53 protein-coding genes, 1 tRNA gene and 2 riboswitches (2 of these 56 running past the window's edge) are annotated in these 56,897 nt (G+C 62.1%); of the genes, 38 read left to right on the top strand and 16 right to left on the bottom strand.

Going from position 1 to position 56,897, the window contains the following annotated elements; translation table 11 throughout:
• The 4 genes from ACQY1P_RS21735 to ACQY1P_RS21750 all read left to right on the top strand — a co-directional run.
• Positions 1-490 carry the 3' portion of a TetR/AcrR family transcriptional regulator gene (locus ACQY1P_RS21735; RefSeq protein ID WP_062463649.1) on the top strand. 113 nt of this gene lie to the left of the window's left edge, so the window shows 490 of its 603 coding nt (coding positions 114-603); its start codon lies off the left edge, out of view; its stop codon occupies positions 488-490.
• A 145-nt stretch (positions 491-635) separates the two neighbouring features.
• Complete coding sequence (locus ACQY1P_RS21740; protein WP_430255422.1) at positions 636-1,829, top strand: efflux RND transporter periplasmic adaptor subunit; 1,194 nt, start codon at positions 636-638, stop codon at positions 1,827-1,829.
• A gap of 66 nt (positions 1,830-1,895) precedes the next feature.
• Positions 1,896-5,006: an efflux RND transporter permease subunit gene (locus ACQY1P_RS21745; RefSeq protein WP_430255424.1), complete on the top strand. Its 3,111-nt coding sequence runs from the start codon at positions 1,896-1,898 to the stop codon at positions 5,004-5,006.
• A 112-nt stretch (positions 5,007-5,118) separates the two neighbouring features.
• On the top strand, positions 5,119-6,567 hold the full coding sequence (locus tag ACQY1P_RS21750) for an efflux transporter outer membrane subunit (RefSeq protein WP_430255426.1): 1,449 nt from the start codon (positions 5,119-5,121) through the stop codon (positions 6,565-6,567).
• 131 nt (positions 6,568-6,698) lie between these two features.
• Here ACQY1P_RS21750 and efp read toward each other — a convergent pair whose 3' ends face one another.
• Complete coding sequence (gene efp / locus ACQY1P_RS21755) at positions 6,699-7,268, bottom strand: elongation factor P (RefSeq protein WP_062463637.1); 570 nt, start codon at positions 7,266-7,268, stop codon at positions 6,699-6,701.
• Positions 7,269-7,430: 162 nt separating this feature from the next.
• Here efp and epmA point away from each other — a divergent pair, with 162 nt between their 5' ends.
• Both epmA and ACQY1P_RS21765 read left to right on the top strand, forming a co-directional pair.
• A complete protein-coding gene (gene epmA / locus ACQY1P_RS21760) occupies positions 7,431-8,501 on the top strand; it encodes an EF-P lysine aminoacylase EpmA (RefSeq protein WP_092665301.1) in 1,071 nt (356 codons plus the stop codon).
• Positions 8,498-9,544 (top strand): lysine-2,3-aminomutase-like protein, encoded by a 1,047-nt coding sequence (locus tag ACQY1P_RS21765; protein WP_430255429.1) that lies wholly within the window; start codon positions 8,498-8,500, stop codon positions 9,542-9,544. The genes epmA and ACQY1P_RS21765 overlap by 4 nt, the downstream gene beginning before the upstream one ends.
• A gap of 41 nt (positions 9,545-9,585) precedes the next feature.
• Here ACQY1P_RS21765 and ACQY1P_RS21770 read toward each other — a convergent pair whose 3' ends face one another.
• Positions 9,586-10,599, bottom strand: coding sequence for a glycoside hydrolase family 5 protein (locus ACQY1P_RS21770; protein WP_244476271.1), 1,014 nt, complete (start codon positions 10,597-10,599; stop codon positions 9,586-9,588).
• 364 nt (positions 10,600-10,963) lie between these two features.
• Here ACQY1P_RS21770 and purU point away from each other — a divergent pair, with 364 nt between their 5' ends.
• Complete coding sequence (gene purU, locus ACQY1P_RS21775) at positions 10,964-11,848, top strand: formyltetrahydrofolate deformylase (protein WP_113112157.1); 885 nt, start codon at positions 10,964-10,966, stop codon at positions 11,846-11,848.
• Positions 11,849-12,334: 486 nt separating this feature from the next.
• Positions 12,335-12,532, top strand: coding sequence for a hypothetical protein (locus tag ACQY1P_RS21780; protein ID WP_430255432.1), 198 nt, complete (start codon positions 12,335-12,337; stop codon positions 12,530-12,532).
• 66 nt (positions 12,533-12,598) lie between these two features.
• Here ACQY1P_RS21780 and ACQY1P_RS21785 read toward each other — a convergent pair whose 3' ends face one another.
• Both ACQY1P_RS21785 and ACQY1P_RS21790 read right to left on the bottom strand, forming a co-directional pair.
• Positions 12,599-12,835 carry an Lrp/AsnC ligand binding domain-containing protein gene (locus ACQY1P_RS21785; RefSeq protein ID WP_062463623.1) on the bottom strand — a complete coding sequence of 79 codons (237 nt, stop codon included), beginning with the start codon at positions 12,833-12,835 and terminating at the stop codon, positions 12,599-12,601.
• A gap of 44 nt (positions 12,836-12,879) precedes the next feature.
• The gene (locus tag ACQY1P_RS21790) at positions 12,880-13,818 is read right to left on the bottom strand and encodes a LysR family transcriptional regulator (protein ID WP_430255434.1); all 939 of its coding nucleotides are present in this window, start codon (positions 13,816-13,818) and stop codon (positions 12,880-12,882) included.
• Positions 13,819-13,910: 92 nt separating this feature from the next.
• Here ACQY1P_RS21790 and ACQY1P_RS21795 point away from each other — a divergent pair, with 92 nt between their 5' ends.
• The 3 genes from ACQY1P_RS21795 to ACQY1P_RS21805 all read left to right on the top strand — a co-directional run bounded on the left by ACQY1P_RS21795 (position 13,911) and on the right by ACQY1P_RS21805 (position 17,825).
• Complete coding sequence (locus ACQY1P_RS21795; RefSeq protein ID WP_430255436.1) at positions 13,911-15,194, top strand: NAD(P)/FAD-dependent oxidoreductase; 1,284 nt, start codon at positions 13,911-13,913, stop codon at positions 15,192-15,194.
• Positions 15,195-15,277: 83 nt separating this feature from the next.
• The gene (gene amaB / locus ACQY1P_RS21800) at positions 15,278-16,819 is read left to right on the top strand and encodes an L-piperidine-6-carboxylate dehydrogenase (RefSeq protein WP_430255438.1); all 1,542 of its coding nucleotides are present in this window, start codon (positions 15,278-15,280) and stop codon (positions 16,817-16,819) included.
• 7 nt (positions 16,820-16,826) lie between these two features.
• Positions 16,827-17,825 (top strand): P1 family peptidase, encoded by a 999-nt coding sequence (locus tag ACQY1P_RS21805; RefSeq protein ID WP_430255440.1) that lies wholly within the window; start codon positions 16,827-16,829, stop codon positions 17,823-17,825.
• On the opposite strand, the gene cobD is transcribed toward ACQY1P_RS21805, so the two are convergent.
• Positions 17,822-18,838: a threonine-phosphate decarboxylase CobD gene (gene cobD / locus ACQY1P_RS21810; RefSeq protein WP_430255442.1), complete on the bottom strand. Its 1,017-nt coding sequence runs from the start codon at positions 18,836-18,838 to the stop codon at positions 17,822-17,824. The genes ACQY1P_RS21805 and cobD overlap by 4 nt on opposite strands.
• On the opposite strand from cobD, the gene cbiB reads away from it, so the two are divergent.
• The gene (gene cbiB, locus ACQY1P_RS21815; protein ID WP_430255444.1) at positions 18,837-19,802 is read left to right on the top strand and encodes an adenosylcobinamide-phosphate synthase CbiB; all 966 of its coding nucleotides are present in this window, start codon (positions 18,837-18,839) and stop codon (positions 19,800-19,802) included. The two genes, cobD and cbiB, sit on opposite strands and share 2 nt — an antisense overlap.
• Here the strand turns inward: cbiB and ACQY1P_RS21820 are convergent.
• Genes ACQY1P_RS21820 through ACQY1P_RS21835 form a run of 4 tightly spaced genes read right to left on the bottom strand, consistent with a single transcriptional unit; the run spans position 19,786 to position 22,810 of the window.
• Positions 19,786-21,243, bottom strand: coding sequence for a cobyric acid synthase (locus ACQY1P_RS21820; protein WP_430255446.1), 1,458 nt, complete (start codon positions 21,241-21,243; stop codon positions 19,786-19,788). The two genes, cbiB and ACQY1P_RS21820, sit on opposite strands and share 17 nt — an antisense overlap.
• A gap of 3 nt (positions 21,244-21,246) precedes the next feature.
• Positions 21,247-21,861: a cob(I)yrinic acid a,c-diamide adenosyltransferase gene (gene cobO, locus ACQY1P_RS21825; protein ID WP_430255448.1), complete on the bottom strand. Its 615-nt coding sequence runs from the start codon at positions 21,859-21,861 to the stop codon at positions 21,247-21,249.
• Entirely contained in the window at positions 21,858-22,619 is a 762-nt protein-coding gene (locus ACQY1P_RS21830; RefSeq protein WP_430255450.1) for a CbtA family protein, read from the bottom strand. The genes cobO and ACQY1P_RS21830 overlap by 4 nt, the downstream gene beginning before the upstream one ends.
• A gap of 14 nt (positions 22,620-22,633) precedes the next feature.
• Positions 22,634-22,810, bottom strand: coding sequence for a CbtB domain-containing protein (locus ACQY1P_RS21835; RefSeq protein WP_062576923.1), 177 nt, complete (start codon positions 22,808-22,810; stop codon positions 22,634-22,636).
• Between the two features lie 37 nt (positions 22,811-22,847).
• Positions 22,848-23,048, bottom strand: a riboswitch (cobalamin riboswitch).
• 57 nt (positions 23,049-23,105) lie between these two features.
• Positions 23,106-23,331, top strand: a riboswitch (cobalamin riboswitch).
• A 102-nt stretch (positions 23,332-23,433) separates the two neighbouring features.
• Here ACQY1P_RS21835 and ACQY1P_RS21840 point away from each other — a divergent pair.
• The 7 genes from ACQY1P_RS21840 to ACQY1P_RS21870 are packed head-to-tail and all read left to right on the top strand — an operon-like array spanning position 23,434 to position 31,678.
• On the top strand, positions 23,434-23,862 hold the full coding sequence (locus tag ACQY1P_RS21840; protein WP_430255452.1) for a DUF1636 family protein: 429 nt from the start codon (positions 23,434-23,436) through the stop codon (positions 23,860-23,862).
• The gene (gene cobW / locus ACQY1P_RS21845) at positions 23,859-24,896 is read left to right on the top strand and encodes a cobalamin biosynthesis protein CobW (protein ID WP_430255454.1); all 1,038 of its coding nucleotides are present in this window, start codon (positions 23,859-23,861) and stop codon (positions 24,894-24,896) included. The genes ACQY1P_RS21840 and cobW overlap by 4 nt, the downstream gene beginning before the upstream one ends.
• A 21-nt stretch (positions 24,897-24,917) precedes the next feature.
• On the top strand, positions 24,918-28,220 hold the full coding sequence (gene cobN, locus ACQY1P_RS21850; protein WP_430255456.1) for a cobaltochelatase subunit CobN: 3,303 nt from the start codon (positions 24,918-24,920) through the stop codon (positions 28,218-28,220).
• Entirely contained in the window at positions 28,217-29,524 is a 1,308-nt protein-coding gene (gene cobG / locus ACQY1P_RS21855; RefSeq protein WP_430255458.1) for a precorrin-3B synthase, read from the top strand. Before cobN ends, cobG begins: the two co-directional genes overlap by 4 nt.
• A 2-nt stretch (positions 29,525-29,526) precedes the next feature.
• Positions 29,527-30,156 (top strand): precorrin-8X methylmutase, encoded by a 630-nt coding sequence (locus tag ACQY1P_RS21860; RefSeq protein WP_430241649.1) that lies wholly within the window; start codon positions 29,527-29,529, stop codon positions 30,154-30,156.
• Complete coding sequence (locus tag ACQY1P_RS21865) at positions 30,153-30,917, top strand: precorrin-2 C(20)-methyltransferase (protein WP_113112120.1); 765 nt, start codon at positions 30,153-30,155, stop codon at positions 30,915-30,917. Before ACQY1P_RS21860 ends, ACQY1P_RS21865 begins: the two co-directional genes overlap by 4 nt.
• Complete coding sequence (locus tag ACQY1P_RS21870; protein WP_192088363.1) at positions 30,914-31,678, top strand: precorrin-3B C(17)-methyltransferase; 765 nt, start codon at positions 30,914-30,916, stop codon at positions 31,676-31,678. The genes ACQY1P_RS21865 and ACQY1P_RS21870 overlap by 4 nt, the downstream gene beginning before the upstream one ends.
• Here the strand turns inward: ACQY1P_RS21870 and ACQY1P_RS21875 are convergent.
• Positions 31,642-32,409, bottom strand: coding sequence for a cobalt-precorrin-6A reductase (locus tag ACQY1P_RS21875; RefSeq protein WP_430250807.1), 768 nt, complete (start codon positions 32,407-32,409; stop codon positions 31,642-31,644). The genes ACQY1P_RS21870 and ACQY1P_RS21875 overlap by 37 nt on opposite strands.
• A gap of 1 nt (position 32,410) precedes the next feature.
• Between ACQY1P_RS21875 and cbiE the strand changes: the two genes are divergently transcribed.
• Genes cbiE through cobM form a run of 3 tightly spaced genes read left to right on the top strand, consistent with a single transcriptional unit; the run spans position 32,411 to position 34,829 of the window.
• Complete coding sequence (gene cbiE / locus ACQY1P_RS21880; protein ID WP_430255460.1) at positions 32,411-33,661, top strand: precorrin-6y C5,15-methyltransferase (decarboxylating) subunit CbiE; 1,251 nt, start codon at positions 32,411-32,413, stop codon at positions 33,659-33,661.
• Positions 33,658-34,044: a cobalamin biosynthesis protein gene (locus tag ACQY1P_RS21885; RefSeq protein WP_062463559.1), complete on the top strand. Its 387-nt coding sequence runs from the start codon at positions 33,658-33,660 to the stop codon at positions 34,042-34,044. The genes cbiE and ACQY1P_RS21885 overlap by 4 nt, the downstream gene beginning before the upstream one ends.
• A complete protein-coding gene (gene cobM, locus ACQY1P_RS21890) occupies positions 34,041-34,829 on the top strand; it encodes a precorrin-4 C(11)-methyltransferase (RefSeq protein WP_184655616.1) in 789 nt (262 codons plus the stop codon). The genes ACQY1P_RS21885 and cobM overlap by 4 nt, the downstream gene beginning before the upstream one ends.
• On the opposite strand, the gene ACQY1P_RS21895 is transcribed toward cobM, so the two are convergent.
• Entirely contained in the window at positions 34,799-35,914 is a 1,116-nt protein-coding gene (locus ACQY1P_RS21895; protein ID WP_430256756.1) for a cobalt-precorrin-5B (C(1))-methyltransferase, read from the bottom strand. The two genes, cobM and ACQY1P_RS21895, sit on opposite strands and share 31 nt — an antisense overlap.
• A 62-nt stretch (positions 35,915-35,976) precedes the next feature.
• Here ACQY1P_RS21895 and cobA point away from each other — a divergent pair, with 62 nt between their 5' ends.
• From cobA to msrA, 8 genes are all read left to right on the top strand, one after another.
• Entirely contained in the window at positions 35,977-36,762 is a 786-nt protein-coding gene (gene cobA / locus ACQY1P_RS21900; protein ID WP_430255462.1) for a uroporphyrinogen-III C-methyltransferase, read from the top strand.
• The gene (locus ACQY1P_RS21905; protein WP_430255464.1) at positions 36,759-38,072 is read left to right on the top strand and encodes a cobyrinate a,c-diamide synthase; all 1,314 of its coding nucleotides are present in this window, start codon (positions 36,759-36,761) and stop codon (positions 38,070-38,072) included. Before cobA ends, ACQY1P_RS21905 begins: the two co-directional genes overlap by 4 nt.
• 356 nt (positions 38,073-38,428) lie before the next feature.
• Positions 38,429-40,018, top strand: coding sequence for an ABC transporter substrate-binding protein (locus tag ACQY1P_RS21910; RefSeq protein WP_430255466.1), 1,590 nt, complete (start codon positions 38,429-38,431; stop codon positions 40,016-40,018).
• Positions 40,019-40,112: 94 nt separating this feature from the next.
• Positions 40,113-41,120 (top strand): ABC transporter permease, encoded by a 1,008-nt coding sequence (locus ACQY1P_RS21915; protein ID WP_062576949.1) that lies wholly within the window; start codon positions 40,113-40,115, stop codon positions 41,118-41,120.
• Complete coding sequence (locus tag ACQY1P_RS21920; RefSeq protein WP_092665364.1) at positions 41,117-41,944, top strand: ABC transporter permease; 828 nt, start codon at positions 41,117-41,119, stop codon at positions 41,942-41,944. Before ACQY1P_RS21915 ends, ACQY1P_RS21920 begins: the two co-directional genes overlap by 4 nt.
• Entirely contained in the window at positions 41,937-43,580 is a 1,644-nt protein-coding gene (locus tag ACQY1P_RS21925; protein ID WP_430255468.1) for an ABC transporter ATP-binding protein, read from the top strand. The genes ACQY1P_RS21920 and ACQY1P_RS21925 overlap by 8 nt, the downstream gene beginning before the upstream one ends.
• Positions 43,581-43,600: 20 nt before the next feature.
• On the top strand, positions 43,601-45,607 hold the full coding sequence (locus tag ACQY1P_RS21930; RefSeq protein WP_430255470.1) for a CocE/NonD family hydrolase: 2,007 nt from the start codon (positions 43,601-43,603) through the stop codon (positions 45,605-45,607).
• 92 nt (positions 45,608-45,699) lie between these two features.
• Positions 45,700-46,401: a peptide-methionine (S)-S-oxide reductase MsrA gene (gene msrA / locus ACQY1P_RS21935; protein ID WP_430255472.1), complete on the top strand. Its 702-nt coding sequence runs from the start codon at positions 45,700-45,702 to the stop codon at positions 46,399-46,401.
• A gap of 1 nt (position 46,402) precedes the next feature.
• Here msrA and ACQY1P_RS21940 read toward each other — a convergent pair whose 3' ends face one another.
• The 3 genes from ACQY1P_RS21940 to ACQY1P_RS21950 form a co-directional block, all read right to left on the bottom strand.
• A complete protein-coding gene (locus ACQY1P_RS21940; protein ID WP_430255474.1) occupies positions 46,403-47,326 on the bottom strand; it encodes an alpha/beta hydrolase in 924 nt (307 codons plus the stop codon).
• 79 nt (positions 47,327-47,405) lie between these two features.
• Positions 47,406-48,029: a class I SAM-dependent methyltransferase gene (locus tag ACQY1P_RS21945; protein WP_430255476.1), complete on the bottom strand. Its 624-nt coding sequence runs from the start codon at positions 48,027-48,029 to the stop codon at positions 47,406-47,408.
• A 9-nt stretch (positions 48,030-48,038) separates the two neighbouring features.
• Positions 48,039-48,707 (bottom strand): pseudouridine synthase, encoded by a 669-nt coding sequence (locus ACQY1P_RS21950; RefSeq protein ID WP_430255478.1) that lies wholly within the window; start codon positions 48,705-48,707, stop codon positions 48,039-48,041.
• 156 nt (positions 48,708-48,863) lie between these two features.
• On the opposite strand from ACQY1P_RS21950, the gene ACQY1P_RS21955 reads away from it, so the two are divergent.
• Positions 48,864-50,267: a DUF6880 family protein gene (locus tag ACQY1P_RS21955; protein WP_430255480.1), complete on the top strand. Its 1,404-nt coding sequence runs from the start codon at positions 48,864-48,866 to the stop codon at positions 50,265-50,267.
• 89 nt (positions 50,268-50,356) lie between these two features.
• Here the strand turns inward: ACQY1P_RS21955 and fdhA are convergent, their stop codons facing one another.
• On the bottom strand, positions 50,357-51,547 hold the full coding sequence (gene fdhA / locus ACQY1P_RS21960) for a formaldehyde dehydrogenase, glutathione-independent (protein ID WP_430255482.1): 1,191 nt from the start codon (positions 51,545-51,547) through the stop codon (positions 50,357-50,359).
• Between the two features lie 457 nt (positions 51,548-52,004).
• Positions 52,005-52,094 (bottom strand) — tRNA-Ser (locus tag ACQY1P_RS21965).
• Positions 52,095-52,398: 304 nt separating this feature from the next.
• Between ACQY1P_RS21965 and rplU the strand changes: the two genes are divergently transcribed.
• From rplU to ACQY1P_RS22000, 7 genes are all read left to right on the top strand, one after another.
• Entirely contained in the window at positions 52,399-52,710 is a 312-nt protein-coding gene (rplU, locus tag ACQY1P_RS21970; RefSeq protein WP_062462732.1) for a 50S ribosomal protein L21, read from the top strand.
• A 32-nt stretch (positions 52,711-52,742) separates the two neighbouring features.
• Positions 52,743-53,012, top strand: coding sequence for a 50S ribosomal protein L27 (gene rpmA, locus ACQY1P_RS21975; RefSeq protein ID WP_062462735.1), 270 nt, complete (start codon positions 52,743-52,745; stop codon positions 53,010-53,012).
• A gap of 130 nt (positions 53,013-53,142) precedes the next feature.
• Complete coding sequence (locus tag ACQY1P_RS21980) at positions 53,143-53,790, top strand: GNAT family N-acetyltransferase (protein WP_430255484.1); 648 nt, start codon at positions 53,143-53,145, stop codon at positions 53,788-53,790.
• A complete protein-coding gene (locus ACQY1P_RS21985; RefSeq protein ID WP_430255486.1) occupies positions 53,787-54,392 on the top strand; it encodes a GNAT family N-acetyltransferase in 606 nt (201 codons plus the stop codon). Before ACQY1P_RS21980 ends, ACQY1P_RS21985 begins: the two co-directional genes overlap by 4 nt.
• Before the next feature lie 165 nt (positions 54,393-54,557).
• Positions 54,558-55,619 carry a GTPase ObgE gene (gene obgE / locus ACQY1P_RS21990; protein ID WP_062462745.1) on the top strand — a complete coding sequence of 354 codons (1,062 nt, stop codon included), beginning with the start codon at positions 54,558-54,560 and terminating at the stop codon, positions 55,617-55,619.
• Positions 55,616-56,833, top strand: coding sequence for a glutamate 5-kinase (gene proB, locus ACQY1P_RS21995; RefSeq protein WP_062577026.1), 1,218 nt, complete (start codon positions 55,616-55,618; stop codon positions 56,831-56,833). Before obgE ends, proB begins: the two co-directional genes overlap by 4 nt.
• Positions 56,823-56,897, top strand: the beginning of a protein-coding gene (locus tag ACQY1P_RS22000; RefSeq protein WP_430255488.1) for a glutamate-5-semialdehyde dehydrogenase. 1,206 nt of this gene lie beyond the right edge of the window; only the first 75 of its 1,281 coding nucleotides appear in the window; its start codon is at positions 56,823-56,825; the stop codon falls past the right edge of the window. The genes proB and ACQY1P_RS22000 overlap by 11 nt, the downstream gene beginning before the upstream one ends.

The following is a 56,897-nucleotide window of genomic DNA, read 5'->3' on the forward strand; positions in this document are numbered from 1 at the left end:
CGAATTGCAGATGTCGCCCGCCAATGTCTTCAAGCACTTTCAATCCAAGACGGTGCTTGCGGATGCAATCTGCGACCGGCACACCACCAGGATGATCGGTCGCTTCGACGCGAAGGACGATTCCGTCCCGGCGCCGGCGAGGCTGGGGCTTGTCGCGCGCCGCCTGATGGACGCGCATCTGGCCGATATCAGGGATAATCCGCTGTTTTTCGAAATGCTGGCCATGATGGCAAGTACCGACCTGCCCAGCGGCCGGCATTATCGAAAGCTCATCGAGGATCTTTTCGAAAGCGTCGTTCGCCACGGCTTCGAAACCGGGGTTTACAAGTCCGCACCGGAAAGTACCATCGGGCGGAGCGTTGCCCCTTGCTTTGCAGGGGTCCTCCACCATGTCTTTCTTATACATGCCGACGAGGCGGAGCTGCATGCCCGCTGCGACGGACTTGTCGAACTCGTGAATGCTGCACTGCAAAGCCCGCTTGCAAAGTGACGATAAGTGAATTACGTCACTTCGAGGCTGGGCTGTGGCGGTTCCGCCCCTTGCCATGCTTCCTCCCGCTTTTTGTGGGTTAACCTGTCCCTCCCGAGGAAATCCGGTTCTTCGGAATGCGCAACGACCGGCCCTGGATCCAACGATGACCCCCCGCAAACTGCTTCTCCCCCTCCTTTTAACGGTCTTGCTCGCCTCCTGCAGCGATTCCGATCAGCAGACCGCAAACGCTCCAGCCGGCGGCGCACCTCAGAAGCCGCCGCAGGCCGTCAGTGTCGTCGTCATGCAAAAGGCCGAGCGGCCGATTACCTCGATTTTGCCGGGCCGCGCCGTTGCATTCCAGACGACCCAGATCAGGCCGCGTGTGACCGGCGCCATTCGTGAGATCAGCTTCAAGGAAGGAAGCGAAGTCAAGGCGGGCGACATCCTCTATCAGATCGAGGACAATCTTTACGAGGCGACCGTTGCGCAGGCGAGAGCGAGCCTTTCCAAGGCCGAAGTCAGCATCCCGGCCGCGCAGGCAAACCTCACCCGCTACGAGCGGCTGGTCAACAGCGGTGCGACGCAGATCGAATATGAAAATGCCAAGGTCACCCTGCTTCAGGCCCAGGCCGATGTGGCGCAGGCCCAGGCCGCTCTGCAATCGGCCGAGATCGATCTCGACCTGACCAAGATCCGGGCACCGTTCGATGGCGTCACGACCATCTCCAATGTCAGCCTCGGCAATATCGTCACCGCCAACCAGACCGACGCGCTGTCGACACTGCGCAAGCTCGATCCGATCTATATCGATCTCATCGATTCCAGCACCAATCTCCTGGAGCTTCGTGCAGCCTTTGCGTCCGGACGGGTCACCGGCGATCCTCGCAACGCCGAGATCCGATTGCGGTTGGAGGACGGCAAGGCTTACGAACCTGCCGGCAAGCTCGACATGTCGGAAATGGCTGTCAGCGAAACCACCGGCACGTTTCAGATCCGTGCCGTGTTCCCCAACCCGGACAATATCGTTCTGCCCGGCATGTATGTGCGTGCGACGGTGACGCTTGGCAACGAAAACGGCTATCTGATCCCGCAGCGTGCCGCGACCCGCAATGCCCGTGGCGAACTGACGGCGAAATTTGTTGGCGCGGATAACAAGGTGGAAACGCGGACCTTCACGGTCAGCACCACATCCGGCAACAACTGGCTGGTCACCGACGGCATCGCGGATGGCGATCGCCTGATCGTCGACGGGTTCCAGTGGATTGCCGACGCCGCCGCCGTCCAGCCCGTCGAAGTCACGGTCAACGAGCAGGGATTTACTGTCGAGAAGCCGAAGGTTGATGCGCCGAAGCCGTAGAGGTTGAGGTCCGCATCCCGCAACAACGCGAAGAACGCCGCCCCGAATACGGCAAGGAACAAGTGAATGGCCCATTACTTCATCCGGCGGCCCGTCTTCGCCTGGGTTATTGCGATCGTGATCATGCTCGGTGGTGCGCTCGCCATCACCACGCTGTCGATCTCGCAATATCCGGATATCGCCCCGACCACGGTGCGCATTTCTGCCAGCTATAACGGCGCCAGCGCCGAAACCGTCGAGAAATCGGTCACAACGATCATCGAAGACGGCATGACCGGACTCGACGATCTCACCTACATGAACTCGTCGTCGTCAACGGGACGCGCGACCGTCACGCTGACATTCGGCAACTCGATCATGCCTGATATCGCCCAGGTTCAGGTGCAGAACAAGTTGCAGCTGGTACAGTCGCAGCTGCCTGACGTCGTGCAGCAGTCCGGCATCGAAGTCTCGCGCTCCACCTCCAGTATCTTGATGGTCGGCGCGCTTGTGTCGTCGGACGGCAAGCGCAGTTCGGTCGATCTCGGCGACGTGTTCTCGACCCAGATCGAAGATCAGGTGAAGCGCCTGGAAGGCGTCGGCAGCATCAATATCTTCGGCTCAGGCTATGCAATGCGCGTCTGGCTCGATCCCTTCAAGCTGCAGAAATACCAGTTGACGTCGGCCGACGTCACATCCGCGATCGAAGCGCAGAATACCCAGGTGTCCGTTGGTTCGCTCGGGGCGCAGCCCGTGTCGGAAGGTCAGCAGCTCACCGTCACCATGACAGCCCAGAGCCAGCTGACCACCGTCGACGACTTCGAGCGGATCATCCTCAAAGTCGGACAGGACGGCGCAACAGTCAGGATATCGGATATCGGCCGGGTCGAGATCGGCCAGGAAAGCTATGGTGGCAGCTCCCGCTTTAACGGCAAGCCGGCGGCGGGCTTTGCGGTCAACCTCGCGACGGGCGCCAATGCGCTTGATACCGCCGAAAGGGTAAAAACTGCCCTCAACCGGGTCGAGCCGACGCTTCCCGAAAATGTCAGCATCACCTATCCCTACGACACGACGCCGTTCGTCGAGCTGTCGATCGAGAAGGTCATTCACACGCTGATCGAAGCGATCGTTCTGGTCTTCGTGGTGCTTCTGGTCTTCCTTCAGAACCTGCGGGCAACGCTGATCCCCATGGTCGCCGTTCCGGTGGTGTTGCTCGGGACATTCGGCATCCTGGCGCTGACGGGCTATTCGATCAACACTCTCACCATGTTCGCCATGGTGCTGGCGATCGGCCTTCTCGTGGATGACGCAATCGTCGTCGTCGAAAACGTCGAGCGCATCATGGACGAGGAAGGCTTGTCGCCGCTCGAGGCGACCGAAAAGTCCATGCATGAAATCACCGGCGCCATCATCGGCATCGCGCTGGTTCTGACGGCCGTGTTTATTCCAATGGCCTTCTTCGGTGGGTCGACAGGCATCATCTATCGCCAGTTCTCGATCACGATCGTTTCCGCGATGCTGCTTTCGGCCGTGGTTGCGATCGTGCTGACGCCGGCGCTCTGCGCGACGATCCTGAAGCCGGTCAATCACGAGAAGAAGAAAAAGGGCGTCGGCGCCTGGTTCAACCGCGGCTTCGACAAGACGACAAACGGCTATGTCGGATCGATCGGCTACCTTCTGAAGCGGCCGCTGCGCGTCATGCTTCTTCTCGCACTGATTGTCGGCGGTTGCGGTCTGTTGTTTTCAAGGCTCCCCAGCTCCTTCCTTCCTCAGGAAGACCAGGGCGTTCTGATGGTGCTTGTCCAGACTCCGAACGGTTCGACGACCGCCAGAACCGAGGAAGTGGTCAAGCAGATCGAGTCCTTCTTCCTCAACGACGAGAAGGACAGCGTCGCTTCGGTATTCGGTGCGATGGGCTTCAGCTTCAATGGCACCGGCCAGAACAATGCGATGATCTTTGCCAAGCTCAAGGATTTCGATGTTCGCACCGAGCCGCAGCAGGAAGCGGCCGCCGTTGTGCAGCGGGCTCAGCGCCATTTCTTCGGACTGCGTGACGCGCAGGTGTTTGCACTTCTGCCACCAGCAATCCAGGGCCTCGGCAATTCCAGCGGCTTTTCGATGTACCTTGTCGACAGCGGCAACAACGGCAATCCCGCTTTGACGAGCGCATCGCAACAGCTGATGCAGATCGCCGGCAGCAACCGCAATATCGGCTCGCTGCGCAGCAACTCTCAGAGAACCGAAACGCAGCTGCAGATCCTTCTCGACCAGGAGAAGCTGGGTGCGATGGGTGTCGACCTCGCTTCGGTCAATTCGATGCTGACGACCATCTTTGCCGGTCGCGACGTCAATGACTTCACGCTCGAGAACAAGCTGAAGCCCGTCTATGTGCAGGGTGATGCGCCTTACCGCATGCAGCCGGAAGACCTCAAATACTGGTTTGCGCGCAACACCGGCGGCGAGATGGTCCCGTTTTCGTCCTTCAGCACCGTCCAGTGGAACACGGGCACGCCGCAGCTTGCGCGGTTCAACGGCGTCAGTGCCATATCGCTTGACGGCGCGACCGGCGCCGGCGTCAGCACCGGTCAGTCCATGGACGAGATGGAGAAGCTGACTGCGGCATTGCCGGGTGGCTACTCAGTGGCCTGGCAGGGCATCTCCTATCAGGAACGGCTGTCTGGCTCCCAGGCTCCCATGCTTTACGGCCTGTCCGTTCTGATCGTATTCCTCTGCCTTGCGGCACTTTATGAAAGCTGGTCGATTCCGTTCTCGGTCATTCTCGCGGTTCCGATCGGTGTCCTTGGCGCATTGGCTGCAGCCTATCTCCTTGGCCAGTCGAACGACGTCTACTTCAAGGTCGGTCTTTTGACGACGATCGGATTGGCGGCGAAGAACGCCATCCTGATCGTCGAATTCGCCAAGGATCGTCAGGAGACAGGTATGGGCGTGCTCGAAGCGACCCTTGAGGCCGCAAGATTGCGCCTCCGTCCGATCATCATGACGTCGCTTGCATTCATTCTCGGCGTGGTACCACTTGCGATCGCAACGGGCGCCGGCTCTGCCGCTCAAAACGCCATCGGCATCGGCGTGCTGGGTGGTATGCTTTCTGCAACACTGCTCGGAATTTTCTTCGTTCCGTCCTTCTTTGTTGTTGTGCGCCGGTTATCAAAGCGTGAAAAACAAGTGAAGACAGTGTGAATCTGTTAACGGATTGCCAGCATCGAATCGCCGCTCGTCTGAGCGGGAGGCTGTGCAGTGATTTGCTCCGCTGTTCGCGGGGCCCCATTCTTAAGCGTTTCGGGACAAAGATATGACATCCATTCGCGTAGCCGCCCCTCTCGTCATGCTCCTCCTTTCCGGCTGCGTGGTCGGACCGAACCATCAGGCGCCGGAAGTGTCCCTTCCTTCGAAGTTTGCCGAGGGTGCGCAGACGAGCAATGGCGACGTTTCCATGAAGGCTTGGTGGACGGCGTTTTCCGACACGCGCCTGAACGGCTACATGCAGACGGGCCTGTCGCAGAACCTCAGCGTTCTTCAGGCCCTGGAACGCATCAACCAGGCCCAGGCGTCCGTCGTCAGTGCCGGCGCCGGCGGTCTTCCGTCGCTCGATATCGATGCGCAGGGCGAGCGTAGCGGCACGAAGGACATCGGCGGGCGGCTCGGTCCAACATCGACCGCTCCGCAATCATCCGCCGTCGGTGGAGCCAGCGCGTCCTGGTTGCTGGATCTGTTCGGCCTTTACCGCCGCAGCAAGGAATCGGCTCTTGCCAGTCTCGACGCCGCCTATGCAAGCGTCGACGTTGCGCGCCTGAGCCTGCTTTCGCAGGTTGCCGCAGCCTATATCGATGTTCGCTACTATCAGGAGCGTATCGCGATCACCAAAAAGAACCTCGGTTCTCGCCGTGAAACGCTTGATCTCACCAAGCTTCAGCTGGAAGCCGGTGCTGCCTCCAGACTGGATGTTGTTCAGGCCGAAGGTCTTGTGAACTCGACACTGTCAGAGCTGCCAGGTCTCGAGACCCAGTATCGCACCGCGGCGCATCGCATCGCGACGCTTCTCGGCATGCCGGCGTCCACACTGCTTCCTGAACTGCAGCGCGGTGCCCGCCAGCCGGTCGCCCGCTACAGCACCAAGACCGGCATTCCCGCCGACCTGATCCGCAATCGACCTGACATTCGTGCGTCCGAACGGCAGCTTGCCGCAGCCGTTGCGCAGATCGGCGTTGCCGAAGCACAGCTCTATCCGGCGATTACGCTCGGTGGCTCCATTTCGCCATCCTACACCCGCGTTGCCGGAAGCGGCGAAAGTGGCATCCTGTCCTGGTCCTTCGGTCCGGCCTTGTCTCTTCCGATCTTCGACGGCGGCGCCCTGCGTGCCAACGTCAAGTCGTCCGAATCGTCAGCCCGCGAAGCCTATCTGTCCTGGAAGCAGACGGTTCTCGATGCCGTTGAGGAAGTCGAGAACGCGCTTGCCGCCGTTGCCCGCGATGGCCGCACCGTGGCAGCGCTCCGTGCGACCGTGAAATCCTACGAGGAAGCTCTGCAGCTCGCAACCGCAAGCTATCGTGATGGCGCCTCCTCGCTGCTCGACGTTCTCGACGCACAGCGCGAAGTTTCCACCGCCCAGGCAAGCCTGGCCCAGGCCGTACAGCAGATGGCGCAGGACTATGTCTCGCTCAACGTCGCACTCGGTGGCGGTTATGCCTTCGGATCACCGACGGCGCAGGTGGCCTCTGCCAAGCTGGTTCTGAAAAACTAAACAGCGAAACAGGATGGACCGGCCGGTTCGCCGGCCCATTTCTTCTCGCGGGATCGCCAGACAACAAAAAACCTCCGAAGCCTGCGGCTCGGAGGTTTTTTTTTATGCTCGAATGAAGCCTGATGCTTCGATCAGTTCTTGGCGCGCTCGACGTAGGAATTGTCTTCCGTGGCAATGACGACGCGGGTGCCGGTATCAACATGCGGCGGAACGGCCGTGCGGATGCCGTTCGACAGGATCGCCGGCTTGTAGGAGGACGATGCTGTCTGTCCCTTCGTGACCGGCTCTGTCTCTACGATCTCGAGCGTGACGTGACGCGGCAGCTGCAGCGCGAGCGCGATACCTTCATGCATAGACAGGACGCAGGTCATGCCTTCCTGCAGATACGCCTTCTGGTCGCCCATCGTATCCACGTCCACGACGATCTGATCGTAGTTTTCCGGGTTCATGAAGTGGAAGCCTTCGCCGTCTTCATAGAGGAACTGGAAGTTGACGTCTTCGACGAAGGCACGCTCGACCTGTTCCGTGGTGCGCCAGCGTTCCGAAACCTTCACGCCGTCAACGATGCGACGCATGTTGACCTGGGTCACCGGAGTGCCCTTGCCGGGATGGAAGTTCTCGGCGGTGAGAACCACATAGAGCTTGCCGTCGACGTCGATGACGTTACCCTTGCGGACGGAAGATGCGATGACCTTGACCATTTGAATTCCTTGTTGGCGTGCCGGCTTGTAACTGCCGGGAATGCGTCGTAGAGGACCGGGCGATAACCGGCCTGAAGGACGGATGATCTGTTTTCCGGGCAACTACCGCAAAAACGCGCAAAGTGGAAGCCTTGCGGGCAAGAACCCGCGAAGAAAGCCGAAATGAGCCTGTTTCGATCCGAAGCCCGATCTGCGCCATGGTGGACACCGGAAAACCACGCTGACCGGCGGCCTTTCCTGATGGGCCGCAACGGGCTTCAGACAGCGCTGCGGGGTTTCTTCGGCAAGGCGGATTTCATCGAGGTCGACACTGCGACCTTGCAGGTATCGCCCGGCAACGAAACCCACCTTCATGCCTTCGCGACGCAAGCGCTGACGATCGACGGCCGCGCAGCGCCGCTTTACCTGCACACCTCGCCGGAATTTGCCGCAAAGAAGCTGCTTGCAGCCGGCGAGAAGCGCATCTTCACCTTCGCGCATGTCTATCGCAACCGGGAGCGCGGCCCCTTGCACCACCCGGAATTCACCATGCTGGAATGGTACCGGGTTGGCGAAAACTACGAGCAACTGATGGCCGATTGCGCCGACATGCTGAAACTCGCCGCCGAGACCACGGGGACGAAGCGGTTCGCGTTTCGCGGCATGGAAACCGACCCCTTTGCCGACCCCGAAATCGTGACGCTGGCGGAAGCCTTCCTTCGATACGCCGGGATCGATCTGCTTTCCTCCGTGCAAACCGATGGCGCGACCGATCGCGACGCTCTCGCGTCCGAACTCACCCGCACCGGCCTCCGGGTTTCAAAGGACGATACCTGGGCGGATCTGTTCAGCAAGGTCTTGGTCGAAAAGATCGAACCGCATCTCGGTCAGGGCCGGGCGACGATCCTCTGCGAGTATCCCATCTCGGAAGCAGCCCTCGCCCGACCCTCGGCCCGCGATCCCCGCGTTGCCGAACGCTTCGAGCTCTACGCATGCGGCGTGGAACTGGCGAACGCTTTCGGCGAACTCACCGATGCGGCCGAACAGCGCCGCCGGTTCGAGCACGACATGGCGGAGAAAGCGCGCATCTACGGCGAGACCTATCCGATCGATGAGGATTTTCTGTCAGCCCTTTCGATCATGCCGCAGGCAAGCGGCGCAGCGCTGGGCTTTGATCGCCTGGCCATGCTCGCAACCGGCGCGACCCGTATCGACCAGGTCCTGTGGGCGCCCGTCGCCGAGGTTTTGCCGTGAGCGTTGCGCGTACCTTGAAAACGCCCGAGGAACTGGCCGATGCAGGTCTGATTGCGCAAGACCGTCTCGACGGCATCCGTGCCGTCGCCGGCAGTTACGCGATCGCGCTGACGCCGACGGTCCTCTCGCTGATCGACCCGACCGATGACGCCGATCCGATTGCGCGACAATTCGTGCCCGACGCAGCAGAGCTTATCAGCACACCGGACGAACGGGCCGATCCGATCGGCGACGCGGCGCATAGTCCGGTCAAAGGCATCGTCCACCGCTACCCGGACCGCGTCCTTCTGAAGGCCGTGCACATCTGTCCTGTTTATTGCCGTTTCTGCTTTCGCCGTGAAATGGTTGGCCCGCAGGGCGATGGAACGCTTTCGCCGGACGAACTAACGGCCGCGCTCGACTACATCCGCACTCATGAGGAAATTTGGGAAGTCATTCTGACCGGCGGCGATCCGCTTGTCCTGTCTCCGCGCCGGCTTTCCGTGATCATGGTTGGATTGGCTGAAATCGAGCATGTCAAAATCGTGCGCTTTCATACGCGCGTGCCGGCGGTCGAGCCCGAGCGGGTGGATGCGCCGATGATTGCGGCGCTGAAGGAAAGCGGCAAGACAATCTATGTGGCGCTCCACGCCAACCATCCCCGCGAAATGACTGAGGACGCGCGGGCTGCCTGCGCAAGGCTGATTGAAGCCGGCTTTGCGATGGTCAGCCAGACGGTCCTGCTCAAAGGCATCAACGACGACCCGAAAGTGCTCGGCGACCTGATGAAGGCTTTCGTCGAAACGCGCATCAAACCCTATTACCTGCACCATCCGGACCTGGCGCCAGGCACAGGCCATTTCCGGCTCGATATCGCCGAGGGCCAGCGAATCGTTTCGGCTCTGCGCGGCACCATTTCCGGACTTTGCCAGCCGACTTACGTGCTCGATATTCCAGGCGGCCATGGCAAGGCGGTCATCGGCGAAAGCGCTGCGCGCCCTGAAGGCGGCTGCTACTCCGTCCGCGATTTTCGCGGCAACGAACACACCTATCCACCGACGTGAATTGATTCCACGTTCGGTGATTCACGTGAAATATTGACGGCTTACCGCCCGCAGGAAGCATTTTCCGACATCGCTTTCAGAAGCGTTGCCATCTGCGGCTTGTCGACCGTGCGAACCGGCTGGATGTTGAGGATCTCGTCTTCCGGCCACCAGTCACCGGCTGCCCAATAGGCCCAGCCCAGCCACGCATCCGGGTTGCTCTCGACGACCTTGACCATATCGACCAATGCCGACTGGCATTCCGGCTGGCGCGGAACGGCAAACTCACCCAGCAGTCCACGCCGGTTGTTCTGCTTCAACCAGGTGCCGACGTCGGAGAGCGCCTTGACCGCATCGGCGGCACGCGAGCATTCGTCATTCTTGCCGGAGAAATCCTGGTCAAGATACTGGTGCACCTCGAAAACGTAATTGTTCTGCGGGTCGACGATCGCCGACATCGCGGCAGCGTTGGTGGTGCCGTAATCCCCGGCAGACCAGCTATGGGCGCCGGTCCAGGCCGTGCCGGGAACAAGGATCAGACTGGCGGACCCGGCCTGCCGGATGGCTGCGATCGCACCGTTGGCGGCGGACACCCAGTCTTCGGCTGCAATACCATGCGGTTCGTTCATCAGACCGAACGCAATGTCTGCCTCTGTGCCAAACCGTACCGAAAGCCTGCGCCAAAAGTCGGCGAACGCGCTTTGCGGAACGTTGTCCGTCCCGATCAGATCACCCTTGTAGCGCGCGTAGTTGTGCGGATCGAGAATAACGACCATCCCGGCTTTGCGTACAAGCTCGACAGTAGCCGCAAGCCGCTTGGCCTCAGCCCGATCGAACGACGCATAGAGCTTGGGCTGCAGCCTTTCCCATAGAAATGGCAGCCGAACGGCTGTGAAGCCCTTGCTTGCAAAATAGCGGATCGTTTCGGCGGAAGGGTAAGTGTAGCCTTTACCGTAGGCATCGCCAACCTTACCGAATTCGGCACCGGCGAGATTGATGCCCCGCATACAGGTCGTGGCAGCGGAAACCGGCTGCGTCGCGAGACTGGCCGCACCGATCAAGGCGATTCCCCTCAAGGCAATGCTTCTGAGGTTTCTACCCAACCAGGCCTTACCCTGAAACCGCCCCGCATATCTAGCCACCAGCATTCCTCCCGTATCTTACAAAATCCGACGAAATAAATATTCGAAAATATTGAATGACAAATGCGCGGCGGACCAAGCACCGCGACGGTGATCAACGCGTGAAAGGCGCAAAAGGACCGGAATTTTTGACGTCCTTGCCTAAGCTGCCGTTTGTAAGGGTGGAACGTTCCATTGCTTTGAGCCGGAACGGAAAAACGCCTCCGTATTTCTGTTCTTTCCTGCGCCTTCGGATATGGTCCGCCGGCGTGGTTATGTCTACAAGGATCTCCGCCAAGTGCAGACCAAGGGGTTATCGATGAAAAGCTATGTACTGACCGTCACCTGCCGTTCCACGCGCGGCATTGTTGCTGCGCTTTCCGGCTTTCTGGCGGAACAGGGCTGCAACATCATCGACAGCTCGCAGTTCGACGATCTGGATACCGGACGGTTCTTCATGCGGGTCTCATTCATCTCGGAAGAAGGCGTCGGTCGCCCGGCAATTGCCGAAGGCCTCAAGCCGATCGCCGAAAAATTCGAGATGGAATGGGACATCTTCGATACCGAGGAGCGCATGAAGGTGCTTCTGATGGTGTCGCGCTTTGGCCATTGCCTGAACGATCTTCTCTACCGCTGGAAGATCGGCGCGCTGCCGATCGATATCGTCGGCGTCGTTTCCAACCACTTCGAATACCAGAAGCAGGTCGTCAACAACGATATCCCCTTCCACCACATCAAGGTGACGAAGGAAAACAAGCCGCAGGCCGAGGCCCAGTTGCTTGATGTCGTCGAGGCAAGCGGTGCCGAACTGGTGGTGCTCGCCCGGTACATGCAGGTCCTGTCGGATCAGCTGTGCCAGAAAATGTCGGGCAAGATCATCAACATCCACCACTCCTTCCTGCCCAGCTTCAAAGGTGCAAACCCCTACAAGCAGGCCTATCAGCGCGGCGTGAAGCTGATCGGTGCGACCGCCCACTACGTCACTGCCGATCTCGACGAAGGCCCGATCATCGAGCAGGACACGGTACGTATCACCCACGCCCAATCGCCCGACGATTACGTTTCGCTTGGCCGCGACGTGGAAAGCCAGGTTCTGGCCCGCGCGATCCACGCGCATATTCACCACCGCACCTTCATCAACGGCAATCGCACGGTGGTCTTCCCGCCGAGCCCCGGCTCCTACGCCTCCGAGCGTATGGGGTAATCCATCCGAGTCATCTAATGCTTTGATCCGACTGTCGGTTTACCGACAGTCGGCGCAGCGCCGGATAACAACCTGTCACAATAACTTTAGCGGGCCTCATCTTGTCGCAGACGAGGCCCGCACCTATTTCCTGGCTTGTCGAAGGACAGGCCATCGCGAATGAAATTTCACATTTCCGCCGCGATACTGTCATCAGACAGAAAAATATTTCCTTTAAAAGGATTTTCGTTGATCGCATTCTGCGAGTCACCTAAAGTCCACTTTCGATCGACGGACGTTTCCCGTCGGCATTTTACGCAACGCCATGAGGGAGAGTGACATGATTAAACCTGCTTACGTCGCCGCCTGCGGTCGGTTCGCGTATAAGATGCTAGGCACGGAGCGTAGCTCCCTTCCGTGCTGTCGAATGTAGACCTTTCAGTTCTTTCGTTCCTGAAAATCCATTCGCCAGTGCTGCGCTTTAGGCAGCAAACGCGGGAGCATGCCATGCAGAAGCAAGTCATAGAATTCGGCGGCGAGCCCGTCGGTATCGTTATCCCGGATCAAGACCGGTTGAAATTCATTGCCGTGAAGTTCCACGTCATCGATCTCGATGAGCAGCGCTTCAATTCGCCCGACGAAGTGAAGGTTGCCATTCGCGATCTGGTGCGTGCACGCAACCAGGCGCCGACGGCGCTTGCCTGATCAATCCTGATGACCGAGACAGAAAAGCCGCCCTTGAGGCGGCTTTTTTATGCGAGGTTTTAACGCTCAGAACGCCGTGAATGTCATCGTCGTCAGCGACCGCTCGATACCCGGAATGGAGGCGATCTTCTCGTTGACGAAGCGGCCGATTTCATCGTCGCCGCTGATATATACCTTCAGAAGCAGGTCCCAGTCACCGCTGGTGGAATAGAGTTCGGAAGCCAGCTCGGTCTTGTAGATCGCATCGGCGACCTCATAGGTCTTGCCGGGCTTGCAGCGAAGCTGGACGAATATCGGTTTCATCAGGGTCTTCCCGTCGGTCGGTCAATCACAATAAGCCTCAGGGACTATTGGCCGATAGCGCCCGCGATCGCAAGTGATCGCACACGATCCGCTTCTATCCCGCGCGAGATCCAATCACGAAATACGGCAAGCGGCGGGTAGGTTGCGCGGTCGGGTGGATAGGCGAGATAATACTGGCCCGTCCCCATCGATCCCTTGGCAACCGCCTCCACCAGCAGCCCCTGTTGCAGTTCGCGCTCAATCAGGAAGCGCGGCAGCAGCGCCGTGCCGAGGCCTGCCACGGCCGCCTCGACCATGGTCGCGAACTGATCAAACAGCATGCCATGCAGTGCGTCGAACTCGGTTGCTGCCTTGCGGAACCACGTCTCCCAGGCATCCGGCCGGCTGTTGAGGTGAAGGAGCGGCGCATGCACCAGATCCCCAGACGCCTGGATGCCATGCTTCCTTAGGAAATCCGGGCTGCAGGCCGGGATCACATCCTCGTCCATCAGAAAGGTAAGCGCTGCACCCGGCCAGCGCGCCGAGCCGAAATGGATCGCCGCATCCAGCGTATCGAACCGGAAGTCGAACGGCTCCAGCCGCGTTGTCAGGTTGACGACGACGCCGGGATGGAGATCGAGAAAACGGCCGATCCTTGGAGTTAGCCAGCGCGTGCCGAAAAACGGCAGGATGCCGAGATTGAGCGTACCGCCGGACGGATTGGCCCGAAGGTTGAGCGAGGCATTGGAAATCCGCCGCAGCGCTTCACGCACCTCGCGGGCATAGGCATCACCGGCGAGCGTCAGCCGGATCGTTTGCCGCTCGCGCAGGAACAGCGCCACGCCCAGCTGCTTTTCCAGCGCGGAGATCTGGCGGCTGACGGCGCTCTGCGTCAGGCCGAGTTCGTTCGCGGCCGCAGTGACGCTGCCACTGCGAGCCGCCGCCTCGAAGGCGGCAAGAAGCGAAAACGATGGAAGAAACCGTCTTGGCGGGAGCATTGTCATTCCTCCCGCGAATGACCTGTTGAGATTATGTCGATATTCATCGGGAAACCGGTTCTGTAAAGTCTGCAAAACATAAAGTTCGGGAACTTTCGATGCTCGACGACCAGCGCTCCCACGGCCTCTGGGAAAGAACCGCTCCTGCGGCTCCTTCCACTTTTCCTCTGAGAGGATCAACGTCGTCGGACGTGGTGATCGTCGGTGGCGGCTATACCGGCCTCTCCGCGGCGCTGCATCTGGCGGAACGCGGCGTCGACGTCGTATTGTTGGAAGCCGCCGAGATCGGCTTCGGCGGTGCCGGCCGCAATGTCGGGCTGATCAATGCCGGCATGTGGGTGATGCCGGACGATTTTCCGAAGGAACTCGGCGATCTCTACGGCGAGCGGGCGCTCGACCTGCTCGGCAACGGCCCTTATCTGGTGCGAGAACTGATCGAGAAGCATGACATCGCCTGCGAGCTCGAAACCAATGGCACGCTTCACTGCGCTGTCGGTGACAAGGGACTGCGGGAACTGGAGGAACGCGCGCGCCAATGGCAGAAGCGCGGTGCCCCGGTCACCATGCTGGATGCGGCAGAGACCGAACGCCGGATCGGCACAAACGCCTATTCGGGCGCGCTCCTCGACATGCGCGCCGGCACGCTTCAGCCGCTCGCCTATGCCCGCGGCCTCGCCCATGCGGCGATCAAGGCCGGGGCGAAAATCCACACGGGCAGCGCCGTCATCGAAACGTCCGAAACCGATGGCAGGAAGATCGTCAAGACTGCTGACGGCGAAGTTCACGCCGACTGGATCATCGTATCGACCGACGCCTACAGCACCGGCCCATGGGCGCAGATACGGCGCGAACAGGTGCACCTGCCCTATTTCAACCTGGCAACAAAGCCGCTATCCGCCAACCTGCGCGGATCGGTGCTGCCGAATTCCGAAGGCTGCTGGGATACGAAGGAAGTCCTGTCCTCCTTCCGGATGGACCAAGCCGGCCGCCTCGTCTTCGGTTCCGTCGGCGCATTGCGGGGAACGGGCCGCGACATCCACAAATCCTGGGCACGGCGGTCGCTGAAGCGGCTTTTCCCGCAGCTCGGCGACGTGGAATTCGAGGCCGAATGGTACGGCAAGATCGGCATGACCGACAACGCCCTCCCGCGCTTCCACAAATTCGGCCGCAACGTCATCGGATTTTCCGGCTATAACGGTCGCGGCATCTCGCCGGGCACCAATTTCGGCAAGGTTCTTGCCCGCCATATCCTCGGAGAAATCACCGAGGAAGACCTGCCGCTGCCGCTGACCAGCGTCACCGAACCAGGCTTTCGCACCGTCAAGGAAGCCTATTACGAGGCCGGCGCCCAGATCGCTCATTTCACGGGCGAACGCTTCTGACCCTGAACGAATATCGGCGAACCTGTTGTCAAACCGGCCCCGATTTGTAGATTGACCCCAAATTTCGATATCCGGAGACCGACATGACGCTCGCCAAACTCGACCTCGTCGCCGAAGTGGACAAGATCTTTGCTGATCTCGGCGTCACAGCCGACCAGTACAAGGGCGGGACGCTCACCGTCCGCTCGCCGATCACGGGCATGGAAATCGGCAAGCTGCCGGAAGTGAGCGCAGACGATGCCACGAAGGCGATCGACGCAGCGCACCAGGCCTTCCTCGAATGGCGCCTCGTGCCGGCGCCCAAGCGTGGCGAACTGATCCGTCTCCTGGGCGAGGAACTGCGTGCCGCCAAGACTTCCCTCGGTCGCCTCGTGTCGATCGAAGTCGGCAAGGTCACATCCGAAGGTCTTGGCGAAGTCCAGGAAATGATCGACATCTGCGATTTCGCAGTCGGCCTGTCGCGCCAGCTCTACGGCCTGACGATCGCAACCGAGCGTTCCGAGCACCGGATGATGGAAACCTGGCATCCACTTGGTCCCGTCGGCATCATCTCCGCCTTCAACTTTCCCGTCGCCGTCTGGTCGTGGAATGCAGCGCTTGCCCTCGTCTGCGGCAATTCCACCATCTGGAAGCCTTCGGAAAAGACCCCGCTGACCGCACTCGCCACCCAGGCGATCTTCGAAAAGGCACTGTCGCGCTATGTCGCCGACGGTGGAAAAGCCCCACAAAACCTCTCGACCCTGCTGATCGGCGGCCGCGACATCGGCGAAATCCTCGTTGACCACGACAAGGTGCCGCTCGTCTCTGCGACCGGCTCCACCCGCATGGGCCGCGAAGTCGGTCCGCGGCTGGCCAAGCGCTTTGCCCGCTCCATTCTCGAACTCGGCGGCAACAATGCCGCGATCGTCACCCAGACGGCCGATCTCGATCTGACCCTGCGCGGCGTCGCCTTCTCCGCCATGGGCACAGCCGGACAGCGCTGCACGACGCTCCGCCGCCTCTTCGTCCATGACAGCGTCTATGATGCGCTCGTGCCGCGGCTTGCCAAGGCCTACCAGTCGGTCACCATCGGCTCCCCGCTGCAGGACGGCAATCTCGTGGGCCCGCTGATCGACCAGGCAGCCTTCGACAAGATGCAGGCGGCACTTGAGGCAGCCAAGGCCGCCGGCGGTACGGTCGTTGGCGGCGAACGCGTGCTGGATGCCGAAGCGGCTGATGCCTACTACGTGCGTCCGGCGATCGTCGAAATGCCTGATCAGACCGGCCCGGTCAGAGACGAAACCTTCGCGCCAATCCTCTACGTCATTCGCTATCAGGACTTCGACGAAGCGATTGCGCTGCACAACGACGTGCCGCAGGGCCTCTCCTCGTCGATCTTCACCAACGACATCCGCGAAGCCGAAGCCTTCGTATCGGCGCGCGGTTCCGATTGCGGCATTGCCAACGTGAATATCGGTCCTTCGGGCGCTGAAATCGGTGGCGCTTTCGGCGGCGAAAAAGAAACCGGCGGCGGCCGCGAATCAGGCTCCGATGCATGGCGCGCCTATATGCGCCGCGCCACCAACACCGTGAACTATGGCCGTACCCTGCCGCTCGCGCAGGGCGTCAAGTTCGATATCGACTGATACTCGCATGGTGGCGCCATTGAACCTTCTCACCGATATCGAAGGCGTGGCCGTCGGCCACGCGACCGATCTGCAGCTTGGCTCAGGCGTCACCGCAATCATCTTCGACGAGCCGGCAGTCGCTTCCGGCTCGGTTCTCGGAGGTGCACCGGGCGGGCGCGAGACAGCCCTTCTCGACCCGTCCATGACGGTGCAGACAGTCGATGCCTTCGTTCTCTCGGGCGGCTCGGCCTTCGGGCTGGATGCAGCCGGCGGGGTGCAGGCGGGCCTGCGCCAGATCGGCCGCGGTTTCCCCGTCGGGTCTGCCAAGGTACCGATCGTGCCGCAGGCGATCCTGATGGATCTTCTGAACGGCGGCAACAAAGACTGGGGCCTCCATTCGCCCTATCGCGACATGGGCTACGACGCCTTCTGTGCCGCGCAGAAAGGCGCATTCGCTCTCGGCACGGTCGGGGCCGGAACCGGCGCCACGACCGCGACCGTCAAGGGCGGAATCGGTTCGGCAAGCGCGAAGACGTCGTCGGGGCACACGATTGCCGTCCTCATGGCCGTCAATGCGATGGGTGCCGCAACAGTCGGTGATACCAAGCACTTCTGGTCGGCACCGTTCGAGCAGGATGACGAGTTCGGTGGCCTCGGCCTTCCCTCGACATTCACAGACGACCACACGGCCCTGCGGATGAAGGGCGTGACGTTGAAGGCGACGACGATCGGCGTGGTCGTCACTGATGCGGTTCTGACCAAGGCGCAGGCGCACAGGCTGTCGATCATGGCGCATGACGGACTGGCACGCGCCGTCTTGCCAGCACATCTGCCGGGAGATGGCGACACGATCTTTTCAGCAGCCACCGGAAAAATCCCGATGGAAGACATGGGGGCCTTCGCCGAACTCTGCCATCTCGCAACCCTGGTCACAGCAAGAGCCGTGGCACGTGGCGTCTTCGAGGCGACCGCGCTGCCAAACGCCAGCGCCCAACCCGCCTGGAGCGACCGGTTCGGCGGCTAGAAGCCTCCGAGTGCCGCTTCCAGCCGAGACCAGTCCTTCTCTTCAGGCATCCCCAGCCGTAGATCGTCCGGACGCTCGCTAAAGCGGCGAGTGATGATCCCGTGTTCGCCGAGATGCTGGAAGAGACCTTGAGCACGCCTGTCACGTATAAAACGAAACAATGACGTGCCGCCGAAGACCGGAATGCCGGCAGCGGACAGAGCTGCGTCCAGCCTCCCAGCATCTGCGCCGAGCCTGGTTCGCATAGCGGCCTGCCAATCGGCATCGGCCAGCGCTTCGGATGCCACATGCAAAGCCGGACCGGAGACCGCCCAAGGCCCGAGCCTCTCCTCGATCTTCACGGTGATATCGGGATGGCCGATCGCAAAGCCCAGCCGCAGGCCGGCCATGCCATAGAACTTGCCGAAGGAGCGCAACACGATCAGCCCGCCCTCGCCGACAGCGCCGACAACGCTCTGCGCTTCCGACACATCCATGAAGGCCTCATCGACGACGAGCAGCCCGCCCTTCGCGCGCATGATTTCGGCCAGCGCCAGAATGTCATCCATCGACACGATCCGGCCGGTCGGATTGTTCGGGTTGACGATGACGGCGAGACTGGCGGTCGAGAGGTGGTCGAGATCATCCGTCTCCAGAACCTCAAAGCCTGCCATCGTCGCGGCACGCGCATGTTCCGCATAGGTGGGCGATAGGATCGCTGCCTTTCCGTCCCCTCCGACAAGGCCGGCGATGATCGGCAGCAGGATCTGCGTTCCCGGCCCAGCCGCGATATGAGATGGTGATGGTGCCTGGTACGCCTCAGCTGCAACCGTCTTCAACCTCTCGAGCGAAGAAGGCTCCGGCAGACGTGCAAAAACATTGCCGGGGATCGGCGTATGCGGATAGGAATGCGGGTTGATGCCGGTCGATAGATCGATCCACGGCTCGGGTGCCCAAGGAAACAGCGCACGCGCCATGGCGAGGTTGCCGCCATGCTGTATCGGACTGCCCAACTCAGAGATCGCCAACGTCATGTTCCTTCTCGCATTCTTCGCCCTGATCACCGAGCGCATCTTCGGCTATCCGGACTGGCTGTTCAAACGCGTCGGCCATCCCGTCACCTGGATCGGCCGGCTGATATCGGCACTCGACAGTCGATGGAACCGCGAGGGCGAGGATTTCGCCAGCCGCAAACGCATGGGCATCCTCGCGCTCATTGTCCTCATCGGCTGCACCGTCGCCGCCGCGCTGGCGATTGCCGCCGTTCTCATGCTTTTGCCCTTCGGACCGATCCTTCTCGTGCTTGCCGCAGCCAGCTTGCCGGCCCAGAAAAGCCTCGAGACCCATGTTGAAGCCGTGGCAACCGCGTTGCGCTACAACGGGCTCGACGCCGGACGCAAGGCCGTCTCGATGATTGTCGGCCGCGATCCGGAAAAGCTCGATGACGCCGCGGTTTGCCGCGCGGCGATCGAAAGCCTGGCCGAGAATTTTTCCGATGGCGTCGTCGCCCCTGCCTTCTGGCTCGGCATCGGCGGCCTCTCGGGCGGCGCGGCCTACAAGGCTGCCAATACCGCAGACAGCATGATCGGCCATCGGTCGCCGCGTCATGAAGCGTTCGGCTGGGCCGCGGCCCGGTTCGATGACCTGATCAATCTGCCGGCCTCGCGACTGACGGCCGCGCTGTTCGTCGTGGCCGCTGTCTTCGTCAAGGACGCCTCGCCCCGCGATGCCATGCGTGCAATCCGCCGTGACGCGAAACACCATCGTTCGCCGAACGCCGGCTGGCCGGAAGCGGCGATGGCGGGTGCGCTTGGCATCGCGCTCGCTGGTCCCCGAAGTTATGGCGGCCAGATGATCGAAGCCCGCTACATGGGCGATGGCAACCGGACCAATCTGAATTTCGACGACATCACCCGCGCCCTCAAGCTCGCGCGCGTGGCGGATGCGCTGCTGATCAGCCTGTTCGGCATCCTGGCGCTGCTCATCTGGCAATTTTGAGCAGTCCGTCGATATCGAGATGCTGCTCCATATGCGCGGCAAGGCGATCGAGAATGGCATCGACATTCGCCTCGTAATTCAAGCCCGACACTGTGCCGCCGAGACGCGACAGCCAGGCTGAACGCTGCCGGTCGTCGCAAAACAATCCGTGCACATAGGTGCCGACCACCCTGCCATCCCGAGACGACGCACCTTCCGGATTGCCGCCAATGCTCGAAAACGGACGTGAACAGTCGAAGCCAGTGGTATGACCCGTATGCATTTCGTAGCCGGCGAAGGATATTCCGTCTGCGCTGACGCCTGTTACCGCCTCCAGCCGCTTCGACGCCGACAGAACGGTTTCGACATCGAGAAGCCCCAGCCCCTCCGCCGAACCGGGAGGACCTTCCGATCCCTCTGGATCCGATATCCGTCTGCCGAGCATCTGATACCCGCCGCAGAGGCCGAGCACCCGCCCGCCGCGCCTGTAATGAGCTGCGATATCGGTATCGAAGCCCGCTTCCCGGAGCGCCGCCAGATCGGTGATCGTCGCCTTCGAGCCGACCAGCAGCACGAGATCGCAGTCTCCAGGGATAGCCTCGCCGCGCCTGACACGGATGAGTTCGACATCCGGCTCCGCTTCCAGCGGATCGAGATCGTCGAAATTGGAAATATGCGGCAGGATCGGCACTGCGATGCGCAGTTTCGCGTCGGGCTTGCGCGCAAACGACTGGGTAAGGCCGAGCGCATCTTCTGCCGGCAGAAGTGCTGCATCGGCGAAATGCGGCAACAGTCCGATCGATTGCCAGCCGGTAAACGAACCGATCATCCGCATGCCCTCGGCAAACAAGGCGGGATCGCCGCGAAAACGGTTGACGATAAAGCCGTGGATCATGTCAGCATCCTCAGCATCGATGACGAGTTTGGTGCCGGCGAGGCTCGCAATCACGCCGCCCCGGTCGATATCGCCGATCAGAACCACCGGGACATCGGCAGCGCGGGCAAAACCCATATTGGCAATGTCGTTCTGGCGAAGGTTGATTTCGGACGCGCTGCCGGCCCCCTCGACGAGGACGAGGTCTGCCCGGGCTTTGAGGATCTCGAAGCTTTCAAGCACCCGCGAAAGCAGTCTCGGCTTCAGAAGCTGGTATTCGGCCGCCTTGGCATTGCCCTCGACCCTGCCCTGCACCACCACCTGGGCGCCGACTTCGCTTTGGGGCTTCAACAGAACCGGGTTCATATGGACGCTGAGCGGCACGCTGGCCGCCCTCGCCTGCAGGGCTTGCGCCCGGCCGATCTCGCCGCCATCGGCAGTGACCGCAGCATTGTTGGACATGTTCTGCGGCTTGAAGGGCAGGACACTCAAGCCCCGCAGCGTGAAGACGCGGGCAAGCCCGGCAACGACCAGCGACTTGCCCACATCCGAGCCTGTCCCCTGAAACATGAGAGCGCGCGCCACCACCCGTCAGAACTCGATGCCGGCCTGGGCTTTGACGCCGGCCTTGAAGTGATGCTTGACGAGCGTCATCTCGGTCACCAGATCCGCCGCCTCGATCAGAGCCGGTTTTGCATTACGGCCGGTGACGACCACGTGCAGATCCGCCGGGCGCGCCTGTAACTGGGCAACGACCGTTTCGAGATCGAGATAATCGTAACGCAACGCGATATTGAGTTCGTCGAGAATGACGAGGCCGATCGTTTCATCCGCCATCAGTTCGAGTGCCATGCCCCAGGCCTTCTCGGCAGCGGCGATGTCGCGTTTGAGATCCTGAGTTTCCCAGGTAAAGCCCTCGCCCATCGTGTGCCAGGCAATGCGGTCACCGAACACAGCAAGCGCCGGCTGCTCGCCGGTTGACCATGCGCCCTTGATGAACTGCACGATGCCGACGCGGCGGTTGTGGCCGAGCGTCCGCAAGGCCAGCCCGAAGGCCGCCGTAGACTTGCCCTTGCCGGAGCCGGTATGAACCATGAGGAGCCCCTTCTCGACGGTCTTCTCCGCGACTTCGGCATCCTGAACCGCCTTGCGGTTTTCCATCTTGGCGCGGTGGCGCTGCTCGGTGGTCTGATCGATTTCCTTCAACGGACTGCAAGCTCCTTGGACGTGGTCGAAATTTCCTCACCAGCACGAAAACGCTCGCGAATGACGCCGGAAAGCGCTCCGAGAACGGCCCAGAAGACGAGGTTCGTCGCGTAGACGGCATTGACGAACCGCGCATGCAGTTCGATCGGCACCGCGGTGTCATGGGTCGGCGGCAACGGTGCACCGATGATGTGCGGAGCAACCAGCAGGACGACCGCCAGAGCCGCAAGAAGGGCGGAACGGGTATAGGCAAGCAGCCCGAGGGCCAGGGCGGTGCAGACTGCCGTCGCGATCCACCAGAGCTGCCGCGGTCCGAGTTCGGCGACGGGCATGCCCGGGAGTTCCGGCGGCAGGCCGAGGCCGGGTGCAAGGCTGACGGTGAGGAAGCCGGCAATGCCGAACATCAACCCGCCGCGCCATCCGCCAAACCCGCCGAGTGCTTCGGCAATGGCGATGGCAACCAGCGCAAAACCGATGGCCGACAGTGCATTGGCGGCAGCCGTGTAGGCAAAGCGCTCGAGCCCGTCGGCCGGCGCCCATGCCTCTTCGGCATGTTGATGCTCAGTGGAGGCAGGGGCTGCAGTGCCTGCCGCCGGAGCAGCAGCATGGCTATGCCCGGCGGCGCTGCCGGCGTGTTCATAGGTCTCTGCCGCGATGATAAGCGGCACGACCGAAAAGCTTTGCATCACGGTCATCAGGAGCCCGGACAAAAGCCCGGCGATCACCGCCGTGAGGACGATGTTACGAAACAGCGACATTGGGGAAATTCCTCTTAGTGGCAGGGAAAGGCCAGCGAGTGGCGCGTATCGTGGGCTGCGTTGTGCACGGCCTCGATATGCGAAAAGCCGACAAAGCCGACGATGAACAGGCCGAGTATGGCCGTCATGCCAAGAGGAATGATTTTCGATGCGGAAACGCTGGCTGCACCGGCAGCAGAGTTCGTAACCATGGACGTCGTCTTTCTGCCCTCCACCCGAGGACTTTCACTGTGCCTATCGTCTCCGGCAGGTCTCCTGGCTCGCGGATCGAACGCCTCTGACCCGCCTTCCCGGATGTCTCCAGTGGCATGTTGAGCAGAGACTTTCCGCTTACAGTTGCGGGGGCAGCCGCGGGTTTGACGCCAAGATGTCGTCGCACCGCATTCCCTTCGATGAGCCCTCTCGGGCACCAAAGACGTGATCACTATAGACGGTTTCCCCATACGGGCAATCGCCTTTGCGACATTGACACTGCCCTGCGACAAGGCTTAGGTGACTGCGATACGGTCCCTTGCCGGCAACGGTAGGGGCTAAGAGAGAATGCGGTGCGAGCCCGGGATCATCTTGAGATTCCATGGTTCAATGCCGCGGCTGCCCCCGCAACTGTAAGCGGCGAGCCATCCTGCCACTATGGCCACGGGAGAAATCCGGGAAGGCAGGCGGATGGTGACGACCCGCGAGCCAGGAGACCTGCCGTTCGAAAACGTGCCTTTCCGGGCGGGGTGCTCCGGTAAAGCTTCTTTCACTCTGCAGGATTGGCTTGCCTTCCTGTCGTGCACCCCGATGTTATTGGCTTGGGCGGTAGTGCGACACGATGGTGATTGACGAACGAAAAGACGAGCGCGACGCGTCCGCAGACGGCCTTGCCGGCGAGCCGGATGTGACGATTTTCGTCTGCACCAATTGTCGCGAGGCTTCCGATAGCGAAGCGCGCCCGGGCATCGGCCTGATGGCGGCACTTCGCGAGGCGGCCGCCGGCAAACCGCTCTCCATCAAACCCGTCACCTGCCTTGCCAACTGCGAAAAAGGCCCAAGTGCTGCCTTCAACCATCGCTCCGGCTGGTCCTATGTCTTTGGTCATCTGTCGCTCGACACGGTCGAGGATATCTTGGTCGGCGCGATGATGCTGGCTGACGACGAGCGCGGTCTACTTCCCCTTCGCGGCCGCCCCATGTGCCTTCGCGGCAAGGGCATGACGGCCCGCATTCCACCATTCCAGCACCACGAGGACATGCCTTCATGAGCGTTTCATTCGACCGCGTTCCCTGCACCGTGATCACCGGGTTTCTCGGTGCCGGCAAGACGACGCTGATCCGTCACCTGATCGAAAACCTCAAGGGCAAGCGGCTCGCGATCATCGTCAACGAGTTCGGCGATGTCGGCATCGATGGCGACGTGCTGAAGGGCTGCGGCATCGAAAGCTGCCCTGACGACAACATTATCGAACTTGCCAACGGCTGCATCTGCTGCACCGTCGCCGACGACTTCGTTCCGGCGATCGACCAGATCCTGGCCCGCGAACCGCGCGTCGATCATATCCTGATAGAAACCTCCGGCCTTGCCCTGCCGAAGCCGCTCGTCCAGGCGTTTCAGTGGCCGGATGTGAAGGCCCGCGTGACGGTGGATGCCGTCATTGCCGTGGTGGACGGTCTGGCGCTTGCGCAAGGTCGCGTGGCCGACGATCACGAAGCGCTCGAAGCGCAGCGCAGCGAGGACAGCTCGATCGATCACGACGACCCGGTCGAGGAAGTGTTCGAGGACCAGATCGCCTGCGCCGACATGATCGTGCTGACCAAGACCGACCTTCTCGACCAGGCGTCGCTTGCCGCCGCCAAGGGCCGCGTCCAGGCGCATCTGCCGCGCGCGGTGAAGATCGTGCCGGCCGCAAACGGCGCCGTCGATCCGAGCGTGCTGATCGGTCTCGGCCTTGCCGTCGAGGACGATATTGAAAACCGCAAGACCCATCATGACGACGAGCTGGATCACGATCACGACGATTTCGACAGTTTCGTCATCGATATTCCAGCCGTTGCCGATGCGGACGAACTCGCTGCCCGCATTTCCGCCACGGCAGAAGCGGAAAACGTGCTGCGCATCAAGGGTTTTGTCGACGTTGCCAACAAGCCTATGCGTCTTCAGGTCCAGGCGGTCGGTTCGCGCGTGAATCATTACTTTGACCGCGCCTGGGGCCCCGGCGAGACCCGCCAGAGCCGCCTCGTCGTGATCGGTGAAAAGGGGATGGACCGGGCGGCGATCGAAAAGATGCTGGCAGCATAAGAGGGCTGTAGAAGGAAAAGGATGCATATTCTCGCCACCACCTCGTCGTCGCTCGACGACCTGATCGAGCCGGTCGACCTTAACCAGTCGCCGGCGGATGTGGTGGTGCTGTCTTTTTCCGGCAGTGACCTGAACGGCATTGCAGCGGGTTGGAGCGATGGCAAGGCGAGCCTCTGCCTCACCAATATCTCCGACCTGCGCCATCCGATGTCCGTCGATCTGTGGCTCGAAAAGACCGCCGCCCACGCGCGCTTTATCCTGGTGCGCATTCTCGGCGGCTATGATCGCTGGGCCTATGGCGCCGATCAGCTGTCGCGACTGGCGAAGCGCAAGAAGATCCCGCTCGCGATGCTGCCAGGGGAATGCAGCATCAGCGACGACCGCCTGGCCGCTGCCTCGACAGTGCCCGATGCGACGCTGACGGACGTTCTTGCCTTCTTCCGCGAAGGCGGGCCGGACAATATGCAGCGTCTGGCGCGTCGGCTGGATGCGCTGGCAAACGACGATACGCAAAGCTTGCCGACCGCGACGCCGATGCCGAAGCGGGGTTTCTACAAGCCCGGCCACGGCATCTCGACCGCCGATGAGCTTACTGCTGGCTTCCCGCCCGATGCGCAGCGGCTGCCGATTCTGTTCTATCGCTCCACGTTGCTTGCCAATGATGCGGCCCCGATCGACGCGATGTATGAGGCACTGGCCGCCCGCGGGTTCGCACCGATGCCGATGTTCGTCGGCGGCCTGAAGGATGCGGAAACCATCGGCTTTGTCGAACAGGCGATCGCAGAGCTCGATCCGGCCGCCATTCTCACCACGACAGCCTTTGCAAGTGCGACCGATGACAACGGCGATACGATCTTCGACCGCTCAAGGGTTCCCGTCTTCCAGCTGGTGACCGCAACGACACGGCGCGACGGTTGGATGGAAGGCCGCCGCGGCCTCAACCCTTCCGATCTCGCCATGCATGTGGTGCTGCCGGAACTGGACGGCCGCATTCTTGCCGGCGCGATCTCGTTCAAGGCGGGCGACAAGACGGCCGATCTCGTCAACCGGCCCGAACCGGACCGTATCGAACACGTCGCAGACCGGATCGCCGCCTTCCTGGCCATGAAGACCGTTTCGAGGGCCGAGCGGAAGCTCGTCATCCTGATGCCGGATTATCCGAGTGCGCCGGGCCGCACCGGTTATGCCGTCGGTCTCGATGTGCCGCAAAGCGTTCTGACGATCCTCAGCACGCTATCGACAGCCGGCTATTCGATTTCGGATATCCCGCAAACCCCGCGCGCGCTTCTGGATCTCCTGGCCGAAAGAACGGCGCAATTTCCGCTTGCAACCTACAGCCCTTCAGCTGGCATCGATGCCGCCTGGGGCGAACCCGCGATGGACGCGGATCTCGAAGACGGCGCCTATCGTTTCCGCGCCGCGCAGTTCGGCAATGTCACGGTGGCGCTTGCCCCGGACCGTGGCCGCGATGCCGACCGGCGCACTGACTATCACAGCCCGGACCTGCCGCCGCGCCACGCCCTCAACGCCTTCGGTCAATGGATGCGCAGTGCCGTGGGTGCCCATGCGATCGTTCATGTCGGCGCCCATGGCACGCTGGAATGGCTGCCTGGGAAAACCGTGGCGCTGTCAAAAGACTGCTTCCCGGAACTTGTGACCGGCGGCCTGCCGGTCATCTATCCCTTCATCGTGTCCAATCCCGGCGAGGCGGCGGTTGCCAAGCGGCGCATTTCCGCAGTTACCATCGGCCACCTGCCGCCGGTTCTGACAGGCGCAGGCCTTTCGGACGAGCAGACGAAACTCGAGCTGCTGGTCGACGAATACGCGCAGGCGGACGGGCTGGACAAGCGCCGACGCGACCGGCTGGCAAAACTGATCGTCGAGACCGCCGGCGACTGCGGACTGGCATCCGAGGCCGGGATCACAGGCGACGACGACCCCGACACAGCACTCAGCCGCATCGATGCGTTTCTCTGCGACCTCAAGGACTTCGCCATCAAGGACGGCCAGCACGTGTTCGGTGAAATCGCAGCCGGTGACGAGGATCCGCTGCGGATCACCAGTGCCGGCACCGAAATGCAGGCGCTGCTCGATGCGCTTGATGGCCGGCATATCCGCCCCGGCCCGTCGGGCGCACCCGCCCGTGGACGCCGCGACGTGATGCCGACCGGCCGCAATCTCTACGCCAGCGATCCGCGCACCCTGCCGACCCCGACCGCCTTCGAACTCGGCAAGCGCGCCGCCGACGAGATATTGCGCCGATACCTGCAGGACCATGGCGACTGGCCGAAAAGCCTCGTCTTCGACCTCTGGGGCAGCGCTTCGCTTCGAAGCGGCGGCGAGGAAGTGGCGCAGGTCCTGGCCTTGATGGGTGCCAGACCCGTGCAGGACGCCGCGACTGGCCGTGTCACCGGTATCGAGGTTTTGGCACCGGCCACGCTTGGACGCCCGCGCATCGACGTGAGCCTTCGGATTTCAGGCCTGTTCCGCGACATGTTTCCGGCACTGATCGCGCTTCTCGATGCCGCCATGCGGGCGATTGCCGCGCGCGAGGAAGCCCCGGGCGACAATCCGCTGGCAGAAGACGCGCTAGCGCTCGGCCACGTGCCCCCGCGCATCTTCGGTTCGGCCCCCGGCACCTACGGTTCCGGCATCGAGGAAAAGCTTGCCGACGGCAGCTGGGGCGAACGCGAGGAACTCGGCCGTCTCTATCTCGATGCCACCAGCCACGCGTTCGGCGGCGCTGATGGCGACGGCGTCCACGTTCCCGGCGGGTTTGCCGAGCGAATCGGCAGCGCCGACCTGCTTGTCCATACCGGCGACGATCCCGGCCGCGATCTTCTCGATGGTTCCGCCGACGTTGCCTTCATCGGCGGCTTTTCGGCAGCCGTCGCGGCACTTGGCGGCAAGGCGGATGTGATCGCGCTCGATACGACCGATCCGCAGAAGCCGAAAGCCCGCTCCATCTCCGAGGCCGTGACCCGGGTCGTGCGCGCCCGTGCCGTCAACCCACGCTTCATCGCCGGCCAGATGCGCCACGGTCCCCGCGGTGCAGCCGAACTGGTCGAAACCGTCGACCGGCTGATCGGCTTTGCCGAGACCACCCACGCCGTTCCGCAATCGCTGATTGATGCGACCTATGACGCCTATCTGGGTGACGAAAAAGTCCGCGACTTCCTGTTGTCCCAGAACCCCGAAGGCGCCCGCTACATGGGCCTGCGGTTCCGCGCGGCGCTCGATCGCGGTCTCTGGCATCCGCGCCGCAACGCGGTGGATGCCGAGTTGGAAATGCTGGCAGACGACTGCGAAAGGCTGGTCGCATGACGGCATTTGCACGCGACCAAGCCGAACCGGATATGAGACGCGGCGCCTGCCCTGCCCTGTCTGCGCCGATGATGACCGGCGACGGCCTGCTTGCGCGCGTGCCACTGACCGATGCACTTGCGCCGGAACAACTGGCCGATCTCTGCCGTCTGGCAATGCGCCACGGCAACGGCATGATCGATATTTCCGCCCGCGGCAACCTGCAGATCCGGGGCTTGAGCGAAGCCTCCGCGCCGCAGCTCGAGGCCGAAGTGCGCGCCTTGGACCTGCCGCTGCGCGACGGCCTTGCCGTCGAAGTGCCGCCGCTTGGCGGTGAGGACCCGACCGAGATTGCCGATCCGCGCCCTCTGGCAGACGCAATCAGAGACCGTGCCCGCGACATCCAAGGCCTTGCGCCAAAGACATCTGTCATCGTCGATGGTACGGGTCGCCTGACACTGTCCGGGCTGATCGCTGATATAAGGCTGGTCGCCGTGGAGGCGGATAGCGAAATTCTCTGGAAGATCCTGCTTGGCGGCACCGAAGCTTCCGCGCGCGTTTTCAATGTTTTGCCTGAAACACAGGCCCTCGAGGCGACCGTCTCGCTTCTCGGAAAGCTCGCCGCGCTGGGCAGCGATGCCCGGGGTCGTGACCTCGCTTCAGGTCTACCTGCCAACGATTTTACTGCCGCAACCGTCTCCCCCTTCACGCTGCATCCCCTGTCGGACGAAACGTTCGCGACCGGCATCGGCCAGGCTTTCGGCCAGACCCATGCCGGAAACCTGATCGCGCTCTGCACCGAGGCCACCCGCCTGGACATCCGCACCGTCAAACCCGCGCTCGATCATTCGCTCCTATTCTTCGGCAGCCAGGCCGCGTGCCGCACATTGACGGCATTTGCCGCAGACACCGGTTTCGTGACGTCGACCACCGATCCGCGCGGCCATATCGCTGCCTGTACCGGACGCCCGGCCTGCCGTTCCGGCACCATTGCCACCCATGAGATCGCCACGCGCGCTGCCTCAGAGTGCGCCGACCTTCTGGACGGCTCGTTCAAGCTGCATGTCAGCGGCTGCGCCAAGGGCTGCGCCCATCCGCAGGCAACGGCACTGACGCTGTGCGGTATGCCGGATCACGTTTCGCTGGTTGCCTCTGCGAAAGCGAGCGGCCAACCCTTTGCTTCCATCGCTTTTGCCGATACCAACGCCACGCTTCGCCGCCTTGCCGCTCTCGTTCGATCGGAACGGCGCTCGGGGGAAAATTCCGCTGCCTGCCTTGCCCGGATCGGTCCGGACCGGCTTTGCCAGGCGGCCATACCAGGATGACCATGACCAGTTACGACTATATCCACGAAGGCGATGCGATCTATCTGAAGTCCTTTGCGATCATCCGCGAGGAAGCCGACCTTTCCGCATTTTCGGAAGAGCAGGCGGATGTCGCAGTCCGCATGATCCACGCCTGCGGCCTGGTCGAGGCGGCCGAACATTTCCGCTTCTCCGACGACTTCGTTTCTGCAGCCCGCAATGCGCTGCTGGCCGGCAAGCCCATCTATTGCGACGCATTCATGGTGGCACAGGGGGTAACCCGGGCAAGGCTTCCGGCCGACAACGAGGTGATCTGCACGTTGCGCGACAGCCGCACGGTCGAACTGGCAAAGACGATCGGCAACACGAGATCGGCAGCGGCACTGGATCTGTGGGACGCGATGGAAGGTTCGGTGGTCGCCATCGGCAATGCGCCGACGGCCCTGTTTCACCTGCTGGAACTGCTGGATGCCGGTGCACCACGCCCCGCCGCGATCATCGGCATGCCGGTCGGCTTCGTCGGTGCAGCCGAATCCAAGGAAGCCCTGATGGAATCGACGCATGGCATTCCCTATGCCGTGGTGCGCGGCCGCATGGGCGGCTCGGCCATGACGGCGGCCGCCGTCAACGCGCTGGCGAGGACAGGCCTTTGAACCCCAAAAGTATAAAGGGCAGACTGATCGGCGTCGGCACCGGGCCGGGTGATCCGGAACTGATGACGCTGAAGGCCGTGCGTGCCATCAATGAAGCGGATGTGCTGGCTTTCTTCTGCAAGAAGGGCTCCTCCGGTAACGGCCGCACCATCGTCGACGCGCATATCCGCCCGGGCACGATCGAGCTGCCGCTCGTCTATCCGGTCACGGTCGAGACCCACAAGGACGAAGCCGACTACAAGACGCCGATCAACGATTTCTTCGATCGGTCGGCCGAAGAAGTCGCAGCTTACCTCGATGCCGGAAAGACCGTCGCGGTTCTGAGCGAAGGAGACCCGCTGTTTTACGGGTCCTACATGCATCTGCATGTCCGGCTGAAGGATCGCTACGAGGTGGACGTGATTGCCGGCGTCACCGCAATGTCCGGCTGCTGGTCGATGACGGGCCTGCCACTGGTGCAGGGAGACGATATCCTGAGCGTGCTTCCCGGCACGCTGTCTGAAGAAAAACTAATCGAGCGTCTCTCCGATACCGATGGCGCCGTGATCATGAAGGTCGGGCGCAACCTGCCGAAGATCCGCCGGGCGCTGGCCGCAGTCGGCAAGCTTTCAGGCGCGCTCTATGTCGAACGCGGCACCATGGCCAACGGCGCCTCGGAGCGGCTGGAAACCCGCGACGAAAGCCCGGCGCCCTATTTCTCCCTCGTGCTCGTTCCCGGATGGACCAATCGTCCGGGGCCCGATCATGGAGCGGCAGAATGACGGGATCGCTGACGGTCGTCGGGCTTGGCCCCGGAAGTCCGGACCAGATCACCCCGGAAGCACTGTCGGCGGTTGCGTCGGCAACCGATTTCTTCGGCTACTTTCCCTATATCGACAGGCTGAACCTGCGACCGGACCAGCGCCGCCATGCCTCTGACAATCGCGAGGAGCTGGCACGCGCCAAGGCGGCGATCGACATGGCAGCGAGAGGCGGCAAAGTCTGCGTCGTCTCGGGTGGAGATCCCGGCGTCTTCGCGATGGCGGCAGCCGTCTGTGAAGCGATCGACGAAGGTCCGGCAGAATGGCGCGATATCGATCTTTCCATCGTGCCAGGCGTCACCGCCATGCTGGCGGTTGCGGCAAAGGCTGGAGCACCTCTCGGCCATGATTTCTGCGCGATTTCGCTGTCGAACAACCTGAAACCCTGGGCCATCATCGAAAAGCGTCTCGTCGCCGCGGCAACGGCCGGCTTCGTCATGGCCTTTTACAATCCGATCAGCAAGGCGCGGCCGCATCAGCTGGATGAAGCCTTCGAGATCCTGCGCGCCAACCTGCCGGGCACGGTGCCGGTGATCTTCGGCCGCGCCGCCGGCCGGCCTGACGAGGCGATCCGGATCGTGCCCTTGGCGGAAGCTCAGGGCGACATGGCCGACATGGCGACCTGCGTGATCGTCGGCACGACAGAGACCAAGCTGATCGAAAGAACCGGCAACCGACCGATCGTCTATTCGCCGCGTTTCCTGCGGGAGAGCGTCCAGTGACGCACCCGGTCGACCAGCACGTCCACGCTTGTGGCAGACGGCACATCCGGCAGCTCGGGCCGTTCGATCAGGATGACGTCGATTCCGAGGCGCCGTGCAGCGCTGATCTTGGCCACACTGGCGCGACCGCCACTGTTTTTCGAGACGATCAGGTCGATGCCGTGCTCCTCGAGCAGCCGGATCTCGTCACCCTCGGAAAACGGCCCACGGGCAGTGATGTAGGTCACATCCGGCAGGTCCAGCGGCGGATCGACCGGATCGACGCTGCGCACCAGGTATCGATGCTGTTTTCTCACTTCGAAAGGCAGAAGTTCCTGCCGGCCGAGCGTCAGGAAAACCTTGCGCGGGGCGATATCAAGCGCGGCAACCGCGGCCTCGATACTGCCGACCTCCTGCCACCGATCTCCGTCCTGACGCAACCAGGCGGGCCGTCGCAAAGCCAGGATCTCCACACCCGAGGACGCCGCGGCCTCGGCCGCATTGCGGGAAATCTGCGCCGCGAACGGATGCGTCGCGTCGATCAGCAGATCCACGCCCTTCTCACGGATGAAGGCATCGAGGCCGACAGCACCGCCGAACCCGCCGATCCGCACGGGCACTGGCTGTTCCGCCGGCGCTTTGGTGCGGCCTGCAAGCGAAACAAGGATCTGGTATTCCGGATCGGTCGCCAACCGGCCGGCCAAGGCCTTCGCCTCGGTCGTACCGCCCAGAATGAGGATGGAGTAAGTCAAGTTGCCTCCTGAATCAGAAGTGAGAGCTTTAAACCAAAGCCGCTGGCTGTCCATCGTCGGCATCGGCGAGGATGGCGTGAAGGGTCTCGGCGACAATGCCCGCGACGCGATCGCCGCCGCCGCATTTGTGTTCGGCGGAAAGCGGCATCTGGAGCTCGCCTCATCCCTCATCACAGGCGAATCACGGCCATGGTCGACGCCCTTCGATCCAGCGATGCGCGATGTCGTCGCTCTGCGTGGAAAGAGGGTCTGCGTACTCGCCTCCGGCGATCCCTTCTGCTTCGGCGTGGGTGCAACCCTGTCACGCCATGTGCCGGCCGACGAATTCGTCTCCTATCCGTCCTCGTCCGCATTTTCGCTCGCAGCGTCCCGTCTCGGCTGGCCGCTGCAGGAGATCGAGACGGTCTCGCTTCATGGTCGTCCGCTGGATCTCATCCGCCCGCTCCTGCATCCAGGCCGGCGCGTGATCGCGCTGACATCGGATGAACGGGGGCCTGCGGAACTGGCGGCGCTCCTGACGGAGAGCGGCTTCGGGAAATCGCAGCTGACCGTGCTCGAAGCGCTTGGCGGCGAAGCGGAGCGCATTCGCAAGGTGCAGGCGGACGAATTTGCATTGCAGGATATCAACGTGCTGAACGTCGTCGCGATCGACGTTGCCGCAAACGGTCCGGCGCGCGTTCTGCCGCTGGGCTTCGGCCTCGATGACGCCCTGTTCGAGCATGACGGTCAGATCACCAAACGCGAGATCCGCGCCTTGACGCTGTCGGCTCTTTCGCCCCGGCGCGACGAGCTCCTCTGGGATATCGGCGCCGGATCCGGCTCGATCGGCATCGAATGGATGCTGGCCGATCCCTCAATGAAGGCGATCGCCATAGAAGCGCATCCCGAGCGGGCCGCGCGTATCAGGCGCAACGCCTCAAGCTTCGGGGTTCCGGGCCTCGTCGTGGTCGAGGGCGAAGCACCGTCGGCGCTCAATGGCCTCTCCCCACCGGATGCGATCTTTATCGGCGGCGGCGGCAGCGAACCTGGTGTCTTCGAGACGGCCGCTGCAGCGCTGAAATCCGGCGGCAGGCTCGTTGCCAACGCCGTGACGCTGGAGATGGAAGCGGTGCTGCTGACCGCAAAAGCCACGCTCGGCGGCAGCCTCATCCGCATGGACGTCTCGCGCGCCTCGCCCGTCGGGTCGATGCAGGGTTGGAAACCGGCCATGCCGGTCACGCAGTGGACTTGGACAAAAGGAACAGAACCATGATCGTCGCCGGTTTGGGTTGCCGCAAGGGCACCACGCGCGCAGACCTTTTGTCCGCGCTCGATGCGGCCTGCACTGAGGCCGGTATCATCAGGGGATCTATTGGGGCACTCGCCACCGGAGAGATCAAGCGGCAGGAACCGGGCATTCTGCAGCTGGCCGAAACGCTGGGAATTCCCCTCCACATCGTCAGCGACCAAGCCTTGCTGGACGCCGAGCCACGGACCAAGACCGTTTCCCGCCACAGCTTGGCCCAGACGCCGTCATCCAGCCTGTCCGAGGGTGCGGCGCTCGCGGCTGCGGGAGAATGGTCCGAAATCATCGTGCCCCGGCTGATATCCCAGGGCGCCACCTGCGCCTTGGCGCAAACGAAAGACTATCCATGACCGTCCACTTCATCGGCGCCGGCCCCGGTGCCGCGGATCTCATCACCGTCCGTGGCCGCGATATCCTCAGCCGCTCGCCCGTCTGCCTCTATGCAGGCTCGATCATGCCGAAGGAACTGCTGGACTATTGCCCGGCCGATGCACGGATAATCGATACCGGCTCCCTGTCGCTTGACGATATCGAGGCCGAATATGTTGCCGCTCACCAGGCCGGCAAGGATATAGCCCGCCTGCATTCAGGCGATCTTTCGGTCTGGAGCGCCGTGGCCGAACAGATCCGCCGGCTGGAAAAGCACGGCATCGACTATACCCTGACCCCCGGCGTTCCCTCGTTTGCCGCCGCCGCGGCCGCGTTGCGGCGGGAGCTGACAATTCCCGAGGTCGCGCAAAGCCTCGTCCTCACACGCGTCTCCGGCCGCGCCTCGAAAATGCCCGAGGGAGAAACGCTGAAAGCTTTTGGTGCGACAGGTGCAACGCTTGCTATCCATCTCGCTATCCATGCACTCGACAGGATCGTCGAGGAGCTGATGCCGATTTACGGTCCAGACTGCCCGGTGGCGATCGTCGTACGTGCCTCGTGGCCGGAGGAGCGCATCATCACCGGCACGCTTGCCGATATTGCAGCGAAGCTGGCCGCAGAGCCGGCAGAACGCACCGCGCTGATCTTCGTCGGCAAAGGACTGGGAGCGAATGATTTCGTCGAGAGCCAGCTATACAATGCAGACTATGTACGGCGTTTCCGCCCCGGCTGGGATCAGCTCTCTGCGGCTAAGGACCCGGAATGATCGGACGGCGTGAATTCCGTTCGTCCGGCAAGCTGCCCGTGCCGGTCGAACACCAGGATCTCCAGCGCGATCTTAGGGTCGCCGAGCGACTTTGCGGCGGTCTTCCAGGCAAGCGCGGCAATGCGGTCACCGAGCTTCAGACCACGCGCGCCAGCCATCTCGAACGCCTGCGCGACAGTGTTTGCAGCGATGATCCGCGCAACGAGATCGGCATCGGCGCCAGCGTCTTCCGCCACCTTGGCAAGGGCTTCGAGATCGGCAAGCCCGCGCTTGGAATGCACGTCGAGCATGCCCTGCGCGAGCTTGGTCATCTTGGCGACACCGCCGGCAACGGTTACCTTCGGCACCGGATGGCTGCGGATATATTTCAGCATGCCGCCGACGAAATCGCCCATGTCGATCAGCGCGACGTCGGAGAGGCCATGATAGGCCTGCGCCGCCTTCTCGGACGTATTGCCGGTGGCGCCGGAAATGTGATCGAGCCCGGCCGCGCGGGCCACATCGATGCCGCGCCAGATGGAATGGATCCAGGCCGAGCACGAATACGGGATGACGATCCCGGTCGTGCCGAGGATCGATATTCCGCCGACAATGCCGAGCCGGCCGTTGAGCGTCTTCTCGGCGATCTTTTCGCCGTCGGGCACCGAAATCTCCACCTCGAAATCGGCGCCCTCGCCGGCAACCTCTGTTATCGCCTGCGCAATCATCTGCCGTGGCACCGGGTTGATCGAGGGTTCGCCGGGTGGCAGCGGCAGACCGGGCCGCGTCACCGTACCGACGCCAGGTCCTGCCCTGAACGTGATGCCGCTTTTCGCCGCGCCGCGCCGCACCGTGCTGATGATCAGCGCGCCATGGGTGACATCTGGGTCGTCGCCGGCATCCTTGATGATGCCAGCCTTGGCGAAACCCTCGCCCACCTCTTCGATGGCCAGCGCAAAACCCGGCCGTTGGCCGCCGGGCAGGGTCACCTCCACCAGCGCCGGAAATTCGCCTGTCATCAGCGCCAGACAGGCAGCCTTCGTGGCCGCCGCAGCGCAGGTTCCCGTGGTCCAGCCACGTCGCAGGGTCTTGCTGTCAATATCGATGGCGGCTTCCATGGTCGTTTCTATAGCCCGGCCTTCACCGGCCGGCAAAAGGTTTGCACTCCATGCCCATGAATGAGTTGATCGAAACCATCGTCGAAGCACCGGAATTCGAGCCCGGCCATGTCTGGCTGGCCGGCTCCGGCCCCGGTCATCCGCGCTATCTGACGCTGGAAGTCGCCGATGCGCTGCAAAAGGCCGACGTGATCGTGCATGACGCGCTGGTCTCCGACGCCGTGCTGGCATTGGCGCAGACACACGACATGATCTTTGTCGGAAAGCGGGGCGGCAAGCCTTCGGTGGCGCAGGACGATATTACCGCACGGCTGATCGAACTCGCCAGATCGGCCAAACGCGTGCTGCGTCTTAAGGGCGGAGACCCGTTTATCTTCGGTCGCGGTGGCGAAGAGGCGGAGGCGTTGGTGAAGGCCGATATCCCCTTCCGGATTCTGCCCGGCATGACCTCTGCCCTTGCCGCACTCGCCTGCGCCAATATTCCGGCGACGATGCGCGGCATCAGCCGCTCGATCACGCTTGCAACCGGACATGCCGCCGGCACGCCTGGCGATCTCGACTGGAAAGCTTTGGCGAAGACGGGCGAGCCCATCGTCGTCTATATGGGTGTGAGCACGATCGGCACGATCGCGCGGCTGCTGATGGAGGGCGGATTGGCAGGCGATACGCCCGTCGCGGTTCTGATGGCGGCAACCACACCCTTGGAGCGCTCGATGATTGCGACGCTTGCGACCGTTGAAGCAGAAGTGCAGCGCCAGGATTTCCAGGCGCCGGCGCTGATCGTGATCGGCCGGATCGTCGATATGCAGGCGGTCCTTTCGGGACCTGCACCATGACGGCCCGCGCCCTGATCATCGGTGCACCGCGGTCGGGCTCCGGCAAGACCAGCGTCACCATCGGCCTTTTGCGTGCCTTCCAGCGGCGGGGCATCAAGGTGCGTGGCATCAAGACCGGGCCTGATTATATCGATCCCGGTTTCCACGAAGCGGCAACCCGCCTGCCCGGGCTCAATCTCGACAGCTGGGCCATGGCCCCCGATCTTCTGCGGCATCTGGCACGCGGCCAGGCAGAGGATGCGGACCTGATTCTGATCGAAAGCGCCATGGGTCTTTTCGACGGCATTCTAGGCGAACCCGGTCGCTCAGGTGCCGCGTCCGATCTCGCGCGCCTGTTCGGCCTGCCGGTTCTGCTGGTGCTCGACGTGTCGGGACAGAGCCAGACGGCGGCGGCCGTCGCCTGCGGCTTCATGCATTATGATCCGACCGTGAAAATGGCGGCCTGCGTGCTCAACCGGGCCGGAAGCGAGCGCCACAGAAAACTCTCGGGCGACGCCATCTCCGCGATCGGGCTTCCGGTTGTCGGCACGATTTTGCGCGACCCCACGCTGACGCTGCCCGAGCGCCATCTCGGCCTCGTGCAGGCAAGCGAACATCCGCAGATGGACGCGCATATCGATCGGCTGGCCGATGCGATGGAACAGTCGCTGGATCTCGACGCGATTTTCGAGGCAGCACGTCCGTTCGATATCCCATCCGGTACGACCGAAAAGGCATTGCCTCCGCCGGGACAGCGGATCGCTCTCGCCGAAGACGCCGCCTTTACCTTTCTCTACCCGCATATCAAGCGGGAATGGCAGGCGATGGGGGCAGAGATCATCCGCTTCTCGCCGCTTGCCGACGAGGCACCGCCTGCCGACTGCGACGTCTGCTGGCTGCCGGGCGGTTATCCCGAACTGCACGCGGGGCGGCTTGCAGCGGCTGACACGTTCAAGACGGGGCTGAAGACCTTCTCGCAGACCAAGCCGGTTCACGGCGAATGCGGTGGTTACATGGTGCTTGGCGAAAGGCTGGAGGCTGCCGACGGCGTCAGCCACACCATGACCGGCCTGCTTTCCCATTCCACGAGCTTTTCCAAGCGTAAGATGAACCTTGGCTACCGCCAGGCGCGCCTGATGAGAGAAAGTGCCATTGGTAAGATAGGCGACGTGGTGCGGGGCCACGAATTCCATTATGCTCGAGTGATCGAAGCCGGAACCGACCAACCTCTCGCTATGATTGCAGATGGTCGAGGCGACGAAATAGGTCCGTCGGGCGGTTTCCGGGGAAGGGTGACCGGCACGTTTTTCCATGCGATAGCGCGCGATTAGCAGGATTTGCATCCCTTTCGAAAGGCGCCTAATTTTCGCAACCCATGGGGGGTTGCTAAATGTGTCGCATCGAAGGCACTTAATGTCGTAGCGAAGGCTCACCCACGCGGCAACGCGACCGTAATCTCCATCACGCCTCAACGGGCCTTCGATCGCTAAGCAGACTATTTCCCGAGGCATAGAGCTCGCACGATAAGAGCCGGGGACTGCATCAGAAAGGAAGTTATGTCGGCCGCAACCGAACCATTTCCCACGATCGACGGAATAATGCGCAAACCGCTGTGGAAGAGGAAACCCGGCGAGACAGCGCAGACTACGAACGCAGAAAACTGCATCGGATAAAAGGGAACAGGGAAATGAACGACATTACGAAATACCTCGCCGGCCGGGTCACCACCGGTGGCATGAACCGCCGCGAATTCATGGGCCGCGCCATGGCAGCGGGCGTGACGCTGGCTGCAGCAAGCCAGCTCTACGCAACCAGCGCCTCCGCACAGACCCCCAAGAAGGGCGGCAACCTGAAGCTCGGCCTCGAGGGTGGTGCCGCGACCGACAGCATCGATCCCGCCAAGGCGACCTCGCAGGTGATGTTCACCGCGGTCCGCACCTGGGGCGACACGCTGGTCGAAACCCATCCGGAAACCCGCGCACCGGTTCCATCACTTGCCGAATCCTGGTCGCCATCGCCGGACGCCAAGACCTGGACCTTCAAGATCCGCAAGGGTGTGCAGTTCCACAACGGCAAGGAAATGACCACCGACGACGTGGTCGCGACCCTGAAGCGCCATAGCGATAGCAAGACCGAATCCGGTGCAGCCGGCGTTCTGAAATCCATCAAGTCGATCGAAAACAAGAGCGGCGATCTGGTCGTGACGCTGGATAGCGGCAATGCCGACCTTCCCGCGATCTTCACCGACTACCATCTCGTCATCCAGCCGAACGGCGGCGTCGACGCGCCGAACGCCGGCATCGGCACCGGTGCCTACAAGGTGAAGAGCTTCGAGCCTGGCGTTCGCATGACGTTCGAGAAGAACACCAGCGACTGGCGTTCCGACCGCGGTTATGTCGAAACGGTCGAAATCATCACCATGAACGACGCGACCGCCCGTATCGCGGCCTTGTCGTCCGGCCAGGTGCAGTTCATCAACCGCGTCGATCCGAAGACCGTGCCGCTTCTGACGCGCGCCCCGACGGTGCAGCTTCTGACCACGTCCGGTGGCGGCCACTACGTTTTCATCATGCATTGCGACAAGGCGCCATTCGACAACAACGATCTGCGCATGGCCCTGAAACTGTCCATCGACCGCGAGGAAATGGTCAAGCGCATCCTCGGTGGCTACGGCAAGGTCGGCAACGACTTCCCGATCAACGACACCTATGCGCTCTTCCCCGAGGGCATCGAGCAACGCTCCTACGATCCGGACAAGGCGAAGTTCCACTTCAAGAAGTCAGGCCATAGCGGCTCGGTGCTTCTGCGCACGTCGGAAGTTGCCTTCCCGGGCGCTGTCGATGCGTCGGTTCTCTTCCAGCAGAGCGCGAAGAAGGCCGGTATCGACATCGAGATCAAGCGCGAGCCGGGTGACGGCTACTGGTCGAACGTCTGGAACGTGCAGCCGTTCTCGGCCTCCTACTGGGGCAGCCGCGCCACGCAGGACCAGTTCTATTCCGGCGCCTATCTGTCTTCCGCCGACTGGAACGACACCCGCTTCAAGAACGAGAAGTTCGACAAGCTGCTGATCACCGCCCGCGGCGAACTGGATGAAGCCAAACGCCGTGAAATGTACCGCGAGATGGCGGTGCTGGTACGCGATGAAGGCGGCACGATCCTGCCGATGTTCAACGACTTCGTGAATGCGGCGTCGAAGAAGCTTCAGGGTTACGTCAAGGACATCGGCAACGACATGTCGAACGGCTATGTCGCGACCCGCGTCTGGCTCGACGCCTGATACCCGACAGGGGCTACGAAGCCCCGCCGATGAATATGGACCGCAGGAAAACCTGCGGTCTGAACCCTTCATTTCGGATACGGGATCGCGCCACATGTCCAATTCCACAGAGGCTGGCGGCTCGCCGGCCCGCAGCTTGAGAGAGCGCTTTCCGCTGCTGAGCATTATCGCCCAGCGCATGGTGCTTTCGCTGATCCTGCTTCTGGCAGTGTCGGCCCTGATTTTCGGCGGCGTCGAAGCGCTGCCCGGCGATTTCGCCTCCACCTATCTCGGCCAGTCCGCGACACCCGAGGCTGTCGCCAACATCACCGCCGAACTCGGCCTCGACCGGCCCCTCGTCACCCGCTATTTCGACTGGCTGGGCGGCGTCCTGCAAGGCGATTTCGGCACATCTTGGGCAAGCCGCAACTCGGTCTCCGAACAGGTCGGCAACCGGCTGGGCAATTCGCTTTTCCTCGCTGCCTTTGCGGCCGTCATCGCCGTGCCGCTGGCGATCTGTCTCGGCATGCTGTCGGTGCATTTCCGCGATCGCATCCCGGACAAGATCATCAACGTGATCTCGCTTGCGGCCATCTCGCTTCCGGAATTCTTCGTCGGCTACCTGCTGATCCTCTATTTCGCCGTCAATTTCGGCATCGCCACCTTCCCGGCCACCGTTTATCAGGGCATGGGCTTTCTGGAGCGTCTCCAGACGATCGCCCTGCCGACGGCGACACTTGTTCTCGTCGTGCTTGCCCACATGATGCGCATGACGCGGGCGGCGATCCTCTCCGTCATGTCCTCGGCCTATATGGAAACGGCAGAGCTGAAGGGCCTGTCCGGCTGGCGCGCGATCGTCAAGCATGCGGCACCCAATGCGCTTGCCCCGATCATCAACGTCGTCGCCTTGAACCTCGCCTATCTCGTCGTTGGCGTCGTCGTGGTCGAGGTCGTGTTCGTCTATCCCGGCATGGGCCAGTACATGGTCGACGCGGTGACGGTGCGCGACATGCCCGTCGTCCAGGCCTGCGGCCTCATCTTTGCAGCCGTCTACATCCTCCTCAACATGGTGGCGGACATTCTCGCGATCATCGCCAACCCCCGTCTGAGGCATCCACGATGAGATTGAGAGAAATCCCCATCACCGCCTGGGTCGGCCTGTTCGGTATCGCGCTCGCGCTCTTCTGCGCCCTGTTCGCGCCCTGGATTTCCCCTTACGGCGAGACGGAAGTTGTCGGCAATGTCTGGCAGGAGGCCGATGCGCAATTCTTCTTCGGCCTCGACAATCTCGGCCGCGATATCCTGTCGCGCCTGATCTTCGGTGCGCGCACGACGCTGATTGTCGCTTTGGCGGCAACCGTGATTTCCTTTTCGCTCGGGATCATCCTGAGCTTTACCGCCGCCGTTTCAGGTGGCCTCGTCGATGCGGTGTTTTCCCGCTTCAACGACCTGATGATGTCGATCCCGACGCTGATCTTCGCGCTCGTGGTGCTGGCCGTGCTGCCGCAACACCTGATCGTACTCATCCTGGTGATGGCGATCCTTGATTCCACCCGCGTGTATCGCCTTGGCCGGGCCGTGGCGCTGGATGTGGCCGTAATGGAATTCGTGGAAGCGGCAAAGCTGCGCGGTGAAGGCAAGATCTGGATCATCTTTCGCGAAATTCTGCCCAACACGCTCTCGCCGCTGCTGGCCGAATTCGGCCTGCGTTTCGCCTTTGCGATCCTGTTTCTCTCCACCCTCTCGTTCCTCGGCCTCGGCATCCAGCCACCGACCGCCGACTGGGGCGGCATGGTGAAGGACAACAAGGACGGCATCATCTTCGGTATTCCCGCAGCCCTAGTGCCTGGAACCGCGATTGCGGCCCTCGCCGTCTGCGTCAACCTCGTGGTCGACTGGCTCCTGAAGCGAACCTCCAGCCTGAAGGGAGGCCGCGGCGATGCATGAAGCTTCATCCCATCTCCTCTCCGTCCGTAACCTCAAGATCGAGGCGACCAGCTATCCGCCGGGCGAGCCTGCCAAGCGCATCACCATCGTCGACGACGTCTCCTTCGATCTTGCCAAGGGCAAGGTTCTAGGCCTGATCGGCGAATCCGGTGCTGGCAAGTCGACGATCGGGCTCGCAGCTTTAGGCTACGGCCGCGGCGGTGCCGAGATCACCGGCGGCGAAGTAAAACTTGACGGCACCGACATCCTGCAACTGGGCAAGGGTGGCATCCGCAAGCTGCGCGGCGCCCGCGTCTGCTATGTCGCGCAATCGGCAGCTGCCGCATTCAACCCCGCCCACAAGCTCGGCGACCAGGTTATCGAGGCGACTGTCAAGCATCGCCTGATGAGCAAGGAAGATGCTCGCGAGCGCGCTCTCTATCTGTTCCAGGTTCTTGGCCTGCCGAACCCCGAAACCTTCGGCGATCGGTTTCCGCACCAGGTTTCCGGCGGCCAGTTGCAACGCGCCATGACGGCGATGGCGCTCTGCTCCAAACCCGACCTGATCGTGTTCGACGAACCGACGACCGCACTCGACGTGACGACCCAGATCGACGTTCTCGCAGCGATCAAGCACGCGATCGAGGAAACCGATACGGCAGCGCTCTACATCACCCACGATCTGGCCGTCGTCGCGCAGATCTCCGACGACATCATGGTGCTGCGCCACGGCAAGATGGTCGAATGCGGTCCCGTGCAGCAGATCATCGAGGCACCGAGACAGGATTACACCCGGGCTCTGGTCAATGTGCGCCAGGCCGCCCGCGAGGAGGCAGTTGACCAGACCGAAGCGGTTCTCAGGGTCGATCATGTCAGCGCCCAGTATTCGAACGGGTTCAAGGTGCTGCACGATGTTTCCCTGCATCTGTGCAAGGGCCAGACGCTTGCGGTCGTCGGCGAATCCGGCTCGGGTAAGTCGACGCTGGCGCGCGTCATCACCGGCCTGTTGGCGCCCAGCAGCGGCGCGATCACCTTCGAGGGCCGGCCGCTGACGCCGTTGCTGAAAAGCCGGCCGAGAGACGACCTGCGCCGCATCCAGCTGATATACCAAATGGCCGATACGGCCATGAACCCGCGCCAGACGGTGCGCGACATCATCGGCCGGCCGCTGACCTTCTATGATGGCTTGCGCGGTCAGGCCAAGACCGCCCGCGTCAAGGAACTGCTCGACCAGATCGAGATGGGCACCGGCTTTATCGATCGCTACCCGGCCGAGCTTTCCGGCGGGCAGAAGCAGCGCGTGGCAATTGCCCGCGCCCTTGCCGCAAGGCCCGAACTCATCCTCTGCGACGAACCCACATCGGCGCTTGATCCGCTGGTGGCGGAAGGGATCCTCAAGCTCCTGATGAAGCTGCAGGAAGAGCAGCAGCTGTCTTATCTGTTCATCACCCACGACATCGCCATCGTGAAGGCCATCGCCGACTCGGTCGCCGTCATGCATCGCGGCAAGCTCGTCCGCTTCGGGCCGAAATCCCAAGCGCTGTCGCCACCGTTCGACGACTATACCGACCTTCTCCTCAAATCCGTGCCCGAAATGCAGCTGGGCTGGCTGGAAAAGGTGCTCGCGACACGGCGGATGGAAAGCGCGGGAAATTGAAGATCGATATTTGAGAGCGCATGACCATGACTGACCGTTCCTTCACCGTCATCGCGAACCAGTGGATCAGGCTAAAGGACGGAACCCGTCTTGCCGCCCGCATCTGGATGCCTGACAATGCAGACGCCGATCCGGTGCCGGCCGTGTTTGAGTTTCTGCCCTATCGCAAACGGGATGGAACCAGCCCGCGCGACGAATCCACCTATCCGGTGTTTGCGGCAGCAGGCATCGCCGGCGTTCGCGTCGATATTCGCGGCTCCGGGGAATCCGACGGCGTCATCGACGGTGAATATACCGAGCTGGAGCTTGCCAATGCCTGCGAGCTGATCGCCTGGATCGCAGAACAGCCCTGGTCGAACGGCAAAGTCGGCATGATGGGCATTTCCTGGGGCGGCTTCAACTGCCTGCAGGTGGCAGCGCTTCGACCACCGGCGCTCAAGGCCGTGATCTCGATCGCCTCGACCACCGACCGCTACAATGACGACATCCATTACAAGAATGGCTGCCACCTGTCGGCCCAGCTGTCTTGGGCCGCCACCATGCTCGCCTATCAGTCGCGCTCGCCCGATCCCGACATCGTCGGCGATCGCTGGCTTGAGATGTGGATGGAACGGCTGGAAAACGAGCCGTTCTTCCTGGAGGAATGGCTTTCCCACCAGCGCCGCGATGGCTTCTGGAAACACGGCTCCATCTGCGAAGATTATGCGGCTATCGAAATTCCGGCTCTCGTCATTGCCGGCTGGGCCGACGGTTATCGCAACACGCCGCTGCTGGCCGTCGAAGGGCTCGGCGACAAGGCGAAGGCCCTGCTCGGCCCCTGGGTTCACAAATATCCCCATTTCGCCTGGCCGAAACCGCGCGCCGATTTTCATGGCGAGGCAATCGCCTTCTGGAACCGCTGGCTGCGGGGCGAGGAGAACGGCATAGAAACCCTGCCCCAGGTTCGAGCCTATATTCTCGACGGCCCGAAACCGGCGGTACGGCGCGATGTCGATCCGGGCTTCTGGGTTTCCAAGCAGCGCTGGAGCGCGTCGGAGAGCGAGTGCTTCTATGTCGACCAGTTCGGTACGCTGCTGGAGGGGATGCCGACCCCGCATGCACCGGTCCACGAGATCTATCTGAAGTCACCGCTCGACACCGGAACCGCGGCCGGCGAATGGTTTACCCTCAAACCCGACGCGGAACTCGCCGGCGACCAGCGCAGCGACGATGCCGGATCGTTGGTCTTCCAAACCGCGCCGCTTGACGAGGCCAAAACCTATCTCGGACGTCCGAGCATCACCTTGACGCTGCGCGCCGATGCGGAACTCGCCAATCTTTGCGCCCGGATTGTCGATGTGCATCCCGACGGCACCGCGACCCGCGTTTCCTTCGGGGTGATCAACCTCACCCATCGCGACGGCAATGAGGATCCGCAGCCGCTCATTCCCGGCCAACCGGTCGAGATCCGCCTCGATCTCGATGCCTGCGGATACCGGTTCGGCGAGGGCCACCGAATCCGGCTATCGCTCTCGACCGCCTACTGGCCGATGATCCTGCCGCCACCTGTCGATCCCGGTGTGACGATCGATATCGCTTCGCTTGGCCTTGCCATGCCGCTTCTCGGCGATCACGAGACATTCGAGATGAAGCAGCCGGCGAACCCGGATCCGCTGCCGAAATATATCGAGCACGCGCCCTCCACTACCCGCCGCAGCGTCACCCGTGACCTTGCTGAAAACCAGACGCGCTACGAAGTGGCTGAAGACACAGGCCTGTTCGAACATCCGGGCACCGGCCTTTCCACCCGGCAGTTGCGCGAGGAGACCTGGTCGATCGACCCGACCGATCCGCTGTCGATGACGGGCACTTCGGTCTGGACCTGCGACATGAGGCGCGACCGGTGGTCCGTCCGTACCGTCTCCACGGCAAAACTCGCCTGCACGGCAACCGACTGGCTGATCAGAGCTTCGGTCCTCGCCTATGACGGAGAGAAGAAGATCTTTGAAAAGACCTTCGAGAAGGCCATTCCCCGAGATCACATGTAAACGCCGCCAGCCGTGGCCGGTGGTGTACGCCGATGTGATTTGACGCCGGGCCGGTATCCCTGAGACAGTCCATGCGAACAGGAGGAGCTCTCATGGCAGTCTTCGCAAATCGTCTGGCGGCGGCAATGTTTTGCGCCGTCGTGATGGCGTTTCCGGCATCAGCGCTGCGTGCGCAGGAGGCCGCCGCTGCCATTCCTGCACCGACGATCGACGAAGCCGCGAAGGGCAATGTCGAGAAGGCCATCTTCGCCGGCGGCTGCTTCTGGGGCGTTCAGGGCGTCTTCCAGCATGTGAAGGGCGTGAGCAACGCCGTTTCCGGCTATTCCGGCGGCGACCAGAAAGCCGCGACCTATGAGACGGTCAGCTCGGGCAGATCGGGCCATGCGGAGGCCGTCGAGATCACCTTCGATCCGAAGCAGGTAAGCTACGGCAAACTGCTGCAGATCTTCTTTTCCGTCGCCCACAATCCGACCCAGCTGAACTACCAGGGTCCTGACCACGGGACGCAGTACCGCTCCGCGATCTTCACCACCAGCGACGATCAGAAAAAGGTAGCCGAGGCCTATATCGCCCAGCTTGATGCGACGAAACTGTATCCAGCCGCGATCGTCACGAAAGTCTCCAAGCTTTCCGCCTTCTATCCTGCCGAGAAGTACCACCAGGATTTTCTGACGCTGAACCCCAGCTATCCCTATATCGTCTATAACGACATGCCGAAGATCGATAATCTGAAGGCGATCTTCCCGTCCGCCTTCCGCGCCGATCCGGTTCTGGTGTCCAAGGCTAAGGGCTAGGTCAGTCGCTAACTGCCATCTGCCGAACGGCATCGCAGAGCGCCTCGAACCCGGCGCGCGCGCCAGCACTCATGTGGCGGGCACGCAGCCAGGCATGCACCATTTGCGGCTCCTCGCGGAACGTCGTCTCGACGCCCGCCTCTCGCAACCGTTGCGCATAGAGTTCGCCGTCGTCCCGCAACGGATCGAAATGCGCAACGGTGATATAGGCCGGCGGCAGGCCGGATAGGTCGCGGGCCAGAAGCGGATGCGCGACGGGTTCAATCTCTGGCGCTTTGAGCACTGCGCGATAATAGGCGACATCGGCCGTGCTGAGCCCCGGCGCATAGGCCATCTCACGGTAAGACCCCGACACGAGATCGCCGCCGAGTGCTGGATAGATCAGCACCTGGCCGGCAATCCCGGAAAGTCCTTCGTCCCGCGCCCGTAACGCAAGGCCCGCCGCAAGATTGCCGCCGGCGCTGTCGCCGATCAGCACGACCTTTCGACCCTCCCCTAAAATCTGCTTCAGCACACCGAAACAATCGTCCGTCTGAGCCGGCCAGAGATGTTCGGGCGCAAGCCGGTAATCGACCGAGACCAGTTCCGCCTGCGCGAAATCGGCAATCTCCGCACAGATCGCGTGGTGGCTATCCAGCGACCCGACGACGAACCCGCCGCCATGCAGGTAAAGAAGAACGGTTTCGCTGCTGATCGTCGCGGGTCGGTAACGCCGGATCGGCACGACCAGCATCTCGTCCTGAAACGTCAGACCTTGCGGCAGCGGCTGGTCGAAGCGGGCGCAGAGTGCATCATACCAGTCCCGCTGCTGTGCAATCGGCGCATCCACAGCATCGGCGGGGTAGAAGCGATCGCAGATATCGAGAAATTCGAGGATCCCCGGCTCTTCCGGAAACGGCCCGGACTTCTGGTCGCTCTCTGACATCGGCAAGGCACTCCCAAGGAATGCGGGATACTATGCGCAATCGGCGCCGCAGGGCAACAACGGCAGTGCCGTCACCCACCTACTCGGCGCTGATCTTCGCCTTGACGAACACGTCGTAGCGGGTGCTTTTCCCCAATATCTGATGGGACGGTTTGCGCACGCCCGCCATCGGCTCGGCGCGCAACGGCCACTTCAGCACGACCCGGTTTTGGGCCGCCTCCAGCGCGACCTGCATGAGCTGCACCGAATCCGCATCGGTCCCGACGATATCCCGGATCAGCCGCATCTCTTTCTTCACCAGCGCCGTCTTGTCGCGCGGCGGATGCATGGGATCGATCAGGATCACCTGCGGCTTCATCTGCGGCAGCAGAATACAGGAATCCCCGTGCACCAACGTCATCCGGGACACGGTTTCCGCATGACGCCCGCCTTCGGCCCTCGCCCGTTCGAGCCCTTCCAGAAGCAGCGCATGCATCGTTTCGGATCGCTCGATCAGCGTGACGCGTGCGCCGAGCGATGCCAGCAGAAACGCATGGCGGCCAAGACCCGCCGTCGCATCGACGACATCAGGGATCGTGCCGCTCGAAAACCCGACGGCCTTCGGCAGATCTTGTTTGCGGCCCTCGCCGGAGCGGAAACGGTGGCCGACGGCGCCGCCGACAAAATCGACGATCAGCGGCGTTTTCTCGAGGTTTTGTGCCAATGTCCGATCTCAGAAGGGCGTTGGAGCGGTGAACGTGACGTCCGAACCGTCAGGATGGCGGAAGCTTAGTTCTTCGGCATGAAGAAGCAAACGGTTCGCAGCCAGAAGCGCATCGCCCTCCGCATAGAACTCGTCGCCGAGGATGACGTGTCCCAGCGCTTTCATATGCACGCGCAGCTGATGGGTGCGGCCCGTCAGCGGATACAGCCGCAGCCGCGTCCTTTTCTCGCCATATCCCATCACCTGCCAGCGCGTCTGGGCAGGCTTGCCGTGATCGGTGTCGACGCGGTGGCGCGGCTTGTTGTCTGGATCGATCGCCAACGGCAGATTGACCACGCCTTCCGCCTGCTCAACCCTTCCCCAGACCTCGGCCACATAGGATTTCCGCGTGGTGCGCCCTTCAAACTGCGCTGCGACAAGCGCATGCCCCCGGCGGTTGAGCGACATCACCACGACACCGGATGTATCCTTGTCCAGACGGTGCACGATCAGCGCCTCCGGATACTCTTTCTGCACCCGCGTCAAAAGACTGTCCGACAGCGCCGGATGCCGCCCAGGCACCGACAGCAGACCGCTCGGCTTGTTGAACACAAGCAGATGCGCATCGCGGTGCAGCAGCGAAAGATAGGGATTCTGCGGCGGGTTATAGATCGGATCGGCATCTGAAAGCGCGTTCATGGCGACCCTCTACCAATGATTTCCTCGGCGTGAAAGACCCACAACAGCGCTCGGCAGCAGGCCGGTGGCGAAAACCGGGCTGAAACACTTGCAAATCCCGGTATGGTTCTGAACTGTCTGTCCCGACACCTCACGCAAGACCGCATCGACATCCCCATGGCCACGAAGACGACCCTCAACGCGAAGAACCTGGAAGCGCTCGGCTCGCAACGACTTGCCGAGCTGCTGATCGAGATCAGCATGGGCAGCGCCGCAAACAAGCGCAGGCTTCGCATGGAACTGGCCGGCAGCCACAGCAGCGGCGAAGTGGCACGCGAAGTTCGCAAGCGTCTCGGCAGCATCGCCCGCTCCCGGACCTTCATCAGCTGGCGGCGGGTAAAATCGACGAAGGCCGACCTCGAAACCCAGCGCAAGACGATCGTCGAGACCGTGGCGCCGGACGATCCGGGCGAAGGCTTCGAGCTGATCTGGCAGTTCCTTAGCCTCGGTGAGCCGATCTTCGACAGAACGGACGATGCGAGCGGCGCGCTGCTTGCAAGTTTCCATCAAGCCTGCAGCGATGCTGGCATCATCGCCAGCGGATCAGGCATCGACCCCGATATTCTTGCCGACAGGGTTCTGGCGGCGGTTCAGAACAATGGCCACGGCCAATTCGACCCGTTCATTCCAGCCATGGCCCCGGCCCTCGGCACTCAAGGCCTCGACCGCCTGAAATCGCTGCTTGTGCAGTGGTTGAACGAGCCCGACGAGAGCGACCGGGAAAGCGTCGGCCTCACCTCACCGAGGCACGACCGAAATCATGAGACGACAGTGCGTACCGCGCTTCAGGCGATCGCCGATGCCACGGGTGATGTGGATGCCTACATTGCCGAGCAGCCAGAGGAAACCCGCCGGATACCGGCAATCGCTGCCGAAATCGCCCGCCGCCTCCTCTCCGCAGGGCGCGCCGATGAAGCGCTGCAGGCACTCGATGGCGCCGAAATAACCGGTTCGCCCGACCGCGAGATGGAGTGGCAGCTTGCCCGCGCCGAGACACTGGAAACCCTGCGACGCACCGACGAAGCGCAGGCCGATCGGTGGCGATGGTTCGAACAGTCGCTCGCCGACATTCACCTGCGCGCATTCTTGAAACGCCTGCCGGATTTCGACGATATGGAGGCCGAGGAAAGGGCGTTTGCCTATGCCCGGACTTTCCCCGATGTTCACCAGGCGCTCGCCTTCTTCCTGCGCTGGCCCGCACTCGGCCAGGCGGCGAAACTGGTGATCAACAGGCCGGCAGAACTGAATGGCGATCTCTACGAGTTGATGACATCAGCTGCCGAGATGCTCGCACCCCATCATCCGCTCGCCGCAACGCTGATCCTGCGCAGCATGATCGACTTCTCGCTCGATCATGGAAAAGCCAGCCGCTACAAGCACGCAGCCCGGCACCTCGCCACAGCGCAAGCGCTTTCACCCCACATCCTTGATCAAGGCACCCTGAAATCCCACGACGCCTATGTCGCAACCCTGAAGCGCCTGCACGCAAACAAGCGCGGCTTCTGGAAGCATGTGGCGTGAGGACTTGGCAGCGTTGAGGCGGCGAACTGCTTGTCCGGCACCAATACGGCGCCGGACAAGGGTAGCGGGCTGCAACTCGGCTGGCGTGATCACGCGGCTTTCGTCAGGTCTCCATGAGGATCCAGCACGTATTTGACCGCAGCCCCCTGGTCGAAGCTTTCATAGCCTTGCGCCGCTTCATCAAGCGAAATGATCTTGGCGTTGACGATGTCGGCGATCGGCAGCCGGTCGTGAAGGATGGCTTGCATGAGCTGACGATTGTATTTCAGCACCGGCGTCTGGCCCGTGTGGAAGGACTGGGCCTTCGCCCAGCCGAGACCCAGCCGAAGCGACAGACTGCCCTTTTTGGCGGCGTCATCCACCGCACCGGGATCTTCCGTCACGTAAAGGCCGGGAATACCGATCGAGCCCGCCGCGCGGGTAATCTCCATCATCTGGTTCAAAACGATAGCCGGCTGTTCGCCACCCGAATGTCCGCGCGCTTCGAAGCCGACGGCATCGATGGCGCTATCGACCTCGTCGGTGCCAACCACCTCGGCGATCATGTCCCCGAGCCGGTCGCTTTTCGACAGATCGATCGGCTCGAAGCCGACCTTGGCGGCGTGGGCAAGACGATCCTTGTTGAAGTCTCCGATCATCACGACCGCTGCACCGAGAATGCGCGCTGACGCCGCAGCCGCAAGACCGACCGGACCGGCGCCCGCGACATAGACCGTCGACCCGACCCCGACGCCTGCCTTGACCGCCCCATGAAAACCAGTCGGCAGGATATCCGACAGCATCGTCAGATCGCGGATCTTCGACATCGCCCGGTCGCGATCCGGGAATTTCAAAAGATTGAAATCCGCATAGGGAACAGTGACGTAACGGGCCTGGCCGCCGATCCAGCCGCCCATGTCGACATAACCATAGGCGCCGCCGGCGCGCGATGGATTGACGGTGAGGCAGACGCCGGTATCCTGCGACTTGCAGCAACGGCAGCGGCCACAGGCGACGTTGAAGGGCACGGAAACGATATCGCCGATCTCGAGCATCTCGACATCGACGCCCTTTTCGATGACCTCGCCCGTGATTTCGTGGCCAAGCACGAGCCCCGGCAAGGCCGTCGTGCGCCCGCGCACCATATGCTGGTCTGACCCGCAGATATTGGTCGAAATCACTTTCAGGATAACGCCATGCTCGATCCGGCGCCCATTTGGCGCCTCAAGCTTGGCGTCGTCGATATCCCTCACCTCGACCTTGCCTGGCCGCAAATAGACTACACCTCTGTTCCTGCTCATGCCCATTCCTCCTCTGGGTTAGACGGAAAGCCAATGCTGCTCGCCGGCAGTTCGCCAAAAGCGGCACTTCCGCCGCATTCCCCGATCTCTTCCTCCTCGAAAAGATCAGGAGAGCAAAACAATGTACCTCAACCCCAACAGCAGACCACCATCATTCCCATTCGACTGCCGCGACAACGACATGCGGAGATGAAATGGCGACGAGGGGCGGTTTGGCGAGGAAGACTTCCGAAATGCGCATAGGTCAGAGCGCCCGAGGAACAGACAAGACGTCATTCAGGAACGCCGCTCCGACGTGGAAACACTGTGACCGCGTTAAGGCAGATGGAGGTGTGTTAATTTCTATGACGAACGGTAAGCAAAGGTTGCTTCGAGCGCGGAACACATCCGATGGTACAAGGGCGCAGGCGAGAGATTCCACAGGGTAATGGGAGCATCACGGCTTAAGGTTCGCCAATGGCGGAGAGGGTGGGATTCGAACCCACGATACGGTTGCCCGTATGCCGCATTTCGAGTGCGGTGCTTTCGACCACTCAGCCACCTCTCCGCTTTGCTGGTCGGCGCATTTGATGCGCGGCTGTCTCATAGCGGCGAAAAATCGGGCTGGCAAGGGGTGAAATGCAAGTCTTCATATCCTTTCGCCTTGACAGTTTTTAGGGCCTCGCGTAAGGCCGGACGCGTCGAAGTCTGGAAAAATGTCCAGATCAGACCTTGCACGCCAAGGCGTGCAGAAAATCACCGGCAGGTCCGTTCTGGAAGATCGTTCTTTCGCAGCCCTGCTATAGCCCGACTGAGAAAAAGACGGCCGTCCTTTCGGGGATAGAGCCGGAACGAACATGAAAGGATAACCAATGTTCGCAGTCATCAAGACCGGCGGTAAACAGTACCGCGTGGCCGCCAACGACGTGCTCACCATCGAAAAGCTGGAAGCAGAAGCTGGCGCAATCGTAGAATTCAACGAAATCCTGGTCATCGGCGTCGGCGCCGATGCCAAGTTCGGCGCTCCCTTCGTTTCGGGTGCGACGGTCAAGGCTGAAGTTGTAGAGCATAACCGTGGCAAGAAGGTTCTGTCCTTCAAGAAGCGTCGCCGCCAGAATTCCAAGCGTATTCGCGGTCATCGCCAGCATCACACGGTCGTCCGCATCACGGACATCCTCGGCTAATCCAGGTTTTCGAAAGTTAAAGGAGAACACCAATGGCACATAAAAAAGCTGGCGGCTCGTCGCGTAACGGTCGCGATTCTCAGTCCAAGCGCCTTGGCGTGAAGAAGTTCGGTGGCGAAGTCGTCATTCCGGGCAACATTATCGTGCGTCAGCGCGGCACGCAGTGGCATCCGGGCGCCAATGTCGGCATCGGCACAGACCACACGATCTTCGCACTGACGGCAGGCAACGTGAATTACCGTACGCGCGCTAATGGCCGCGTATACGTGTCCGTTATGCCGAAAGCCGAAGCCGCAGAATAAAGCCGGCAAGCGTTAAGCAACCGGCGTCTCATCGACCCGGTTGAACGTTTGAAGGTTCAGTCAAAGAAAAGGGGAGATGGGGCGCTACCCATCTTCCCTTTTTCTTTTATCCCTCAAAGGAGACTGAACCATGCAAGGCGAATTAGTAAGGGCTGGCCAATTACGGCCGCCGGAAACCAGACCAGAGGAACGGCTCAGGCCGGACCGGCTGAGAAGCGATTGCCCCGTCTTACTGTCGCAGAGCCTTGTTCTGCGCGCACCGCACGAAGACGATATTGACGCACTTGCCCATCTCGCCAACAATGCGAACATTGCGACCATGGTGTCGCGCATGCCGCATCCCTACACGTCTAAAGACGCGGCCGATTTCGTGCGACGCACGAATGCGGGCGAGATTGGCAAATGCGTTTATGCCGTGTCCCGAGCTGACAATGGCCAGTTTCTCGGCTGCTGCGCTCTCGAACCCCAGATCGACGAACGAACCCTCGAAATCGGCTACTGGCTGGGCGAACCCCACTGGAACAAGGGCTATGCCACGGAAGCCGCGCATGCGCTGATCGACATGGCGTTCCGCACCCGCAGCCATATCGATCACATCGATGCCCGTTGCCGGGTCACCAATATCGCGTCGAAGCGGGTGATCCAGAAATGCGGCTTCCAGTTCCAGGGCACCGGCATGATCGAATGCCTGGCGGTGGGCGGAATGGTCCCCGTCGAATGGTTCCGGCTGGACCGCAAGACATGGATGTCGCTGAGAAGCTGGGGAGAGCTGAGATGAGTGCCGTCGTACTGGAAAAGACGAAAGCGGTTCGCACTCAGCCTGGCCCCTGCCCTGAAATCGTCACGCAGCGCCTGACGCTTCGCCCGCACCGCCTGTCGGATGCGTCAGCGATTGCCGAAACGCTTTCCGATTTCAAGGTCAGCCGCATGCTGTCGCGTGTTCCGCAGCCTTATGACCGTCAGGATGCGCTCGACTGGCTGGTGCCGCAAACTTCGGGCATCCTGCCGAACTGGCAGCTGGCGATCACCACCGGCGACGATGTGCATATCGGCGTTGTCGGCCTGGAACTCAGGCACGGCCGCTGGCATCTCAGTTACTGGCTGAACCGCCTCTATTGGGATCGCGGCTATATGAGCGAGGCAGCGTCGGGGGTCCTCGACCGCTTCTTCCGCCGCATGCCGGACACTGTCGTCCATTCGGGCGCGTTTGCCGACAATCTCGGTTCGCTCAATGTGCAGACAAAGCTCGGCTTCCGCATCACCGGCGCAAGCGATGTGTTCAACCGTGCCCGCAATGTCATGGTACCGCATATCGAGACGGAGCTTGTGCCGGAGGATTTCCGGCTTCTGGCACCCGCTCCCCGGCATGATCGCGCCTGATCATGCCTTGATCACGATCGGCCCCGGCGGATGGCTTGTCCGCCGCGGCCGTTTTCAGCGCATTCCGACGATAGGCTTTGACCTAAAGCCTGTCGAACGGTATCGAAAACCCTAAGTACGTCCCGCCGGAGAGCGGGAGCGACCAAGAACAGGACTGCCAGACCAATGAAATTTCTCGACGAAGCAAAAGTCTATATCCGCTCCGGTGACGGCGGCGCGGGCGCAGTTTCGTTCCGACGGGAAAAGTTCGTCGAATTCGGTGGACCTGATGGTGGCGATGGCGGCCGTGGTGGCGACGTGTGGGTCGAAGCCGTCAACGGCCTCAACACGCTGATCGATTTCCGTTTCCAGCAGCATTACAAGGCAAAGGTCGGCATCCATGGCATGGGCCGCAACCGCACCGGCGCCAATGGCGACAGTGTCACGCTCAAGGTTCCGGTCGGCACGCAGATCTTCGAGGAAGACAACGAAACGCTGATCATCGACATGACCAAGGAAGGTCAGCGGTTCAGGCTTGCCAAGGGCGGCAATGGCGGCTTCGGCAACACGCATTTCAAGAACGCCACCAACCAGGCGCCGAACTGGGCAAACCCAGGCCTTGAAGGCGAGGAAAGCACCATCTGGCTGCGGCTGAAGCTGATTGCCGATGCAGGACTTGTCGGCCTTCCGAATGCCGGAAAATCCACCTTCCTGGCCTCGGTTACCCGCGCCCGCCCGAAGATTGCAAACTATCCCTTCACCACGCTGCACCCGAACCTTGGCGTCGCCACCATCGACGGCCGCGAGTTCGTTCTCGCCGATATTCCGGGCCTGATCGAAGGCGCCCATGAAGGCGTCGGCATCGGCGATCGCTTTCTCGGCCATGTGGAACGCACCCGCGTTCTGCTCCACCTCGTTTCCTCCATCGAGGAAGAAGTCGGCAAGGCCTACAAGACGGTCAAGACCGAGCTTCAGGCCTATGGCGGCGGTCTGACCGACAAGCGCGAAATCGTTGCCTTGTCGCAGATCGACGTTCTCGACGAGAAGGAATTGAAGAAGAAGGCCAAGGAGCTTGAGAAAGCCTGCGGCCAGAAGCCTTTCCTCATCTCCGCCATCACCGGCACGGGCATGACCGATGTTCTGCGCGCGTTGCGCGATGTCATCGTCGCGGCAAGCGTCGGCGAAGACACGGCCCTGCCGAACCGCTCCGTTCCTGTTCAGGAGTTCGACGAGGACGTCGACGAATGACGCCAGGCCACGAGATCGGTCACAAGCAAGTCTCTTCCGGGCAAGCCGGCGGTCGCAAGCCGCTCGGCGACCATCGCCGGATCGTCATCAAGATCGGCTCGGCCCTCTTGGTCGATCGCAAGACCGGCCTGAAATCTCCGTGGCTCGACGCGATCTGCGCCGATATCGCCGCGCTTCGGGCGAAGGGTATCGATGTTCTCGTCGTCTCCTCCGGCGCGATCGCCCTCGGCCGTACCGTGCTGAACCTTCCCCACGGCGCCCTCAAACTGGAGGAAAGCCAGGCAGCGGCAGCCGTCGGCCAGATCGCGCTGGCCCGCGCCTGGTCGGAAAGCCTGTCGCGGGACGGGATCGTCGCGGGACAGATCCTGCTGACGCTGGGCGATACGGAAGAGCGTCGCCGCTATCTCAACGCCCGTGCCACGATCAACCAGCTTCTGAAGATCGGCGCGGTTCCGATCATCAACGAAAACGACACCGTCGCAACGTCCGAAATCCGCTACGGCGACAACGACCGGCTTGCCGCACGCGTCGCCACCATGACTGGCGCCGACCTTCTGGTTCTGCTGTCGGATATCGACGGTCTTTACACGGCACCGCCGCATCTCGATCCGGATGCGCAGTTTCTGGATATCATCAATGTCATCACACCCGAGATCGAGGCGATGGCCGGCGGTGCGGCATCCGAACTGTCGCGCGGCGGCATGCGCACCAAGATCGACGCCGGCAAGATCGCGACGACTGCGGGCTGCGCCATGATCATCGCATCGGGCAAGCCGGATCATCCGCTGCGCGCCATCGAACACGGCGCGCGATCCTCCTGGTTTGCCCCATCTGGCACACCGGTGACGGCAAGAAAGACCTGGATTGCCGGACAGTTGCAGGCGGCTGGCGAACTCGTCGTCGACGAAGGCGCCGAACAGGCGTTGGGTTCGGGCAAAAGTCTGCTGCCCGCCGGCGTGCGCCGCATCGAGGGCAATTTCCACCGGGGTGATACGGTCGCGATCATCGGCGCGGAAGGCCGCGAGATTGCCCGCGGTCTTGTCAGCTACGATGCCGACGAGGCACGGCAGATCACCGGCCGCAAATCGGCGGAAATCGAAGCCATTCTGGGCTATGCAGGACGTGCCGCCATGGTTCATCGCGACGACCTTGTCATGACAGGCGCGATCAGGCGCACGACCACCCGCAAGGAGGATGCCGTCCATGTTGGATAAGGTCCAGATGACCGACGTTGCCGCAATCATGGATGCGATCGGCGTCAACGCAAAGGCTGCGGCC

It is taken from the genome of Neorhizobium sp. DAR64872/K0K18 (assembly GCF_050500175.1).
GTDB lineage: Bacteria > Pseudomonadota > Alphaproteobacteria > Rhizobiales > Rhizobiaceae > Neorhizobium > Neorhizobium soli.

Excerpts from the sequence above, each read along its gene's own strand:
- ACQY1P_RS21940 (WP_430255474.1), bottom strand. The coding sequence starts at position 47,326 with ATGTCAGAGAGCGACCAGAAGTCCGGGCCGTTTCCGGAAGAGCCGGGG.
- ACQY1P_RS21955 (WP_430255480.1), top strand. The coding sequence starts at position 48,864 with ATGGCCACGAAGACGACCCTCAACGCGAAGAACCTGGAAGCGCTCGGC.
- ACQY1P_RS21840 (WP_430255452.1), top strand. The coding sequence starts at position 23,434 with ATGGTGATTGACGAACGAAAAGACGAGCGCGACGCGTCCGCAGACGGC.
- cobD (WP_430255442.1), bottom strand. The coding sequence starts at position 18,838 with ATGACGTTGGCGATCTCTGAGTTGGGCAGTCCGATACAGCATGGCGGC.
- cbiB (WP_430255444.1), top strand. The coding sequence starts at position 18,837 with ATGTTCCTTCTCGCATTCTTCGCCCTGATCACCGAGCGCATCTTCGGC.
- rplU (WP_062462732.1), top strand. The coding sequence starts at position 52,399 with ATGTTCGCAGTCATCAAGACCGGCGGTAAACAGTACCGCGTGGCCGCC.
- cobW (WP_430255454.1), top strand. The coding sequence starts at position 23,859 with ATGAGCGTTTCATTCGACCGCGTTCCCTGCACCGTGATCACCGGGTTT.
- ACQY1P_RS21915 (WP_062576949.1), top strand. The coding sequence starts at position 40,113 with ATGTCCAATTCCACAGAGGCTGGCGGCTCGCCGGCCCGCAGCTTGAGA.
- ACQY1P_RS21780 (WP_430255432.1), top strand. The coding sequence starts at position 12,335 with ATGCAGAAGCAAGTCATAGAATTCGGCGGCGAGCCCGTCGGTATCGTT.
- ACQY1P_RS21750 (WP_430255426.1), top strand. The coding sequence starts at position 5,119 with ATGACATCCATTCGCGTAGCCGCCCCTCTCGTCATGCTCCTCCTTTCC.
- proB (WP_062577026.1), top strand. The coding sequence starts at position 55,616 with ATGACGCCAGGCCACGAGATCGGTCACAAGCAAGTCTCTTCCGGGCAA.
- ACQY1P_RS21870 (WP_192088363.1), top strand. The coding sequence starts at position 30,914 with ATGACGGGATCGCTGACGGTCGTCGGGCTTGGCCCCGGAAGTCCGGAC.
- obgE (WP_062462745.1), top strand. The coding sequence starts at position 54,558 with ATGAAATTTCTCGACGAAGCAAAAGTCTATATCCGCTCCGGTGACGGC.
- ACQY1P_RS21835 (WP_062576923.1), bottom strand. The coding sequence starts at position 22,810 with ATGGTTACGAACTCTGCTGCCGGTGCAGCCAGCGTTTCCGCATCGAAA.
- ACQY1P_RS21805 (WP_430255440.1), top strand. The coding sequence starts at position 16,827 with ATGGTGGCGCCATTGAACCTTCTCACCGATATCGAAGGCGTGGCCGTC.
- msrA (WP_430255472.1), top strand. The coding sequence starts at position 45,700 with ATGGCAGTCTTCGCAAATCGTCTGGCGGCGGCAATGTTTTGCGCCGTC.
- ACQY1P_RS21790 (WP_430255434.1), bottom strand. The coding sequence starts at position 13,818 with ATGACAATGCTCCCGCCAAGACGGTTTCTTCCATCGTTTTCGCTTCTT.
- ACQY1P_RS21925 (WP_430255468.1), top strand. The coding sequence starts at position 41,937 with ATGCATGAAGCTTCATCCCATCTCCTCTCCGTCCGTAACCTCAAGATC.
- cobA (WP_430255462.1), top strand. The coding sequence starts at position 35,977 with ATGCCCATGAATGAGTTGATCGAAACCATCGTCGAAGCACCGGAATTC.
- epmA (WP_092665301.1), top strand. The coding sequence starts at position 7,431 with ATGAGCCTGTTTCGATCCGAAGCCCGATCTGCGCCATGGTGGACACCG.
- ACQY1P_RS21910 (WP_430255466.1), top strand. The coding sequence starts at position 38,429 with ATGAACGACATTACGAAATACCTCGCCGGCCGGGTCACCACCGGTGGC.
- ACQY1P_RS21860 (WP_430241649.1), top strand. The coding sequence starts at position 29,527 with ATGACCAGTTACGACTATATCCACGAAGGCGATGCGATCTATCTGAAG.
- ACQY1P_RS21985 (WP_430255486.1), top strand. The coding sequence starts at position 53,787 with ATGAGTGCCGTCGTACTGGAAAAGACGAAAGCGGTTCGCACTCAGCCT.
- rpmA (WP_062462735.1), top strand. The coding sequence starts at position 52,743 with ATGGCACATAAAAAAGCTGGCGGCTCGTCGCGTAACGGTCGCGATTCT.
- efp (WP_062463637.1), bottom strand. The coding sequence starts at position 7,268 with ATGGTCAAGGTCATCGCATCTTCCGTCCGCAAGGGTAACGTCATCGAC.
- ACQY1P_RS21785 (WP_062463623.1), bottom strand. The coding sequence starts at position 12,835 with ATGAAACCGATATTCGTCCAGCTTCGCTGCAAGCCCGGCAAGACCTAT.
- ACQY1P_RS21950 (WP_430255478.1), bottom strand. The coding sequence starts at position 48,707 with ATGAACGCGCTTTCAGATGCCGATCCGATCTATAACCCGCCGCAGAAT.
- ACQY1P_RS21830 (WP_430255450.1), bottom strand. The coding sequence starts at position 22,619 with ATGTCGCTGTTTCGTAACATCGTCCTCACGGCGGTGATCGCCGGGCTT.
- ACQY1P_RS21920 (WP_092665364.1), top strand. The coding sequence starts at position 41,117 with ATGAGATTGAGAGAAATCCCCATCACCGCCTGGGTCGGCCTGTTCGGT.
- purU (WP_113112157.1), top strand. The coding sequence starts at position 10,964 with ATGAAAAGCTATGTACTGACCGTCACCTGCCGTTCCACGCGCGGCATT.
- cobN (WP_430255456.1), top strand. The coding sequence starts at position 24,918 with ATGCATATTCTCGCCACCACCTCGTCGTCGCTCGACGACCTGATCGAG.
- ACQY1P_RS21885 (WP_062463559.1), top strand. The coding sequence starts at position 33,658 with ATGATCGTCGCCGGTTTGGGTTGCCGCAAGGGCACCACGCGCGCAGAC.
- ACQY1P_RS21980 (WP_430255484.1), top strand. The coding sequence starts at position 53,143 with ATGCAAGGCGAATTAGTAAGGGCTGGCCAATTACGGCCGCCGGAAACC.
- cobM (WP_184655616.1), top strand. The coding sequence starts at position 34,041 with ATGACCGTCCACTTCATCGGCGCCGGCCCCGGTGCCGCGGATCTCATC.
- ACQY1P_RS21930 (WP_430255470.1), top strand. The coding sequence starts at position 43,601 with ATGACCATGACTGACCGTTCCTTCACCGTCATCGCGAACCAGTGGATC.
- ACQY1P_RS21795 (WP_430255436.1), top strand. The coding sequence starts at position 13,911 with ATGCTCGACGACCAGCGCTCCCACGGCCTCTGGGAAAGAACCGCTCCT.
- ACQY1P_RS21905 (WP_430255464.1), top strand. The coding sequence starts at position 36,759 with ATGACGGCCCGCGCCCTGATCATCGGTGCACCGCGGTCGGGCTCCGGC.
- amaB (WP_430255438.1), top strand. The coding sequence starts at position 15,278 with ATGACGCTCGCCAAACTCGACCTCGTCGCCGAAGTGGACAAGATCTTT.
- fdhA (WP_430255482.1), bottom strand. The coding sequence starts at position 51,547 with ATGAGCAGGAACAGAGGTGTAGTCTATTTGCGGCCAGGCAAGGTCGAG.
- cobG (WP_430255458.1), top strand. The coding sequence starts at position 28,217 with ATGACGGCATTTGCACGCGACCAAGCCGAACCGGATATGAGACGCGGC.
- ACQY1P_RS21745 (WP_430255424.1), top strand. The coding sequence starts at position 1,896 with ATGGCCCATTACTTCATCCGGCGGCCCGTCTTCGCCTGGGTTATTGCG.
- ACQY1P_RS21740 (WP_430255422.1), top strand. The coding sequence starts at position 636 with ATGACCCCCCGCAAACTGCTTCTCCCCCTCCTTTTAACGGTCTTGCTC.